This is a genomic window from Ectorhizobium quercum (assembly GCF_026552795.1).
Taxonomy (GTDB): domain Bacteria; phylum Pseudomonadota; class Alphaproteobacteria; order Rhizobiales; family Rhizobiaceae; genus Ectorhizobium; species Ectorhizobium quercum.
The window spans coordinates 511,031-565,774 of record NZ_JANFPI010000004.1; the positions used below are offsets into that span (position 1 = coordinate 511,031).

Below are 54,744 nucleotides of genomic sequence, written 5' to 3' on the forward strand. Positions count from 1 at the left end.
CCTGCGGGACGTGAATATCAAGGTTGCCAGGGGTGAGCTGGTGTTCATCATCGGCCCTTCCGGGTCCGGCAAGAGCACCATGCTCCGCTGTTGCAACCGCCTGGAGGAGCCGTCCGCTGGCGATATCATCGTCGATGGCCGCAACATCATGAGCGGCACCCGCCGCGATCTCGACCTGATGCGCCTGAAAGTCGGGATGGTCTTCCAGGGCTTTCATCTTTACCCGCATATGAGCGTGCTCGGGAACGTCACCCTGGCGCAGCGCAAGGCGCTCGGGCGCAGCCGCGCCGAAGCCGACGAACGCGCGCTGGACATGCTGGAGCGCGTCGGGCTCGCGCACAAGGCCGATGCCATGCCTTCGGAACTGTCCGGCGGCCAGCAGCAGCGCGTGGCGATCGCCCGCTCGCTGGCGCTCGACCCGCTGGTGATGCTTTTCGACGAGCCGACCTCGGCGCTGGACCCGGAACTGGTCGGGTCGGTTCTCAAGGTGATGAAGGACCTGAAGGAAAAGGGCATGACGATGCTTGTGGTCAGCCATGAAATGGGGTTTGCGCGCGAAACCGCCGACCGGGTGATTTTCATGGATGGCGGCGTCATTGTCGAGGAAGGCCGGCCGGAGCAGATTTTCGGCGCGCCGAAGGCCGAGCGCACCCGCGCGTTCCTGTCCCGCGTGCTGGAGTGAGGCGATGGAACGCTTCCTGGAGACGTTCTTCAATCCGGCCGTCATGCAGCGCTATCTGCCCGACATCATCGCGGGGGCGGGCGTTGCGTTGTGGATCTCGCTGGCCGTCGTCGTGGCGGGTATCGCGCTGGGCCTCGCCCTCGCCAGCCTGCGCACCTGCGGGTTCCGGAGCGCGAATTTCTTCATCATCTGCTTTGCCGACATATTCCGGGCGCTGCCGCCGCTGGTGGTGATCCTCATTCTCTATTTCGGCCTCCCGTCGGCGGGCATCAGGCTTTCCGGGCCGATGGTGCTGTTCATCGTGCTGGGGCTGACGCTGGCGGCCTTTGCGGAGGAAGCGTTCTGGGCGGGTTTTTCGGCAGTCGACAAGGGGCAGTGGGAGGCCGGATTGTCCACCGGGTTGGGGTTCGGCCGTACATTGGCATGGGTGGCTTTGCCGCAGGCGGTGCGCCTTGCCCTGCCGCCTCTGGTCAACCGGGTGCTGGCCATCACGAAGATGACGGCGCTCGGCTCGGTGATAGGCGTTTCGGAAATCCTGTCCACGGCCACGATGGCACAGAGCTTTTCCGGCAGCGCCACACCGCTGACGCTCGCTGCCATCGCCTATCTTGTCATTTTTCTGCCATTGGTCTTTGTCGCCAGGGCGGTCGAGAGCCGCCACTTCGCGCGGCAGGGCAGGTGAGCCATGCAGGCCCTTGTCGATCAGTTTTTCAACCTGACCATCATGGCGAAGACCATGCCGCTCATGCTGGCAGGTCTGTGGATGACGGCGAAACTGTGCGCCGCGGTCATCGTTCCGGGGCTCGTCGGCGGGCTTCTGCTGGCGCTCGGCAATCTCAGCCCGCGCCGCTGGCTGCGGATTCCCTGTATCGTGTTCACCGATATTTTCCGGGCCCTGCCGCCGCTGGTGCTGCTGATCTTCATCTATTCCGGCCTGCCTTTCGCGGGCGTCGCGATGTCGCCTTTCGCCGCAGTGGCGCTGGCTTTCCTGCTCAACAACTCTTCCTATTATGCCGAGGTCTACCGTTCCGGCATTCTCTCGGTGGCGAAGGGGCAGTGGGAGGCGGCGCGCTCCACGGGCCTGAACAGGACGCAGACGCTGACCCACGTGGTGCTGCCGCAGGCGGTGCGCAACGTGCTGCCCGATCTTCTGTCCAATACGATCGAGGTGGTGAAGCTCACCTCGCTCGCCTCCGTCGTCTCGCTTTCCGAACTGCTCTACAGCGCCGACATGGCGCGCTCCATTACCTACAACGCTTCGCCGCTGGTTCTGGCGGCGCTCATCTACCTTGCCCTGCTGTGGCCCGTGGTGCGGCTGGTCAGCCGCTTCCAGCGCCGGCTTGCGGCATGAGAATGAAAGACGAAAGGAAAAGACCATGACCAGAATGATCGTCGCCGGGGCGCAACTGGGCGCCATCCAGAAGGCGGACAACCGCGAGAGCGTCGTAGAACGCATGATCGAGCTGATGAACGAGGCCGCCGCGAAGGGCGCGACGATGATCGTCTATCCGGAGCTGGCGCTGACGACCTTTTTCCCGCGCTGGTACATGCCCGACCGGAACGAGGTGGACAGTTGGTTCGAGCATGAGATGCCGAACCGCGCCACGCAGCCGCTTTTCGAGCGCGCCCGCGATCTGGCGATGGCCATGACCTTCGGCTACGCCGAGCTGACACCCGACGGCCATCATTTCAACACCTCGATCCTGACGAACCGCAAGGGCGAGATCGTCGGCAAATACCGGAAGGTTCATCTGCCCGGCCATGACGAATACGATACCGGGCGCGCCTTCCAGCATCTGGAGAAGCGCTATTTCGAACCGGGCGATCTGGGCTTTCGCGTCTGGCGCAACGAAGGGGTGATCATGGGCATGGCGATCTGCAACGACCGCCGATGGCCGGAAACCTTCCGCTGCATGGGACTACAGGGCGTGGAACTCGTGACCATCGGCTACAACACGCCTTCGGTGAACAGCCAGATGAGCGCCGAGGGGCTGGAGAAGCGCCTGTTCCACTCCGATCTGTCGCTTCAGGCCGGGGCCTACCAGAATGCCACTTTCGTCGTCGGCGTGGCCAAGGCGGGCGTCGAGGACGGCCATCCGCTGATGGGCGGCTCGATCATCGTCGACCCGGACGGTTTCGTTCTGGCGCGCGCCGCAACCGAGGAGGACGAATTGATCGTCGCCGAGTGCGACTTCGAAAAATGCGCTTTCGGCAAATCGACGATCTTCGATTTCCAGCGTCACCGCCGCATCGAGCACTACGGTCGCATCACGTCGCAGACCGGTGCCATCGTGGAAGTCTGAAGCGAGGTCGTCATGTCGGATTTCGATACCGTCATCCATGACGGAACTGTTGTAACCGCCCATGAAACGGTCCGCGCCGATATCGGGATCCGGGGCGGCGTGATCGCGGCCATTGCCGGGCGGATTTCCGGCGGCGCGCGTCGCATCGATGCGGGCGGCCGTCTCGTGATGCCGGGCGGAATAGAAGGCCATTGCCATATCGCCCAGGAAAGTTCGACGGGCATCATGACCGCCGACGACTATTATTCCGGTTCGGTGTCGGCGGCGTTCGGGGGCAATTCCTGCTTCATTCCCTTCGCAGCCCAGCATCGGGGACAGACGATCGCCGATGTCGTCGCAACCTATGACGGGCGCGCGGCTGCGAATTCCGTGCTCGACTATTCGTACCATCTGATCATCTCCGATCCATCGCCCGCCGTGCTTGAGGAACTGCCCGGCGTGTTCGCGCGCGGTATCACCTCCTTCAAGGTGTTCATGACCTACGATCTGATGAACATCGGCGATGGCGGCATGCTCGACATTCTGACGGTGGCGAAGCGGCACGGCGCGCTGACGATGGTTCACGCCGAGAACAACGACATGGTGAAATGGATGAACCGGCGCTTTGTCGCCGCAGGCATGGAGGAACCGAAATATCATGCGTTGAGCCGCCCGGAACTGGCCGAGGAAGAGGCGATCAACCGCGCCGTGTCCCTGGCGAAGCTGGTCGATGCCGCGCTGTTCGTCGTGCATGTCTCGACCCGCGGCGGAGCGGAGATCGTGCGTCGCGAGAAGCTGGCCGGGACACGGCTTTTTGCCGAAACCTGCCCGCAATATCTGGCGTTCACCCGCGACGACCTGAACCGGCCCGGCATGGAGGGTGCAAAGTATATCTGCTCGCCGCCGCTTCGCGATCATGCAACGCAGGATGCGCTGTGGCAGCACATCCGTACCGGCACGTTCGAGAGCGTTTCGTCCGATCATGCTCCCTACCGCGCCGACGCCAGCGGGAAGTTTGTCAATGGCGACGATGCACCTTATCCGAAGATTGCCAACGGCATGCCGGGCATTGCCATGCGTCTGCCGTGGCTATTCTCCGAAGGGGTCGGCAAGGCGCGGATCACCCTGCCGGAGTTCGTGCGCCTTTCCAGCGCCAACGCCGCCCGCGTTTTCGGCCTGGAGCGCAAAGGAGCGATCCTGCCCGGCTACGACGCCGATATCGCCATATGGAATCCGGAGGAAAGGCGCCGCGTCACCCTTGCCGACCAGCATGACAACATGGACTATACGCCTTTCGAGGGCATGGATGTCACCGGTTGGCCGGAACTGGTGATGAACAACGGCCGCGTGGTCGTCGAAAAGGGTGTCCTGAAGGCAAGGCCGGGCGAGGGGCGCTTCATTGCCCGCAAGCCCGTCGATACCGGCGCCATGCCGGGGCATCGGGCCGTCGAATTCGACATCGCGGCGGCCTATGGCAGGGAGATCGCGCCATGACGCCCGGTCCGATACTCGTCATCAATCCCAACAGTTCGCAAGTGGTGACGGAGGGCTTGCGCAAGGCTCTGGCCGGGTTTTGCCACCCCGGCGGGCCGGAAATCGAATGCCTGACGATCACGCACGGTCCTCCGGGTGTCGTGACCCAGCGCGACGTGGACGAGGCCGGGCTGAACACTGCGGCGGTGATCGAGGCGCGACCGGATGCGGGTGCCTATGTGCTGGCCTGCTATTCGCAGCCGGGGCTCGACCTCGCCCGTTCGATCACCGGGCGCCCGGTCTACGGCATTCAGGATGCGGGTGTCCTGTCGGCGCTGGCCCTGGCCGATCTCTTCGGGGTCATCGCGGTGGCGCAAAGTTCCATTCCGAGGCATCTTCGCAACCTGCGCCGCCTTGGCGTCGACCATCGCCTGGCCGGTGAAGTGGCGCTCGAAGGCAATGTCAGCGTGGCCGACAGCGGGCATGGCGAAGACAGTTTCGCATTGCTCCTCGGGGCGGGAGAAAAGCTCAAGGCTATGGGCGCGGGCGCGATCGTGCTAGGCTGTGCCGGAATGTCGGGCCACCGCAAACGGCTTGAGGAGGTGCTCGGCGTGCAGGTCGTCGATCCGACGCAGGCGGCCGTTGCGATGGCGTTCGGCAAGCTGGTCTCAGAGGGATTATGAGCGAACAGGGTTCGTCCAGGCCGGACGTATCTCTCCGGCTGCTGGAGATTTTCGATGCCATCATGCGTTGCGAAACCACCGTGGAGGCGGCGGAGCAACTGGGCATTTCGCAGCCGGCCGTGTCCACCGGATTGCGGCAACTGGAGGCGCAGACGGGGGTGACGCTGTTCGAAAGGCTGCATCGCCGCCTGCAACCCACGGCGGAGGCCGTGGCGCTCTACGAAGATATCAAGCCGGTTTTCGGCCTGGTGCGGGGGTTTGCGACGCGGGCGCGCGACATCCGTCAGGGCATCTCGGGCCGGTTGCGCATCATGTCCACGCCGCCCCTCGGCCACACGGTCGCGCCGCTCGCCATGCGCCGGTTTCTGAAGGAACGCCCCGAGGTCTCCTTTGCCTACGACGTGAGGCGCCTGGAGCATGTCATTGAAGCCGTGCAGGGCGGTGCGGCGGATCTGGGCCTCGCCCTGGCGCTGGAGCGGCACCCGGCGGTCAATGTGGAAATTCTCGCCCGTACCCACATGGTGGCCTTGCTGCCTGCGGAAACCGAAGTCTCCGGCACGACGGTCGGTGCTCACTCCCTCTCCGGCAGCGATTTCATCGGGCTTGAAATGGAATCGCGGATGGGAACCCTGGTCCGCAACGCCTTCGACCGCGACAGCGCTCCCTATCATCCACGGGTCGAGGTTCGCTATTGTTCCACAGCGGCGGTTCTTGTCGCCGCCGGTATCGGCGCTGCTGTCGTCGACCCCTATACGGCGGCATTCCAGAACGGCTCGGCCGTGATCGAGCGGTCTTTTCTGCCGCCGATCGAGGTGACGGTTGCCATGCTGACCCGAAAAGGCGTGCCGCGCTCACGGCTTCTGCACGCCTTCATTTCGGAGATGAAGAAGGCTCTGGTCGATTTCGACGCGACCGGCCTGCAACGCAAAACCTGACCGCGGTCGGACAGCCCGATGGAATACCGGCCCTAAAGGCCAAGCCGCGCGAGATTGCGTTCGGTTCTGGCAACAAGCCGCTCAAGCTCATTCCAGTCGGTCCGGGAAAGCCGCGGTCCTGGCGCTCTGGTTGCGGCACTGGCAATCGCCCCTCGCTTCATGAGGATTGTCTTGCGCAGGGCAAGGCCGAAGCCCGGCTGTTGCTCGTGGCGCAGGATCGGCAGATAGGCATCGAAGAAGTCCTCGGCCTCATCCTTTCTGCCGGCGAGAAAGCGCTCGACCGTGCCCACCAGCGCCTCGGGATAGGCAAAGCCGGTCATGGCGCCATCGGCACCGCGCGCCATTTCCTGCGGCAGGTAGAGCGCCCCGTTGCCGCAGAGGATCGACATGCGCGGATAGCCATCCTTCTGCGAAGCGCGCACGGCGGAAATCTTCGCCAGGCCGGGGCAATCCTCGTGCTTCAGCATGACGATCTGCGGCCGGTCGCGGCTGAGTTCGATGATCGTCCGCGCGGAGACCGGCACGCCGGTGGCCTGTGGGAAATCCTGGAAGACGACCGGCACGTTCTCGCCAATTGCATCGCAGACCTGATGAAAGTAACCGACGACGCGATCTTCGCGGGCGGGGCCGCGCGTCGGCGCGACCATGACGCCCGCCGCCCCCATGTCCATAGCGGCGCGGGTGAGGCAGGCCAGATTGGCAATGCCGGCGTCGGACACGCCGACGACGACCGGAAGATCCCCGGCGCGTTTCATGAAGCGATCGAGAACGGCGTGGCGCTCTTCGGCCGAAAGCTTGTCGGCTTCGCCCATCATGCCGAGGATCGTCATGCCGTCGACGCCCTTTTCGACATAGAAGTCGACAAGGCGGTCGATGCTGTCGAAGTCGACGGAACCGTCGTCGGTAAATGGTGTCGCGGCGATGATGTAGACGCCGGAAGTCTGTCGGTCGATCAAGGTGGTCATGGTTTCCGCCTGCTGATTGTCGGGATGTCGATGGTGGTTATGCGCGTGCCGCGGGCAGGGCGAATGGCGCGACGGCGATCCCTTCGGCGGCCAATGCCTCGCGCAGCGCTCTGGCCATGTCCGCCGCGCCGGGCGTGTCGCCGTGGACGCACAGCGTCGCCGGCTCCACCGGCAGCTTCCTGCCGCCCGTTGTCGGGATGAACCCGTCCCTGACCATCGACAGGACCTGATCGACACTGCGGCGGGGATCGTGGATCACGGCGCCTGCAACCGACCGCGGGGTCAGCGTTCCCGCATCGGTGTAGGAGCGGTCGGCATAGATTTCGCAGGCCACGTTCAGCCCCGCCTTTTGCGCGGCCTTCATCGTCTCGGAATAGGGAAGGGTGATGAAGGTCAGGGAGGGATCGACGGCCTGGACGGCGCGTATGCACACCAGCGCCAGGTCCGGGTCTTCCGCCGCCATGTTCCCGAGCGCGCCGTGGGTCTTGACATGGGTGATCGGCCAGCCGAGCGCTTCCGCCATGCCGCGGATGGCCGCGATCTGGTAGATGAGCTGGGCTTCCAGATCCTCCGGCTTTTCGCCGGACACGCGCCGGCGGCCGAAACCGTAAAGATCCATGAAGGACGGATGCGCGCCGATGGCCACGCCGCGTTTCTTCGCCATCAGGATGGTGTCGCGCATCACCACCGGATCGCCGGCGTGGAAGCCGCAGGCGATGTTCGCCGTCGTCACCAGGTCGAGCATGGCCTCGTCGTCGCCGACGCTCCAGGCTCCGAAGCTTTCGCCCATGTCGCAATTCAGGTCTATGGTTGCCATCCGTTTGTCCTCCGCCTTCCGGTAAGGGGTTGATGAGCGGCCTGCCGTCAGCGCAGCGCCATGTCGCGGGGCAGGCGCGAAAGCACCTCGCAGCCGGTGTCGGTGACGATCACCGTTTCCGACACCCCGACCGTGAACTGGCCCCATGCGCGCAGCGTCACGGGGAGATGAAAGACCATGCCTTCCCTCAGCGGCGTGTCCGCGCCGGAGAACAGGCTGAGGATCGCGCCCTCGCCCCAGTCCGGCGCGAAGGCCACGCCCATCGAATAGCCCACGCGCTTGCGGAAGGCCTGCGTGTATCCGGCAGCGTCGATCACGCGCTGGGCGGCGTCATGCGCCGCTGAGCAGGGTGCTCCGGGACGGATGTCCGCAAGGGCGGCGTCGAGGGCGTCCAACGCGCAGCTCATCATGCCCCGCGCGTCGGCGGCGGGCGTGCCGATGAAGACGGACCGCATCAGCGCAGCGTGATAGCGGGCATGGCTGGCGGCCATTTCGAGGAAGATCGCATCGCCTTTCCGGAAGGTGCGCCGCCGCCAGGTCATGTGCGGCAGGCCGCTGCGCGGCCCCGAGGAAACCAGCGGCTCCATCGCGAAGGCTTCCGACCCCGCCTCGATGGCGGCGGCGATCATGGTGGCGGCGACCGTGTTCTCGCTTACGCCTTCGCGGCAGGCGGCGATGGCGGCGGCCAGTCCGGCGTCGGCATAGGCGGCGGCCTTGCGGATGCAGGCCAGTTCGGCGGCGGACTTGACCATTCTCAGGGGCGGCAGAAGCCCGGAGCCGTCCGGCAGGGGGCCGGCGCCCAGCCGCGCCTCGATTTCCGCTACCATCAGCGGCGACACGAACCAGCCAGCCTTTTCCATTGCCGGCCGGGCGATCGCAAGATCGGCAAGCAGGCGCACCAGCGCCTCCGCCGGATCGTCGCCGTCCCGCCAGATGCGAATGTCCGCAAGCCAGGTGGCGGCGAGGGCGCCCGCGAGTTCGAGCTGGCGCACGAGAAGCACGGGATCGCCTTCGGCTCTCACGACCAGCGCCTGAAACGCAAAGTAACCGGCTGTCTGCCGCCCCGTGAGCCAGTAGATGGTTTCCGGCGATGTGACGATCAGCGCCGCATGTCCGCTTGCGGCGATCGCCGCAGCGGCCGCGGCCTGCCGTCTCTTGAATTCTTCCGGCGAAAAGGCCGCTTCGCTACCGCGTTCGATCGTCTCGGTTCCTGTGAACATCGGATTCATGCTTTTTCAATGGGAAAGGCCTTGCGGGGGAGTCTTGCACCGCCGTCTGCCTGTCTGTCTGCGAAAGCGGCCGCCAGGGCACGGACGGCAAGCGCCAGATCCTTCTCGTCCATGCCTTCATCGGGATTGTGGCTGCCGTTCCAGTTGCGGATGAACAGCATGGTGCTGTCGAAGCCGGCCGCCGCGAAGGCCGCCGCATCGTGCCCGCCGCCCGAAAGCATCGTGCGCGGTTTCAGGTCGAGCGCTGCGCTCGCTTCACCGATGCGCCGGTTCAGGCCGGCCGAAAGCGAGGCGGGCCTGCTGCGCGATTGCGGCCCCATGTGGAAACGCACGCCGCGCCGTTCCTCGATCCCGGCGATTTCCCGTTGCAGGATCGCATCCATGCGTTCAAGCATGCCGTCCTCGCCGGAGCGGATGTCGATGCAGAACGCCAGACGTCCCGGCACCTTGGCGAAGGCGTGCTCGCTGCTGGCCGCATCGACGCGGCCGAACGTCACGGCGAGATCCCCGCCGTCGGCCAGAATCGCGTCCCAATGCCGGTCGAGCGCCGTCACCAGATCGGCGAAGGCGACGACCGCATCGGCCCGCGACGCCTTCGGCGCCCCGCCGGAATGCGCCCAGGTCCCCTCGATGCGGGCCTCGCGATAGCGCAGGCCGCCGCGAACGCCGCTAACCAGCGCGAACGGCTCTCCGGCATCGAAGAGAACCGGCCCCTGCTCGATATGGATTTCGATGAAGCTGGCCGTGGGGAGGCCCGGTCCTTCGAGAACCGCCCGGGGATCGCCACCCTCCAGGCGCATGTGGTGGGCCAGCGTCTCGCCCGTGTCCGAACGGCGCGCCTCCAACTCGGGCGCGCTCAGCCGGCCGAGCGCCGCGCGGGAGCCGATATAGGAAACCGGGAACCAGACGCTCTCCTCGGCGCGGGTGACAGTGACCACCAGATCGACGGGCGGCGTTTCGCCGCTCTCGACGAAATGCGCGGCGAGCGCCATCGCGCCCGCGACGCCCGCCTGCCCGTCATAGGCGCCGCCGTTGGCCACCGTGTCGAGATGCGAGCCGATATGGAGCGGCGGCGCGGCCCTGTCCCGGCCCGGCAGGCGGGCGAAGAGATTGGAAGCGGCGTCACGGCTCACCGTCATGCCGAGCCTTTCCGCCTCGCGGGCGACAACGGCGTGAGCCTGCGTTTCCAGCGGGCTGTAGGAGGGGCGCGTATAGCCGGGGCCGGGCAGGCTGATCCGGTTGACCTCCTCGATGATGCGGCCGATCGTATCTTCGACGGTCATGCGCTTTCTCCCTCATGCGGCGCGAAGTCCCCGACCGGCGCGTTGAGGGCGGTTGCCGGCGTCCGTCCCGAAAGCGCTGTCAGAACGTTGCGGGCGGCTCCGATGGCGGTTCTCTTCAGGGCTTCCTGCGTCGAGCCGCCGAGATGCGGCGTGAATATCACCCTGTCCGTCGCCGCCAGCGGTCCGCTGGGGGCGTCATGCGAGTAGACGTCGAGACCCGCGGCAGCGATCCGGCCCGTTTCGATGGCCCGTGCAAGGGCCGCCTCGTCGACGAGCCCGGCCCGCGCGGTGTTGACGAGGATGGCGCCCGGCTTGATGAGGGAAAGCGTGTGTTCGCCGATGAGGCCGCGTGTTTGCGGGCGCATCGGCGTGTGCAGCGATATCAGGTCGGCCTGCGCCAGCCCGTCCTCCAGCCGGTCCACCCGCTCGAATCCGTCGACCGAGGGTGCGCGCGGCGAATGCACGAGAACCCGCATGCCCAGCGCTGCCTCGAGCATCCGGGCAAGCCCCGCGCCGGTGGCGCCGAAGCCGACGATCAGCGCCGTCTTCCCGGAAAGCTCGCTGAAGACGTGGCGCTCGCGAAACCCTGTCTTGCCGTCCCGTTCGGCGCGGTCGGCCGAGGGAATGCTGCGTGCGGCGGCAAGCGCCAGCCCGAGCGCCAGTTCCGATACCGAGCGGGCGTTGAAGCCCGGCGAATTGCAGACCAGAACCCCTCTGGCGCTCGCCGCCTCCTTGTCGACCGCATCATGTCCCGCGCCGTGGACGACGACCACCTTCAGCGCGTCGGCGGCGGAGAAGAAGGCTTCGGGAAACCCCGCATCGCGTGTGATCGCCGCGGCGCAGCCCGGCAATAGCCTGCCGACGGTTTCGGCGCGCGCATCCGGGCAGATCACCGGCTCCACCCCACCTTCGCGCAGGAGCGAGAGGCCGTTTTCATGGACGGGTTGCAGAATGAGGCATTTCATGGGGCCCTCGTTTCCTTCCTGTGCCGCTTCCCGCCGCCGACCGGCTGCGACGGCGCAAGCGTTGCGACGATTTCTTCAAGCCTCCGGCGGGCCGCCAGAGCCAGTTCCTCGGCGTGGTCGGCCGTCACGCGCCGCCAAAGGAACGTTTGTCCTGTCGGCATCTGGGCGAGACGCGGGAAATCGGCCGAAATGACGGTTGCGATTTTCGGATAGCCTCCCGTCGTCTGGCTGTCAGCCATCAGGACGATGGCGCGGCCCGACAGGGGAACCTGGATGGAGCCCGCCCGCGTGCCGTCCGAGACGATGTCGTGCCCGTGAGCTGCCGTCAATTGCGGGCCTTCGAGGATCATCGCCATGCGGTCGCGCATCGGACCCGGCGCGAAGGGGCGGGAGAAGAACACGTGCAGCATGTCCGGCGTAAAATAATCGTCCTGCGGGCCGGGGACGACGCGCACGGGTGCGTCCGGGCGCGGCAGCACCGAGGTCATTTTCAGGGGGGAGCCATCGGGCTCCGGTCCGAGGGGCAGGCGGTCGCCATCGGCAAGGACACGCCCCTCCAGCCCCCCCATGCCGAAGCGAAGGTGCGTGGACCGGCTTCCCAGGACGACCGGAACCTCGATGCCGCCCGAGACCGCGATATAGCCCCAGGTCGCGCCCTTCAGCGGGTCGATCGTGACCTGTTCTCCCCGCCTGACCCGGTGGCTTTCCCACGGCCGCGCGGTTTTCCCGCCGATCGTCAGCGCGCATTCCCCGCCCGTCACGGCGACGAGGCAATCGCGGTCCACCGAGAAGCTTCCGCCCACCATCGCGTATTCGATGACCGCCGCGCCCTGCGCGTTGCCGACCAGGGCGTTGGCGATGGCGTAGGCCTGCTGGTCCACGGCGCCGGAGGACGATACGCCATGACGCAGCATGCCGTGTCGTCCGGCATCCTGGATCGTTGCGAGCATTCCCGCGCGGTGGATGGTGATTTCGCCGGTCACGTCGAAAGCTCTTCCATGCCCGTGGTCCTTCCGGCGGCGATGGCTTCGCGCAGTTCCCGCTCCTGCGCCGCGTCGATGGGGCGGAAGCGGATCGTGTCCCCGGCTTTCAGCAGAAACGGCTCCGCACGCAGCGGATCGTACAGGCGCACGGGCGTCTGGCCGAGGAAGCGCCAGCCGCTCGGCCCCGGCAGGGAATTGATATTGCCCTGCCTGCCGCCGATGCCGATGGCGCCGGCCTCGACCCGTTGGCGCGGCACGGAAAGGCGGGGTGTGTGAAGCCTTTCCGGAAGCCCGCCGAGATAGGCGAAACCGGGTGCGAAGCCGATCATGTAGACCCGGTAGAGCGCCGCGCAATGCAGGGCGATCAGGTCCTCGCCCGTCATGCCCTTCATCTCCGCCAGTGCCTCCAGATCCTGCCCGACCGGCCCGCCGTAGCGGACCGGAACGCTGAAGACGCGCGGGCGCGGCTGCCGCACCGTGCCGAGCGCCTTCAATCTGTCGAGGAGCTGGCCGGCGAGCGCACGGCCGCGCACGACGGCGGGATCGTAAATCACCATCAGCGAACGGTAGGTGGGCACGACTTCCCGAACGCCCTCGATGGGCGACGTTTCAATGTCCTGCGCGAAGGCGATGACGCGGGCGTTGGTCTGCGTATCGATCTCCCGCGACAGTTCGACCGTCAGTGCTCCGTCGCCGCATGGCAGTATGCGTGCCGTCATCGCTCCCATCCGTTCAGGGGTTGGCCATCATGTCCGGCACCACCGAGACGATCTCCGGAAAGGCGGCGATCAGCAGGACGAAGGCGCACATGATCAGGAAGAACGGCATCGTCGCGCGCGTGATGCGCGCCATGCTGTCGCCCGTCAGCCGCTGGATCACGGTCAGGTTGAAGCCGACGGGCGGCGAGACCTGCGCCATTTCCACCACGATGACGATGAAGATGCCGAACCAGACCTTGCTGTAGCCGGCGGCCATGACGAGCGGCAGGGTGATCGGCAGCGTCATGACGATGCATCCCAGCCCTTCCATCACCGTGCCGAGGATGATGTAGAAGATCAGCAGGACGGCGATCAGCATGAAGGGCGAAAGCCCCCAGCCCTCGATCGTGCCGGCGATGTAGCGCGGCATGCCGAGATAGCCGATGACGGTCGAAAGGAACATCGCGCCAACCATGATCAGGCCGATCATGGCGCAGGCATCGGCAGCCTGCCGCGCGGCCTGGATCAGGTTCGACGGGGTCAGCGTCTTCTGGATGATGCCGATGACGATCGCGCCGCCGACGCCGACCGCGGCGGCTTCCGTCGGCGAGGCGATGCCGCCGTACATCGACCCGACCACGCCGAGGATGAGCAGAAGAAGCGGTCCGAGATCCTTGAGCGCTATCAGCTTCTCGATGAAGGTGGTGGGCGGCAGCGTGTCGCCGACGAGCGACGGGTTCATGAGGGCGCGGATGCCGATATAGCCCATATAGGAGGCGGCCATCAGCAGGCCCGGCAGGATTCCGGCCATGAACAGCTTGAGGATGGATTCCTCCGCCATCACCCCGTAGATGATCATGATTGTCGAGGGCGGGATGAGAAAGCCCAGGGTTCCCGCGCCGGCGAGGCTGCCGGTAACGAGGTCGCGGTCGTAGCCGCGGGAGATGAGTTCCTTGGCGGTGATGCGCCCGACCGTCGCCGTGGTGGCCGCCGACGAGCCGCAGACCGAGGCGAACAGCGTGCAGCCGAGCACGGTGATGTGGGCGAGACGGCCGGGCACATGCCGCAGCCAGGGCGCCAGACCGGAAAACAGCGCTTCGGAAATCCGCGTGCGGAAGAGGATTTCCGCCATGAAGATGAAAAGCGGCAGCGCCAGCATTTCGGGCGAGACCAGCGTGTTCCAGGTTTGCTGGGCCAGCAGCTTGAAGAGTGGAAGCGTGGGCCGGTAGAGCGCTGCGAGCGCCGCGCCGGTGCCGATGAGGCCAAGGCCGATCCAGACGCCCGTGCCGAGGATCAGCGTCATGAGGCCGAGCAGGCTGAGTGAGATTTTTCCCATGTGTCTATTCCAGCCCCGGACCCGTTGAGAGCATTTCGCCGCGGAGAAGCCGCAGGAACTGCGCGAACATCTGTAGATTGAGAATGATCGCGCCCGCCGACAGGACCGCCTGCGGCCAGACCAGCGGGATGCGGACGACGGAAGACGAGGTCGAGCCGCGCTGCCAGGAGAGGATGGCCATGTCCGTGAGCGCTATCGTGAGCGCTATGCAGGTCACAAGCCCGAGCAGGCAGGCGGCCATGTCGAGCCAGCGCGCGCCCTGCGGCGACAGCATGTCGCCGACGGCGGTCACGCGGACATGCGAGCCGGACTTGAGCGCGCTGGCGCCGGCGAGCAGAAAGCTCGCGGCCATGAGATAGGCTGCGACGTCCCAGGAAAAGCTGAGCGAATATCCGACGAGGTTTCTCAGGAAGATTTCGCAGGCGATGATGAGAAAAATGAGGAAGAGCGACAGGGCGGCCAGAATGTTGCCGAAACCCGTCAGTCTGTCGATGACGGTGATGATCCCTGAAAATGCCGGGTCGGTTGGACTGTTCATGATTGTTCTCCGAAGCGCGCGGAAACAGGCCTCGAACCGCCGATCGTACCCGATCGGCGGCCTTGAGTTCCTGTATTCGGGAAGGTCAGTCGAGTGCCTTCAGATAGGCTTCGATGTATGGTGCGGCATCCGGCACGCGTTTCAGGAAATCGTCCCACAAAGGCTTGGCGCGCTCGACCAGCGCTTCCTTGAGTTCGGGCGAAGGCGCGGTGACAGTAACGCCCTTCTCCTTCAGGAGGGCGAGCTTGCTTTCGTCCTCCGCGCGGCTGACGAGCCAGAATTCGCCTTCCAGCCGGGCGGACGCCTGCTCGATGGCTGCCTGGTGCTCCGGGGAAAGCGCGTTCCAGGCATCGAGGTTGACCGTGACGATGTTGGAGGACGCCTGCCAGTTGAAGGTGTTCATGTGCTTCATGAACTCCCAGAACGCGCCGTCCACGCCCGAAGAGGACGACGTCGTCACACCGTTGATGGTGCCCGCCGCCAGCGACGGAACGACCTCGCCCCACGGCATCTGGATCGGAAGAGCGCCGAGTGCCGCGAAGAAATCGTGGCCGTTTGCATCGACGACGCGGATTTTCAGCCCGGCGATGTCCTCGATCTTCTCGATCTGGTTCGGCGAATAGACCGCCTGGCCGGGCCACGGCACCATGTAGAGCAGCTTCTGGTTCATCGAGGCGGCGACCTCCTCGATCTTCGGGCGGAAGAATTTGTGCAGGAGGGCGAGATCCGGCATGGTCGGGGCCAGGTAGGGAAGCGTCTCGACGCCCAGCACGGGAGCCTCGCCGACCTGCTGGCTCATCAGGATGTCGGCGATCGGCACGATGCCGTCGCGCACGGCGCCCATGCCTTCCGGCCCCTTGATGCCGAGCGAGCCGCCGGAATGGACGGTGATCACCACCTCGCCATCCGTCACTTCCTTCACCGTTTCGGCGAATTTCATGGCGTTCTTGGTGTGGAAATTGCCTTCCGGCCAAACGACCGACATATCCCAGGCCGTTTCGGCGGCTGCGGACGTGGCAAAGCCGGCAAGCATGACAGCCAGCCCGGCGAACAGTGCTTTTCTCATGATCGGGAACCCCTCTTTTGGTCTGCCGGATCGCATATGCGCACATGCCGGCGACGGCTTTTTATTTCGGTACACAATTCGTGTTCCGAGCGGGGAGAACCATATGACCGTATTTTATGCGATGCAAGAATGTGACTAAGATTTGACCAAGAAATATATCCTTGCAGGCTCTCCCTGGCCGCCATCCTCGATAGTCGGTGCCATATTGCTTTTGTTTTACAGCTTCTTATGGAGGGTGCGCCTGAAAATTCCCCGTCTCCGGAACTGTTCAAACGGGAATACGGGCTGTATACCGGAAAAAAGAGCTTATCATTCTATAACTCATAAGTTTGAGGTGTGAGCGCGAGGCGGACCGTCGGGTTCCGGTCCGGTTGGACAGGTGGTTGCGACGGGACTTTCCTGTCGATGCGTTGAACGGTATGACACGTGCGAACGATAGGGATCATTTATGAATCAACCCCTTGCCAAGCAGGCCTACAGCAAGATCATAGAGATGATCCTCGGTGGCGTGCTTGCACCAGGCGATGCTCTGCAAGAGGCGAAACTGGGCGAAACGCTCGATATGTCCCGCACTCCGGTTCGCGAGGCGATCAAGCGTATCGAGGCGGAAGGGCTCGCCGCCCAGGAAGGCCGCTTTCTGCGCGTTCGCCAGCTGACAAGGGCGGAGGTCGAAGAGATCTTCTTCCTACGGCGTATTCTGGAGACATATTGCGCCCACCGCGCGGCCGGGGCGATGGCAACTGCCAAGCTGGACAGGCTGGAAGGCCGGATCAGAAAGCTTCAGGAGAAGGGGCCGGGAGATGGCGACGAGCAGCGTGACACGGATGACGAGTTCCACCAGTCGATCGCTGCAACGACCGGCAATGTCACCCTGGTTCGCCTGATCGACGACCTTCGTCGACGCACATGCATGTTCGATTACATCCAGGTCCCCCAACGCTTCCTGAAAGGGAGCCAGGAGCACCTGGAGATGATTGCCGCATTCCGTTCCGGCGACGGTGAAACGGCGGCACGCCTGATGGGCGAACATATCGACCATGCGCGCGATGCCATTCTTGCCAAGCTGGATGCCTCGCTTGAGGACGAACGATGACCGACAGGGAAACCCTCTCGCAGCAGGCCTACAAAACCATCAGGCAGCACATTCTGGACGGTACATTCTCTGCGGGCGACCTGTTGAGCGAACGTGTGCTGGCCGAGGAGTCCGGCATATCCCGGACGCCGTTACGGTCGGCGATCTCCCGGCTGGAAAACGAAGGTATGCTCGCCCGTCTGGCGAATGGCACTTTGATGGTTCACCGGATTACGGTCGAGCAACTGCTGGAAATTGTCCAGATCCGCCGGTTGCTTGAAGCCGCGGCCGCAGGCAAGGCCGCTGCTTTCCCCCTGACGCCGGCCCTTCGCAGGTCGCGCGACGTCATGCGCGCATATGCCGGAGGGCGCCACGCCGTCTTCGATCAGTTCTGGCTCGACGACGAGGATTTCCACCTTGCCGTTGCGGAGGCCTCAGGCCTGCACCTTCTTCCTTCGTTGTTGAAAGACATGCGCAGCATGGCGCGCCTTTGCACGATAACACGTACCCATGACCGTTTCGAGGAGCAGGCTCTGGAGCATCTTGCTGTCATCGATGCAATCGAGGCGGGCGACGTGGCCGGCGCCGCCGCCGCGATGGAACGGCACTTCGACAGCGCGCGCACCCGCTTTCTGGCCTGGTTGGCCCATCCCTAGGGCATTTCCAGCAAAAGTGCGTAGCGGTTTTGCGTCCGGAAATGCGCAAAAACAAAGGTTTGGAGCATTTCATCGTTTCCGTGAAAAAATGAAATGCTCTAGGGTCAGGACCTGCTCGATTGGCGCCTTCTGTCTGGTCTCATGGGATCGTTTGCGATCAGGCGGCGCATGAAATCGAACCCTCAGCGCGTTGCGGATTGCGCGCGGGGCTTTCGCGTTCGGGGAAGCCGTCAGGCGCGCCTCAGCTGCGTCGGCATGTAGATCTGGGCGTAGCCCTCCTTGATCGCGGAAGTGATCTGGTCCAGCCGGCGGCTGATATGGCGGTCGAGGTATTCGATGCAGGCGTCCACGTCGCGGCGCTTGAGATTTTCCAGAACGGCGCGGTGGTCGGCCTGCGTCTTGGCGCGGTTGGCCCTGTCCATGTCGATCCAGCGCACGAAGCGGATGCGGTCGTTGATGTTCTTCAGAACGCGCATCATCTCGGCATTGCCGGACATCGCCATCAGACCCTCGTGGAAATGCTCGTCGAGTTCCACCAGTTCGACGGAATCGCGGTCGCCCGGGTCGGGGCCGGTGGCGTCGAGAAAGTCCAGAAGGGCATCGATGTCGGCATCGCGGGCCCGCTCCACCGACAGGCGGACGGCGGAGATTTCGAGCGCCTTGCGCAATTCATAGAGATCGAAGATCTCGTGCGGGTCGAGTTCGCGGCAGAAGAAGCCCTTTCCCGGCGAAAAACGCAGGAAACCCTCGATGTTCAGCCGGTTCAGCGCCTCGCGCAGCGGCGTGCGCGAAACGCCGAGACGCTTGGCCAGATCGCCCTCGTTCAGCCGCTGGCCGGGCTTGAGTTCGAAACGCACGGCCATTGATTTCAATTCACTGTAGACGCGATCCACGTTGCTTTCGGAATCGATGACGGGCCGTTCCATGTGCTCTCCTGAATGCAGATTTAAATACAAATACATTTTGCAGCAGGGAACGGCAACCGCCGTTGCGGATTTTACATAGGAATCCAATGGCCTTGTCCGCCGATGCGCGGCCGCCGGCCATCGTTGCCCGGAGGGGCGCGGGCATCTTTTTCGAGCTTGCTGGAGAGAAGAGCAGCCTGCGTCGCGCGCGGGCCGGCTGGAAAGCGCCTCGGTCGCGCCCGGCTCAGGCCGGGCGGGCGGCCGATATCAGGTTGCGAAGGAGTGCGGCCCGGGTCAGGGCGCCGACGGAGCCGTGGGGCGGCGTCACCAGACCGGCGACTTCTGTCACCTCTTCCGCGACGTCCGAAACCATGCGCCCGTCCGCCGTATAGCTGATGCCGACGCCGACGACGGCCGCACCCGGTTTCACCATGCCGGCGGTCACGTAGCCCGCGACGCCGATGGCCGCCACCACCACGTCCGCCCGGCGCAGCTCGCCGGCAATGTCGGGGGAGCGGCTGTGCAGCAGGGTCACGGTCGCGTCCGTATCCTTCAGGGACAGAAGCATGGCGAGCGGGCGCCCGACCAGCGGACCACGCCCGAGGATGGCGACGCGCCGCCCGGCAAGCGGCACGTCGTAATCGCTGAGCAGGCCGAGGATCGCGGCGGGCGTGCAGGGCAGGAGGCCCGGCCTGCCGGCAAGCAGACGCCCGAGATTGGCGGGGTGCAGGCCGTCTATGTCCTTGTGCGGCGCGACCGCGGCGAGCGCCTCGTCCTCGTCGAGAGGGGCGGGCAGCGGCAGTTGCACCATCAGGCCGTGAACGGAGGGATCGCGGTTCAGCCGGTCGACCTGTTCCAGAAGCTCCGCTCGCGTCGCATCCGCCGGCAGGCGGATGTCGAGCGCCTCGATGCCGGTTTCGAGGCAATCGGCATGCTTGCGTCCGATATAGGCCGCGCTCGCCGGATCGTCCCCGACCAGCACGGTCGCCATCTTCGGCGCGATGCCACGCGCCTTCAGCGCCGCGGCATCGGCGGCGATGCCCGCCCGCCAGCGGGCCGCAAGCCGCTCGCCGTCCAGAGAGATCGCGCTCATCGCGGCAGGCCGATCGAGGGGTCGATGAAGCGGTTGGTGACGACCGCGTCCGGCGTGACGTCCGGATCGGCCCGCTCGTCGAAACGCGGCTTGACGATCGCCAGCATCTCCGCGACGCGCTCCATGTCGAAATCGCCGATGGTGGTGTTGGGGCCGTTGCCGATGATGCCGCTTTCCACCATGATCCGGGCGGCGTGCTCCATGAGGTCGGGCGCGGTCTTCCACCAGCTCGCGCCGTTTTTGCCGGCGTTGAAATCGGTGATCACCCCGTTCGCCTCGGCGGGGTTTGCCGCATAGTCGACGGTCGCCTGCTGGAGCAGCGGCACGAGCTTTTCGAGGCACGGGGCGAGTTCGTCGAGACGGGCGGTGGCGACCGACAGCATGCCGGTATAGTTGCGGTAGCCGAGATCGTTGATCGTCAGGTAATCGACCGGCTTGCCCCAGTTGTTGTCGTGCGCGAACTTGTAGACCTCGCTGGTCAGGAAGCCCTGGTTGAGCCAGGTGCCGTTGTTGGTGACGAAGTTCTCGCCGTCGCCGCGATAGCCTTCGACGAACGCGTCGGCCGGCACGCCCTCCTCGACCAGATAGAGGCCGAAGGTGCGCTTGATGCTGGAAACGTAGATCTTGCCCGTGCCGGCGGCGGCGAAGGCCTTGAGATCGTCGATCGTCTTGAAGCCCTGCGGATAGGTGGCCCTGTCCCAGAACAGCACGGTCGGGGCGATGTCGAGCGGCGTGAAGACGCCGACGACCGGGAAGCGCCTGGAGAAGATGAAGGCGTTGTCGAGTTCCTGATAGCCGAGATGCGGGGTGACGCCGGCCCGGGAATTGCCCATGTAGAGCGCCGAATAGGCGGTCTCGCCGTCGCCGAGACCGAGGCCGCCGCCGCCTTCGAGGATGGTCAGCTCGATGCCGGTCGAGCCCAGCGGCCCCGTATACTGCCCGGGCGACATCTCACCGCCGCCGCCGATGAGCTGGTAGAGCGGCCCCTGCTCGGCCTGCGCCAGCCAGTCCTTCTGGATGATGAACGGGCTCGGGCAGACATCCGTCAGGGGTGTCGTGTAGCGGCTCTTGGCAAAGGCGCCGGGGTCGGCGGCGTGGGCCGGCATGCAGGCGCAGGCGATGATGGCGAGCGCGGTCGTCGCCTTTCGAGCGCTTTTGCGCATTTCCGGACGCAAAACCGCTTCACACTTTTGCTGGAAATGCTCCAGGACAGTTTTCATGGTCGTTCCCCTTTTTTTCGTGACGGCGGTCTTTCAGCGCTGCCGCTCGCTGGATTCGTGCCAGTGGGAAAACAGCCGATTTCCCAGCCAGTTGAAGATCAGGTAGACCGCGATGGAAAGCGCCGAGGCGACGATGAGCGCGGCATACATCTGTTCGTAATTGAAGTCGATCTTGGCGTTCATCAGCAATTGCCCGAGCCCGCCCGGCCCCGACAGGAAGAATAGTTCGGAGACGATGGCCGCGATGACCGCGAGGCTGCCGGAAATCCTCAAGCCCGCGAAAAGGGTCGGCGCGGCGGAGGGCAGCCCGGCCTTGCGCAGCATCACGCCCCAGCTTGCGTTCTGGAGCCGGAAGAGGTCGAGAATGTTGCGGTCGACGCTTTTCAGGCCGAGCAGCAACGTCGTCGGAATGGCGAAGAAGGTGAAGAGCGCGACGATCAGCACCTTGGGCAGGAAGCCGAAGCCGAGCGCGCTCTGGATCAGCGGGATGATCGCCATGACCGGGATCGATTGCAGCGCCACCAGATAGGGAAAGACCGCCTTTTCCAGCACGAGGAAGCGGAACATGACGATGCCGATCAGGATGCCGGCAGGAATGGAGACGGCAAGCCCGGAAAGGGCGATGCCGATGGTGAACAGCGCCCGTTCCGCAAGCTCCTGGCGGAAGGCGGCGATGCCGAACGCCTGCGTCCATAACCCCTCGGCGCTCGGCATGAGGAACTGGCGGTGCGGCGGCAGGCTGTCGCGCAAAAGCGCATAGACGGCGACGATCAGCAGGCCGAGCAGCACCGGCGGCATGAGGCTGGCGGCGAGCCGCTTCCACACGGGCGGAGCCACCGGCAGGGGCACCGCGTCGAAACGCTCGACATTGGCTTTGGGAAGGGATTTTCCGCAGCGGTTCATCGTCATCCCTCGATTGCGTGGCGCAGGGCGCGCGAGACCGCGCCGCTCAGTCTGGAAAATTCGGCCTCGTAGCGCAGTTCCGGTTGCCGCGGATAGGCAAACGGAATGTCGAACACGTCGAGAATGCGCCCCGGCCGTCGCGACATCACCACCACCTTGCTCGACATGTAGACGGCCTCGGCGATCGAATGGGTGACGAAGATGCCGGTGAAGCCCTCACGGACGTAGAGCGCGATCAGCTCGTCGTTCAGCCGCTCGCGGGTGATTTCGTCCAGCGCGCCGAACGGTTCGTCGAACATGAAGACGGTCGGGTTGAGGGCGAGCGAACGCGCCAGCGAGGCGCGCATGCGCATGCCGCCGGACAGGCGGCGCGGATAATGGTCCTCGAAGCCGGAAAGGCCGACGAGCGCGATCTTCTCGGCGGCGATCCTTGCGCGCTCGCTGGCGGAAAAGCCGCGCAGCTCCATCAGAAGCTCGACGTTTTCCCGCACCTTGCGCCAGGGAAGCAGCGTCGCGTCCTGGAAGGTGTAGCCGAGCTGCTGCCGGTCGACCCAGACCTTGCCGGCGGTGTGGGGGGAAAGGCCGCTGGCGATCTTGAGCAGCGTGGACTTGCCGCAGCCGGAAGGCCCGACGATGGAGACGAATTCGCCGGGGCGAATGGCGAGATCGACATCGCCGAGGGCCTCGGTGCCGTCCGGGAAGGTCATCGACACGCGGTCGAAGACGATCGCGTGGCCGCCGGGCAGACAGGCGGGCCGGGAGAGCGCTGCGGCCTGCGGCTCGGGAGAGGGTGACGTCATCGCTTTCTTCCTTCGCCGGTTCAGAACCTGAGCATCGCCGCACGCACCTTCTCGACATAGGCCTCGGCCTCGGCGGGCGTCACGTTGTTCATATCGTAGAGCGCGTGATACTGCACCTTGACCCGCGGATTGCAGACGACGCGCAGGAAGCGCGTGGCGTTGCGCCGCGGTGCGTCGCCCAGAACCCACGCCCGCCAGCGCTTGGAGCCGTAGGTGGTCACGGTGGCGAGCTTGCGGATATTGGTCAAGCCCGGCGAAAGCTGGCCGTCGCGCAGCTTGAAGGACACGTCCGGCAGGAAGACCCGGTCGAAATAGCCCTTGAGGATGGCGGGCCAGCCGAAATTCCACACCGGGTGACAGAGCACCAGCGCGTCGCAGCTTTCCAGCCGCTCCACATAGCCGGCGACACGGCGGCGGTTGATGGAAATGTCGTGGTATTCGTGCCTATCCTCGGCCGACAGCACCGGATCGAACCCGTCCGCGTAGAGATCGAGGTCGTCGACCTCGTGGCCGGCCGCCTTCAGGCTTTCGACCACGACCTCGTGAAGGCGGGCGGCGAGACTGTCCCTGAGCGGGTGGGCGAAGATGACATGGACTTTCATCGGGGCACTTTCATGGAACGGATTCCGGATCAGCGGTTGAAGAGAAAGACGCGGCCCGGCTCCGGCACCCAGTCGGGATGGGTCCAGGCGATCATCTTGCCCGGATTGAGCAGGCCCTTGGGATCGGTCTGCCGCTTGAAGTCGAGCTGGGCCGGGTCGGTGCGCTTCATGCCGCCCTCCTCGAGCGTGACGCGGTGCGGATTGAAGACGGTGACGCCGAAGCGCGTTTCGAGCAGCCCGATCAGCTCCTCCAGCCGTCCGGCCGAGGTGTAGCGCACCAAGGGGAGCGCCACCGCCGCGACCTTGCCGTCGACAAAGCGGGTGAATTCGAAATGCAGCAGCAGCTCGTCGCCGAAGGCTTCCCCGAGACGGGCGATGGCGCCGTAGAGATCGTCCTGCGGCAGCATCATCTGGAGATAGGTCATGGACGGGTCGATCTTCAGCGCCCGCAGCGTCGTGTGGTTCCAGCAGATTTCGTAGACCGGCGGCAGGCGATGGCCTTCGCCGTCGCGGTCGGAACGGAAGCGGACGGCGGCGCCCGGCGTGCCGGCCACGGTCTCCTCCAGCGCGGCGAGGCTGTCGCGCAGCACGATGGCGGCGACGAGTGCCTCGCCCTTGCCGAGGAAAGGGGCGTGCCGGTTGAAATAGCGGTCGGGAATGGCGCTTTCGAAGGTGGACAGCATGCGCTTGCCGATGGCGTCGTTCTCGCCGATTGCGAAGGTCAGCCGGGTGGCGGCGGAGAAATCCGCCGCGCCGACCAGCACCTCCACCCAGTCTCCGGCGGGATCGACCGGAATTTCGATTTCGGTGATCACGCCGTTGACGCCGTAGGCATGCGCGGCCTTGGAAATGTCCTCGCCGGTCAGCTCGACGATGCGCGGCTCGGCTTCCATCGTCACCAGCCGCACGCGGCGGATGTTGGCCGGGTTGCGCAGGCCGCCCCAGCGGATGGCGCCGACGCCGCTGGAGCCGCCGGCGATGAAGCCGCCGAGCGTCGCCGTCGCGGTGGTGGAGGGGAAGAGGCGCAGTTCCAGCCCCCGTTCGCGGGCGGCCTTTTCGAGATGGCTCATCACGGCGCCCGCCTCGGCGACGAGATGGTCGTCTCCGATGCTCAGGATGCGGTCCATGTGCTTCATGTGCAGCACGGCGCCGCCGTGAAGCGGCATGGCCTGCCCGTAATTGCCGGTGCCGGCGCCGCGCACTGTGACGGGAACGTCATGGGCGTGGCAGATCGACAGGATCTCGATCACCTCCGCCTCGCTTCGGGGCGCGACGACGAAATCGCCGCAGACATCCTTGAGCTGTTCCTTCAGGATCGGGCTGTACCAGTAGAAATCGCGGCTTTTCTGCTGCACGGTCCGGGCATTGTCGTCCAGATCGAACCGGGCGAGCGCTGCCCGGCAGGCTTCGAGGTCGCTCGTCATGCGCTTTTCCATTTCAGGTTCGTGGCAGGGGTTTCGGCCCGGCTGTCGTCGTGAAGCGGCAGCTGCGTCCGTCCCCGGCGCAGGATGGTGCGGCCAGTCGCGGACCCGCCGAGGAGGTCGGCCCAGTCGTATGCCTCGAAGATCACCGCATCGGCGGCATGGCCGGCGGCCAGCGTGCCGGCGTCGTCCAGCCGCATGGCGCGCGCGGCGTCGCGATGGGCGGCCGGCGCCCAGCGGGCCGGCTCGGCTTCCAGTTGCGCGAGGAAATGCGCCTGCCGCACGACGGCCAGCATGTCGAAATCGCCGTAGGGATAGAAGGCGTCGCGCACATTGTCGGAGGCGAAGGCGATGCCGACGCCCGCCGCCGCCAGCTCATGCACCGGCGCCATGCCGCGCCGCAGCGGCGTGCGGCCGGGCGCACGATCCTGAAGGAAACCGTTGGTCAGCGGCAGCGACACCACATGGATGCCGGCCTCGGCCATGCGGCCGATCAGGCGGTCGCGTTCGCCCTCCGGCTTCTGCGCCAGCGCGCAGCAATGGCCGGCGACGACCCGGCCGCCGAACCGGTGCCGCAGGACGGCATCTGTCAGCAGCGCCAGCCCGTCGGCGGCCGCATCCAGCGTCTCGTCGACATGCAGGTCGAGATCGAGGCCGTGGCGGGCTGCCGCCAGAACGAGCCTGTCCAGCCGCTCGGGCGTCGCCGCGCCGGGGCCGATGAAGGCGCCGAGAATGCCGCCGCGCCGGGCAATGTCGGCGCAGCGGTCGTCGAAATCCTCCTGCTCGACACGGAACAGCGCCATGAGGGCGACCGCCTGGAGCGCGATCCGGTCCTTCCATGCCGCCTCGATCTCGGTGAAGGCGGTCCATGCCGCACTGCGGGCCGGCGTGTCGAACGTGTCGAGATGCGTGCGCATGGCCACGGTGCCGTTGGCGTCCGCCCGGCGGAGGGCGGCGTCCATGCGCGCGATCAGGTCGTCTACCGTCCGGTTCGGGGCGTCGGCGAGGGAAAGCTCGACGGCGCGGCTAAGACCGTTGTCGGAAAAGCCGGTCCGGTGGGCGGTGAACGCCTTGTCGAGATGGACGTGCATGTCGACGAAGCCCGGCAGCATCAGCCGCCCTCCAGCGTCGAGCCCGGGGCAGGGGCCGAGCGATGCGGCGGGCACGAAACGGCCGTCGCGGATGCCGATATCGGCGGTGGCGAGACCGCTGGCTGCATCGTGGTCGCGAAGGGGAAAACCTTCGGTGAGCGAGACCGGAACCCGCAGGTTGCGCAGGATGACCGGGCCGTTCCCGGGAAGGTCGAGGCCGGTCATGCGCCGGCGTCCGGGGCGGTGTCGAACGGCGGCGTCAGGGCGGCGACCTCGTCGAGAAGCCGTCCGTAGCGGGCGGCGGCATGCTCGACGATGGCCCTGCCGGCTTCGGCGGTTGCGGCGGCGGCATTGCCCGCCACCCCGGCCGGATGCAGGTCTTCCGACACCCAGCCGAAGCCGACCGGGCCGACCATGCGCAACACCTCGTTGCCGGCGGCCACGGCGGCGGAGGCCGGCACGAAATCGCGCGCCTGCGCCATATCCACCAGATCGGGCCGCAGATGCAGCATGGCGGCCGTCTCGACCAGTCCGCCGTGAATGCCGTCGCGCTGTTCCTGCGGCGAGACGAGGCCGGGCGGGAAGCCCATCGCCATCCAGCCGGCGGTGACGGTGAGAAGTCGCGTTTCGATGCGCAGGCTGCGGGCCGCGATCTGGAGCACCGGCACGTTGCCGCCGTGGGCATTGAGAAGGACGAGCTTGCGGATGCCGGCCCGCGCGACGCTGCGCCCGATCTGCATGACGGTCGCCAGCAGCGTTTCCGCATCGAGTGTCACCGTGCCGGCGAAGGCAAGGTGCTCGTCCGACTTGGCGTAGGCGATGGCCGGCAGCAGGTAGACTTCGGCAGTCTCCGCCCGTGCCCCGGCCTCCCGCGCCATTGCTTCGGCGAGGATGCTGTCGGTGCCGAGCGGCAGGTGCGGCCCGTGCTGTTCCGTCGCGCCGACAGGCAGCAGGGCGACCGCGCGGTCCGGGTCTATGGCGCCAAAATCGGTTGTCTTCAGCGATGGCCAGAAATGGAGAGGCATGGCGGTTTGTTCGTTTATCGATCAAATGTTCGCTAAATCGTAACGCAAAGCATCGCGACGTCAAGCGGGAAAATGCTGCGCCGCGCCGCGGTGGCGGTGACGGAAGTCGAATAGTGAACATTTGCTCTATTATCGAGCGCGCAAATCGGCTATGCCGGCCCTTACGAACCGAGGATTGCCGCATGCTGGACGAGAACGACAGGGAAATCTCGCTGACCTTCGCGAAGGGGCTGGCCGTTCTGCTCGCCTTCGATGCCAGGGACCGCTCGATCACCATATCGGAGATCGCGGAAAAGGTGAAACTCAACCGCGCCGTCGCCCGGCGGCTGGTGCGCACGCTGGAGCAGCTCGGCTATGTGAGCTGCGACCGGGGCCGCTACGAACTGACCCCGCATGTGCTGCGCCTCAGCCAGGGCTTCATCGAGGGGCGCGGCATTCCGCAGATCATCCAGCCCATCCTGCGCAACGCCGCCCAGGAGGTGGGGGAGGCCGTCTCCTTCGCCATGCTGGACGAGACGGATGCCGTCTATGTGGCGCATGCCTTCATCCCCGCGCGCTTCACCCTCAACCGCGTGACGATCGGCACGCGCGTTCCCCTGCCGCCGACCGCGGCCGGCCGGGCCATCCTCGCCTTTCTCGATGCCGGACGGCGGGGCGACATCCTCGCCGGGGCCGAGTTCGCGGCCCATACCGACCGCACCGAGACCGACCGGGCCCGGTTCGAGGCCGCGTTGCAGGAGGTCAGAAGCCGGGGCTTCGCCCTGACCGACAGCGAATATGTCAGCGGCGTCGGGTCGCTGGCCGTGCCGGTCTTCGATCCGGCGCTGAACGCGGTGATCGGGGCCGTCTCGATCATCTTCGAGCATGGGCGCTACAGCGAGACGGAACTGGCGGACATCGCCGCCCGCCTCAAGGTCTGCGCCACCCATGTCGCTTCCACGTTCTAGAGTATTTCCGCTTTTCTCCGAATCGCGAAAATTCTCTCATTGTTTGTTTGTACGCATTTCCGGACGCAAAACCGGTTCCCGCTTTTGCTGGAAATGCTCTAGGAGACCCCCGGCATGCCCAGTTTCTTCACCGGCTTCGAACTCGCCGCGCGCCTGAATGCGGAGACCCGCCGGCGCGTCGCGGCGCTGGCCCGGCCGCCGCGCTGCGTGGCGCTTCTCGATGCCGCCAATGCCGGCATGGCCGCCTATGCCCGCCGGCAGCAGGCCTTTGCCGGGGAAGCCGGAATCGTGCTGGCGCCGGAACCCTATCCGGCCAACCCTGAAGCCGTCATGCGCCGTCTGGCGGAACTGGCCGGCGACGAAGAGGTCGATGCGGTGGTGACGCTCTATCCGCTGCCGGCCGGTGTCGGCGCGCTGGAGGCGGCGCTGGCGCTCGGCGCCGGCAAGGACGTCGACGGGCTGCACCCGGAAAATGCCGGCGCGCTGGCGCTCGGCGCTCCGGCCCGCCCCCCTGCGACGGCGAAGGCCTGCCGGCTGATCGCGGAGGAACTGGCCGGGCCGCTGAAAGGCAAAGAGATCGTGCTGGTCGGCGCCTCGCGTATCGTCGGGCGCCCGCTGGCCAGCCTGCTGCTCGACGCCGAGGCGACGGTGACGATCACCCATGCCGCGACGCGCGATCTCGCCGCCCATACCCGCGAAGCCGATATCGTCATCACCGCCGCCGGCGTTCCCGGCCTGATCGGCGCCGGTCATCTGCGCGATGGCGCGACCGTTCTCGACGTCTCGATCAACCGCGGCCCGCACGGTCTGGTGGGCGACGTGGACGTGGCGAGCCTCGAAGGACGGTCCGTCACCGTCACGCATGTGCCGGATGGCGTCGGCCCGGTCACGACCGCCTGCCTGCTGGCCAACATCGCCGAAGCCGCTGCCGGAAGGGCGCTGTGACGTGACCGGATTTTCGCGGCCGCGATATTGCGCAACCGCAAGAAATCGAGTTTGATTGCATCATACGAACAAATGTTCGATTATCGACAAAACAAGGGGAACACTATGCCGAACCGTCTTCGCTCGCTGGCCGTGAAGGCCGTTGCCGCCGCTGCGCTGCTTGCCGGGCTCGCCCTGCCTGCCGCCGCCACCGAGATCCGCCCGGGCGTGACCTATGCCGGAACGCCGTCCGGCGATCCGGCCCGCGCGGCGATGGAAAACCTGATCTTCGACCTCGCCTCGTCCTGGGCCTCCTGCAATGCCGACCTGATGCGCAACGCCGTCACGGAGGACGTCGAATTTTCCTATCCGACCAGCGCGATCAGCGGCCGCGACAAGATGCTGGCCGATCTGGAGGCCTTCTGCAAGAGCGCCAAGGACACCAGCATCTACCTGCCGGAAGATGCCTTCTTCATCGACACGGAAAGCGGCCGCATCGCCGCCGAGCTTCAGTTCCGCACCTTCCAGCGCGGCAACCGGCAGGTGGTCAACGACGTCTGGATCGCCCATGTCCGGGACGGCAAGCTGAGCGTCGTCAAGGAATATCTCGACGGCCGCGTGAAGGACCTTCAGGCGCTGGGCGTGCTCCAGCTGGAAGAAAGCCCGAAGACGCTGACGCCCTGGCCCGCCCGCACCGAGAAATGGGCGGCCTGCTTCCCGCTCGTCAAGGCCGCGCCGACCAATACCTGCCCGTAAAAAGCATTTCCAGCAAAAGTGCGAAGCGGTTTTGCGTCCGGAAATGCTCTAACGACCCCTGCGTCCGGCCCTTCAGCGCTTGATATCGAAGCTGACGGGAACGGTGACGAAACGGTTGACGCCCGGCGGCGGTCTGGGGAGGGGTGCTGCGCGCCGAACGAGGCTCAGCACTTCCTCGTCGAGTTCCGCGACGCCGGAGGATTGCGCCAGTTCCGGAAACGTCACCGCGCCATCGGGCTCGACCACGAAACGGACATGGACGACGCCTTCCTGCCGTCGGGAAAGCGCCCGTGACGGATAGCGCTTGCGCCGTTCCAGATGGGAGAGCAGCCGGGCCTGCCAGCGCTCCTCGGCCTGCGCGGTGCGCTGCGAGCCGCGCACGGTCTGGGCCGCCATCGCCAGTTCCGCCGCGCCGGGGGCTTTCAGCGTCTCGCCGGTCTCGGCATCCGGCGGCGGATCGTCCGCCAGCCCGCGCGCCTCCGCCGGCTCGCGCTTGTCGGGCTTGAGTTCCGCGGTCTTGCGCTCTTCCGGTTTCGGACGGCGCAGCGGAACGGGAATACTGTCGGGTGCCGGCATCATTTCCTCGGCAACGACGGCCTCTTCGGGCTGGATCTCTTCCGGCTCCTTCGCCTCGGATTCGTCCGGCGCGGCATCGGTTTTGGCCGGCGCGTCCGGCTCTCCCGCTTGCACCTCCTGACGGATCTCGTCCCGAATCGCCGGTTCGGGCACGAACTCGACCATGATCGCCATCGGCTGCGGTTCGGCCACGGGAGGTGCCGTCGTCGCCAGCACCGCGGCGGCCCAGCCGATACCGTGCAGGGCAAGGGATGCGGCGACGGCGGAAAGGCGCGGCAACGCTGTGCCGCCATGTCCAGCGCGACGATCGCCCATCTTTCCCGCCGCCGGTGCCATGATGTCCTTAAGGGAGCCGATCTCCCGACCGGCGCGGACATTATTTAACATGATGATTGGAGTCAACTTTTGACGGTTGACCCCGGGAATGGCCTATTCCGGGATGTGGAAGGCGCGGCGGAAATAGGAGCGGAAGGCGGTGACGGCCGGCGAAGGTTCCAGATTCTTTCGCCAGGCAAGGCCGACGTCCATCGACGGAACGGGATCGCTGAGCGTGACCGTTTCGACGCGCCGCCCTTCCAGCGACCACGGCCGATGGACCATGTCGGAAAGGATGGCGACGCCCTGGCCGTTCCCGACCATCGAGCGCACCGCCTCGACGGACGAGGTGCGCAGGATCGTCCGGGGCTGGTAAGGCGTCTGGCTCCAGTATTTCAGCGAGGTGTGCGAGGCTTCGTCGACCGTCAGCATGATATAGGGCTCCTCCGAAACCTCGCGCAGCCCGATGGCTCCGGACGACAGAAGCCGGTGGCGGGCGGGCAGCCACAGCCGCCGCTGCGAGCTGAGCAGCTTTTCCGCGTCGAGGCCGGGATTGAGCACGTTGGAGGTGAGCAGGACGGCGATATCGTAGCGGTTCGTCAGCAGTCCTTCCTCGATGGACTCGCGGTTGAGTTCGAAAAGCTGGATGTCCAGTCCCGGAAACTGCCGGTTGAGCCGCGTCATGTGGTAAGGCAGGAAGTAGCCGATCACGGTATAGGTCGCGGCGACCGTCAGGCGGCCCCTGACCTCCGCCGTCACCTGGCTCAATTGCTGCGCCTCGGCCACCTTGGCCATGATCTCGTAGGCGTGCAGCAGAAACTGCCGGCCCGTCACCGTCATTTCCATGCCGTGCGGCGTCCGCTCGAACAGCGGCGCGCCCACCGTCGCCTCCAGATCGCGGATCGCCGTCGTCACCGCCGATTGCGAGATCGACAGGTTGACGGCGGCCTGCGACACCTGACCAGCCTCCGCGGTGGCGATGAAATAACGGATCTGCTTCAGGCTGAGCGACATATCTCTTTTTCAGATATCGTGTTTCTGTTTTCTCGATCAAGGAGGGCCAACAGCGGCCGTTCTCCGGCCAAACGGCGGAAAAATGCACCTATATCGTTGAAATTCCCCGATCGTTCCCCGTTCACGCTTTCAAACGTGCGTTCTGTTTTTCAGATAATAAATATGAAAAAATAGAATTTTTCAAATTCGTTTTTTGTGACTAGCGTTTTTTTGACAAAAGGACGTGCAATTTGAATGGTTGCATAAAATATAGTCACAACATGGAAAAACCTGTGCATCTCGACGCCGTGGACATCAATTGCGACATGGGCGAGGCCTTTGGGTGCTGGCGGATCGGCGACACCGACGATGCCAGCCTGATGGGCCTCATCAGTTCCGCCAACATCGCCGCCGGCTTCCATGCCGGCGATCCCAACCTGATGGACCGCACGGTCCGCCTTGCCGTGGAGCACGGGGTCGGCGTCGGGGCGCATCCGGGCTATAACGACCTTCAGGGCTTCGGCCGGCGGCGCATCGATGCGACGCCGCTGGAACTCGTCAACGACATCGCCTATCAGGTCGGCGCCCTGCGCGAATTCGCCCGCCGCCACGGCGCGACGCTCCAGCACGTCAAGCCGCACGGCGCGCTCTACATGGAAATGGCGATTGATCCGGAATTCGCCCGCCAGTTCATTGCCTATATGCGGGTCGCGGCCCCCAGTGTCTTCGTGTTCTGCATGGCGGGTTCGGCCACCGAACGCGCGGCGAGGGAGGCGGGCCAGCCGATGATCCGCGAGTTCTACGCCGACCGGGACTATGCCGACAACGGCTCGATCGTCTTCACCCGCGATGTCGGGCGGCCCGACCCGGCCGTGATCGCCCGCAAGGTGGTCAGGGCCTGCACGCAAGGCACGGTCACGACGGTCAGCGGCCGGGAGGTCGCGGTGCCGTTCGAATCGATCTGCTTCCATTCCGACACGCTGGGGGCGTTCGATATCGTCCGCCACATGCGCGAGGCGCTGAAGGCGGAAGGCATCCGCATCGCGCCCGTTTCCGAAATCGTCAAGGCTTGAAAAGCGGAGAATGACATGAGCAAGCTGGAGATCAGATCACCCCTTCCCGGGACGTTCTACCGCAAACCGTCGCCGGAGGCCGCGCCCTTCAAGGCGGATGGCGATGCGGTCGCCGCCGCCGATCCGGTCGGTCTCATCGAGGTGATGAAGACCTTCCACGAGGTTCCGGCGGGTGTCGAGGGCGGCAATATCGTCTTCCTCGTCGAGGATGCCGAGCCGATCATGGCGGGGCAGGTGATCGCAGAGGTCGAGGCATGACCATCCGCTCGCTGCTCGTCGCCAACCGGGGGGAGATCGCCGTCCGCATCGTCCAGGCGGCCAGGGCGCTCGGCATCCGCACGGTGCAGGCCCATTCCGCCGCCGACCGCGACATGCTGGCGGTGAAGTTGGCCGATGCGGCCGTCGAGATCGGCCCGCCCTCGGCGATGAAGTCCTACCTCAACATCGACGCCGTATTGAAGGCGGCGCTGGAGGCCGGTGTCGACGCCGTTCATCCCGGCTACGGTTTCCTGTCCGAAAACGCCGCCTTTGCGGAAGCGGTCGAAAAGGCCGGGCTGGTCTTCATCGGCCCGAGTGCAGAGGCAATCCGCCTGCTCGGCGACAAGGTGGAGGCGCGCAAGGTGGCCCAGCGCGCCGGCGTGCCGACCGTTCCGGGCAGCGACGGCCGGGTCGAAAGCCTCGATGCGGCCCGCGCGCTGGTCGAGAGCATCGGCTTTCCGGTGATGATCAAGGCGGCGGCCGGCGGCGGCGGGCGCGGTATCCGCATCGCGGAGACGATGGAGGATTTCGAGCGCCATTTCCCGCAGGCATCGGCGGAAGCGCTGGCCGCCTTCGGCGACGGCGGCCTTTATCTGGAAAAGGTCATCGCGCGTGCCCGCCATGTCGAGGTGCAGATCCTCGGCGACGGTAAGGACGCCATCCATTGCTTCGAACGCGAATGCTCGCTCCAGCGCCGCCGCCAGAAGGTGTGGGAGGAAGCGCCGTCGCAAGCCCTGAGCGAGGCGGTGCGCAAGGCGCTCTGCGACAGCGCCGTGGCGCTGGCCCGCGAGGTCGGCTATCGCGGCGCCGGCACGGTCGAATATCTCTACGACGATATCGAGGGCCGGTTCTATTTCATCGAGGTCAACACCCGCATCCAGGTGGAGCATCCGGTAACGGAGATGATCACCGGCATCGATCTCGTGCAGGAGATGATCCGCATCGCCGGCGGTGCGAAGCTCTCCGTCCGGCAGGAGGACGTGAAGGTTCGCGGCCACGCCATCGAATGCCGCATCAACGCCGAGGACCCGGCGAAGGGCTTCATGCCGGCCCCCGGCACCGTGACCCGGCTCATCGTTCCCGAGGGCGAGGGCATCCGTTTCGATACGATGCTCTACGAGGGCTACACCGTTCCGCCCTTCTACGATTCCCTGCTCGGCAAGCTGATCGTCCATGCCGAAACGCGCGAGGCCTGCCTCGCCCGGCTGGGGCAAGCGCTCGACGGCCTCGTCATCGAGGGTCTCGCCACGACCATACCGCTGCATGCGGCGCTGGCGCGCGACGCCGCCGTCGCCGGCGGCGCGGTCCATACCCGGTTTCTGGAACAATGGCTGGAAACGGGGCTTTCCACGCCGCCCGCGACACTCAAGGAGATTGCCTGATGGTCATGCGCTATTCGTTCGGAGGCGATGAGCACCTGTTCGTCGAATGCAGCGAGGAGATGTCGCTGGAGGCTTTCTTCACCTCGCTTTCGGTGACGAACGGCATCCGTGAGGCGAAGATCAAGGGCGTGACCGAGATCTGCCCGGCCAATGCCTCCTTCCAGGTCAGGTTCGACCCCGACGTCATCCATCCCGACGATCTTCTGAAGGAAGTGAAGGCCGTCGCCGAGGTTGCCGCGGGCGGCGAGCCGGTGATCTCCACCCGCATCGTCGAAATCCCGGTGTTCTACGACGACCCGTGGACCCATGAGACGCTGATGCGCTTTCGCGAGCGCCATCAGGACCCGGGTAGCACCGATCTGGAATATGCGGCGCAGATCAACGGCTATTCTTCCGTCGCCAGCTTCATCAAGGCGCATTCCGGTTCGCCGTGGTTCGTCTCGATGGTCGGCTTCGTCTCGGGCCTGCCCTTCATGTACCAGATGGTCGAGCGCCAGCGGCAGATCGAGGTGCCGAAATACCTGCGCCCGCGCACGGATACGCCCCGGCTCACCGTCGGCCACGGCGGCTGCTTCGGCTGCATCTATTCGGTGCGCGGCGCGGGCGGCTACCAGATGTTCGGCATCACGCCGATGCCGATCTACGACCCGACGCAGAAGACCGGCCATCTCAAGGATTTCATGGTGTTCTTCCGTCCCGGCGACATCGTGAAGTTCAAGCCGGTCGATCGCGACGGCTACGCCCGGGCGGTCGAGGCGGTGGACAAGGGCGATTTTTCGCCGCCCATCCGCCCGGTGAAATTCGATCTTCGGGAATTCCAGAGTGATATCGACGGTTACAACGCCAGACTGGAGGGTGTGCTCGATGGCCATTAAGGTTCTTCATCCGGGACTTGCCACCACTGTGCAGGATCTCGGCCGTCCCGGCTATTTCCATCTCGGCATTCCCGAGGGCGGCGCGATGGACCGCGTGGCGCTGAAGGCCGCCAACCTGCTGGTCGGCAACGATATCGGCGCCGCCGGGCTGGAAGCGGTGTTCATGGGGCCGAAGCTCGAATTCACCGGGGATGCCATCGTTGCCGTGACCGGCGCGGAGATGCCCGTCAAGCTTGACGGCGTCGAGCAGCCGGGCTGGACGGCCTTCAAGGTCAAGGCCGGGCAGGTCCTGAGCTTCGATTTCCTGAAGGGCGGCGCGCGCATCTATATCGCCGTTTCCGGCGGCATCGACGTGCCCGTGGCACTCGGCAGCCGCTCGACCTATCCGATCGGCGCGCTGGGCGGGCTTAACGGCCGCGCCATCGCCGCCGGCGACGAACTGCCGGTCGGCGAGGCCGCCCCCGTGGCCGAGGGCCGGTCCGTGCCCGAAGCGCTGCGCCGCCAGCCGGGCAGACCGGCGGAACTGCGCGTCCTGCCCGGTCTCTACTGGCACCGGATCACCGAACAGGCCGGGCGCAACTTCTTCGAGGACGAGTGGAAGGTGGCGCCCGAGGCCGACCGCATGGGCTATCGCTTCCGCGGCGGCCGGCCCATCGAGTTCAATCCGCGCGAGCAGCCGTTCGGCGCGGGCTCCGATCCCTCGAACATCGTCGATAGCTGCTATCCCTACGGCTCCATCCAGGTGCCGGGCGGCTCGGAACCCATCGTGCTCCACCGCGACGCGGTATCGGGCGGCGGCTATTTCATGCTCGGCACGGTGATTTCCGCCGACATGGACCTGATCGGCCAATTGCAGCCGCACACGCCGGCGCGGTTCGTGCAGGTGGACATGGAAACAGCCCTTCAGGCCCGCAAGGACCGGGCGGCACTCGTCGAGCGGATCAGGGCGCTGTTCTGACGGCAAAAAGGGGAAAGGCGATGCGGGCAGGCATTCGGAACGGAAAAGCGGCAGAGACGGCGGAAGCCTTCGCTTTTGCGGTCGTTACCGCCCGCTCACTCCTCGATCACCCGGGTCAGGTAGTCCGCCGTGGCGCTCGGGCTCGGAATGATCGCCACGATCTTCATCTGCGCGATGGTGCGGTTGACCGAGGCTTCCAGATGGGTTTGCAGCATGGCGGCGGCGGCCGCGGTCGCGCCGCGCATCAGAAGTTCGACGATCAGCCGCAGTTCCGTGATGACGATCGGATCGCCCGGCAGGCCGAGCAGCCCCAGCAGCCTTTCGATGGCCGTGACGGGCAGCAGGTTATTGCGGATGAGTTCCTGAAGCTTCTCGTTCGGCGTCGCCAGAACGCAGGTGTCGATGAAACGGGACTGGATCTCGGCAAGGTCCTTGAGGAAATCCGTGTCATGCCGGCTTTCCAGAGCGCCCAGCCGGCCGAACAGGCTGACCAGCGCATCGCGGTCGATATGGGAGGCGGAGGCGATGAGCGCCTGCGGCTCGAGAATGCCGCGCAGGACGAAATGGTCCTTGACGGTCTGGGCGGTCAGCGGCCCGGCGATCCAGTGGGAGGAGGCGTTCTTGCGCACCAGCCCACGCTCGCGCAGCCGCGCCAGCACGTCGCGCACCACCGTGCGGCTGACGTTGAAATGCTCGGCCAACTCCGACTCGATGATGCGGTACTGGCCGAAGACGACGCAGCCGGCGACGTCGCGCTCGACCGTGTTGTAGATGCGCTCCCAGGAGGCGCGGTTCTGGAGCGCCTCGTCGGCATGCTGCGGAATGATGAGGCCGAGCGTCTTGATGTCGGTGCGGTTGGGTTCGAGCGCCTCCTCGCCGGAGCCGACCAGATAGCCGCGGCCCTTGAAGCGGTGGACCAGCCCTTCCGCCTCCAGCGTCTGCAAGGCGCGCTGCACCGGCGCGCGCGAGGTCTGGAGGATTTCGGCGATCGGGCCTTCGAGAAGCACCAGCCCGGGCGGCAGGATGCCCTCGGCGATGTTCGTGCGTAGCACATCCTCGGCGATCTCGTACCGGCGTTGTGCGTTTTGTCCCTTGCGGTTTTCGGTCATGAACCCGGAGAACCCTCATGATGGAGCGATAGACCAGTGCGATCTGTTTACGGCATTTCCCTCGCGATGCGCCAGATTGATATAAAATGATTTTTGAATACAAAATGTGATTTTTAATCGCATGTCGCGAGGATCGAATGCGCCGGAAATCGGAGCGGACAAAGCGGGACGCTTTTGCCGCACGGCCTGCCCTGCGCCGCCGAAAGGCGCCAGACATGCCCGTGTTCGCCTTGTTTTCCGGCGTTGTCGGGCGGCACCGGAGAGGCTGTCGGCATTGATATCCATGCGGATTCTCCTTTTCGTCATCTCCGCCATAGGGCTTTGGTTGAATCGGGCGCAAATTCATAAAAAGCGTATTGCATACAAAAATCATTAGTGCCATACTTCATGCAACGATCGCGCCGGACAAGAAGCGCGGCGAGGTGGATAATCTGAACGCCACGGAACAGTCCTGATCCCGATGCGCCGCACCCCGGCGCAAGCGCTTCCGCGCGTCCCGAAAGATGCCTTTCGCATCCCGGGAGCGTATCGGCGAACGGACAGCCGTGCGCCCTGAAAACCGGCGGAGAAACAGTGTCGACAGTGCTGCAACTTTCGAATGTGGTGAAATCCTACGGTGATGCCGTGGCGCTCGCCGGGATCGATCTTTCGCTGCCCGACGACAGCTACGTGTCGCTGCTCGGCCCCTCCGGCGCGGGCAAGACGACGCTGCTGCGGGTCATCGCCGGCTTCGAGGCCCCGGAAAGCGGCACGATCCGCTTTGGCGGGCGAGAGATCGGCGGCGTTTCCCCGCACGAGCGCGGCATCGGCTTCGTGTTCCAGAACTTCGCGCTGTTTCCGCACCTGACGGTCGAGAAGAACATCGCCTTCGGCCTCGTCAACCGCGACAGGAACCCGGTGACGGACACGGAGGCGGTTCGCCGCAAGGTGCGCGACATGATCGCGCTTGTCGGCCTGACGGGCCTCGAAGGCCGGGCGGTGACGCAGATTTCCGGCGGCCAGAAACAGCGCGTGGCGCTGGCCCGCACGCTCGTCACCGAACCGCGGATGGTGCTGCTGGACGAGCCGCTCGGCGCGCTCGACGCCAATCTGCGCACCCGCATGCGCAGCGAGCTGCGCGCCATCCGCGAACGCTGCGGCGTCACCTTCCTGCATGTGACCGGCAGCGAGACGGAGGCGCTTTCGATGGGCGACACCGTGCTGGTGCTGGACCGCGGCCGGATCGCCCAGCAGGCCGATGCCGACACGATCTACAACCGCCCGGTCTCGCCCGCCGTCGCCCGGTTCTTCAACTGTTACAACATCTTCTTCGGGCAGGTGGATGCTGAACGCTTCGTGACGCCGGCCGGCACCTTTCCCATCGGCCCCACCGTGCAGAAATCGGACCGGCAGGCCTACGCCATCCGCTACGACCGCATCGCCATCCGCCCGGCCGGCACCCAAGCCGGCGACGGCGAGATCGGCATCGAGGGCACCTTCCTCGCCAGCGAATATACCGGCTCGGCGATCACCTCCTTCTTCACGCTCGACGACGGCAAGGTCTTCGAGGTGGAAACGCATCTGAGCCAGGCCGCGCCGCAAAGCTACGAGCCGCACGGCCGCTACGGCCTCATCTGGAAGAAGGACGACGCCATTGTCTATGCGTGACGCCGCCCATTCCCTGCCTGTCCTTACGGAGAGCCGGATCCATGACCGCCATCACTGAAACCTCGAACGAAAGCGTGCCGGTCACGCTCAAGGCCCGCAAGGGGCTGTGGCTTCTCGCGCCCGGCGTCATCTGGATGGTGCTGTTCCTCGTGCTGCCCATGCTGATGATGCTCTACGTGTCCTTCTGGACGCAGACGACCTTCACCATCGAGCCGACGCTGACGCTGAGAAGCTGGATCACCTTCTTCACCAGCGACACCTATCTCGGCGCGCTGTGGACCACCGTCCGCATCTGGCTGACGGTGCTGGCCGCCACCCTCTTGGTCGGCTATCCGGCGGCGCTGTTCGTCGGCCTGTTCATCAGGAACAAGACGCTCTCCACCGTGCTGCTGGTGCTGTGCGTCATCCCGTTCTGGACCTCCTTCCTGATCCGCGTTCTCGCCTGGCGGCCGATGCTCGGCAAGGAAGGCGCGATCAACATGATCCTGATGAAGATCGGCGCCATCACCCAGCCGATCGAGGTGCTCTTGTTTTCCGAACTGTCGGTGGTCATCGGCATGACGCAGATCTACTGCGTCTTCATGGTCGGCCCCATCGCCTTCATGCTCGGGCGCATCGATCCCTCGATCATCGAGGCTGCGGAGGATCTCGGCGCCGGCTTCTGGCGCATCTTCCGCACCATCATCCTGCCGCTTTCCATGCCGGGCGTGGTGGTCGGCGCGATCTTCGTCTCTGTCATGGTGCTGGGCGAGTTCGCCACCTCCGCTGCGCTCTCCGGCCGCAAGGTGAACCTGCTCGGCAACATCATCGTCACCCAGGTCGGCTCGCTGAAATGGGCCTTCGCGGCGGTCGCGGGCGTCGTTCTCACCGTGCTGATGGGCGCGGTCGTGGCCGGCCTGCTCCGGGTCGTCGACCTCAAGAAGGAGCTGTGAGCATGAATTACAGCGGCATCAAATTCGGCCTTGCGGTCTATACGACCCTGTTCATCGTCTTCCTCTATGCGCCGCTCGCCGTGCTCGCCATCCTGTCCTTCCAGGCGGGACCGGAAGGCGGGCCGCAGTTTCCGATCATCGAATGGTCGACCTACTGGTACAGGCACTTGTTCGGCCTGACGCCGCCCTCGCGCATCGCGCCGCTGCCGATCGATCAGGCGCTGGTCCGCTCGATGACGCTGGCGCTGATGACCACGGTCGTCTCCACCGTGCTCGGCGTCATGTCGGCGCAGGCCTTCCGCCGCAGGTTCCGCGGCTCGGGCGCGGTCTTCTACCTGATCGTTCTCGGCATGATGGTGCCGGGCGTGCTGGTCGGCCTCGGCATGGCGCTGGTCGCCAACACCTTCGGCATCGACCGTCACTGGTGGAGCACGGCCTTCGTGCTGCATGTCGTCTACACCTTCCCCTTCGCCTTCCTCGTCATGCTGGCGATCTTCAACCGCTTCGATCCGAGCGTCGAGGAAGCCGCCTGGTCGCTCGGCGTCAGCCCGGCGCGCACCTTCCGCAAGGTCACGTTCCCGCTGATCTTCCCCGGCGTGCTGTCGGCCATGCTGTTCGCCTTCACGCTGTCCTACGACGAGTTCTCGCGCACGCTGTTCGCCTCGGGCCGCGACCTGACGCTGCCGCTGGCGATCTACGGCACCTTCTCCGTGGAAGTGCATCCGAACGTCTTCGCCTTCGGGGTGCTGACCACGCTGTTTTCCTTCGCGCTGCTGTCGGTCTACGCGATCCTGATGGGTTTCGCTGTGCGCCGCGCCAAGCGCATCGCCGTGCAGGAGGACGCATGATGGAACCCGTCTCCGCAATCGTCACCGGGGCCGGTTCGGGTATCGGCCGGGCCATCGCCGAACGGCTCGCCGCCGACGGCTATGCCGTGCTCGTCAACGATCTTTCGCCCGGGCGCGCCGAAACGGTCGCGGCGGAAATCCGCGGGAAAGGCGGCATCGCGACGGGCCTTGCCGGCGACGTCTCCTCCGAGGCCGATGCCGCGGTGATCCACGCGACGGCGGTCGCGGCACACGGCACGGTCGGGCTGCTGGTCAACAATGCCGGCATCGCCCACCAGGCGCCGTTCGAAACGCTGACGGTGGCCGATTTCGACCGCATGTTCGCCGTGCATGTGCGCGGCAACTTCCTGATGACCCGGGCCGTGCTGCCGGCCATGCTTTCCGCCGGCCGGGGCGTCGTCGTCAACATCGCCTCGCAGCTCGGCCAGATCGGCGGCGTCGAACTCGTCCACTATTCCGGTGCCAAGGCGGCGATCATCGGCATGACCAAGGCGCTGGCCCGCGAGGTGTCGAGCCGTGGCGTGCGCGTCAATGCCGTCGCGCCGGGACCGATCAATACGCCGCTGGTGATGGAGCTTTCCGAAGACTGGCGCAACGCCAAGCGGGCCGAACTGCCGCTCGGCCGGTTCGGCGAGCCGGAGGAAGTGGCGGCAGCGGTCGCCTTCCTCGCCTCCGACGCGGCAAGCCTCTTCGTCGGCCAGACCCTCGGGCCCAATTCGGGCGACGTCATGCTTTGAGGAGCGAACCCATGTCCAGCAGTGAAAAACGCATCGTTCTCGTCACCGGCGCCGGCATCGGCATCGGCCGGGGCACGGCCAAGGCCTTCGGGGCGCTCGGCGATCATGTGATCGTCACCGACATTCTCGACGGGGAAGGCGAGGCGGTCGCCGGCGAGATCCGCGCCGCCGGCGGCTCGGCCGAGTTCGTCCATTACGACGTGCGGGCGAAGGAGGCCGCCGACGCCATCGTCGCGGATGTCGAAAAGCGCCACGGCAGGATCGACGTGATCGTCGCCAATGCCGGCATCGCCCACCGCACGCCGCTGGCCGAACTGACCGACGCGAAATGGGACCTGACGCTCGATATCGACCTCAAGGGCATCTTCCGGCTGGTGCGGGCGGCGGCCCCGGCCATGCGCGCCCGCAAATCGGGCAGCATCGTCGCGCTCTCCTCGATCATGGGCGTCGCCTATGGCTGGGACGAGCATGTCCATTATTCCACCGCAAAGGCCGGCGTCGTCGGGCTGGTCCGGGCGCTGGCCGTCGAGATGGCCCGCGACGGGGTGCGCGTCAACGGCGTCGCGCCGGGCTACATCCGCACCGCCCAGCTTCTGTCCGAGGAGAACTCTCTCGGCCCGGCGGGGGCGGAAAAGGCCGCCGAATTCATTCCGATGGGGCGTCTCGGCGAGGCCGCGGACATCGCCGACGTCATCACCTTTCTGGCGTCGCACGGCGCGAGATACATGACCGGCCAGGTGCTGGTCGTGGATGGAGGCCTCCTGGTGGGGCGCTACTGAATGCCCCGTTTCCGGCGGCGCGAGCCTGCCGGAACGGGAACCAACGATAAGCGGGGCTTCGGCATGGCCGTGACCTCGGGGAACAACGAAAAATTGGAGAGAAGAGACATGTCCATCATGGAAATGAATCGCCGTTCGCTTCTGAAGCGCTCCGCAGGCGCCATCGCGCTGGCGATGGGCGGCGGCACGCCCTTCCTGTCGTCGCGCGCCGCCTTTGCCGCGGCGGGCGACCTCGCCAGCCAGCAGCTTCGCACCATCGGCCTTTCGGTCACGGTTCAGGAGCGCATCCTGGAGGAGTTCAAGAAGGTCTCCGGCGTCGGCACCACCTCCGGCACGGCCGCGACCTATCCCGACGCCCAGACCCGGATCCTGTCCGGCTCGAAGGACTACGACTGCTGGGAAATCATCGCCGAGCGCCTGCCCGCCATCGTCATGACCAACAATGTCGAGACGATTCCCGCCGCCTCGCTGAAGAACTGGGCGAATATCCGCGACACCTTCACCGCACCCAGCGACAAGTGGGACCTCAAGTCGCAGATCGTCGGCCAGATCTGGGCGGACGAGGGCCAGACCGCGCTGAACATGGTTCCGGCGGTCTACAATTACGATTCCATCGGCTACAATCCGGATGTGGTTTCGGAGGAGGAGGCCAATACCTGGGCCGCGATCTTCGACCCCAAGTGGAAGGGCAAGTCCGGCCTCAATACCGACCCGCTGATCGCCTTCGGGCAGGCCATCATGGCGATGAACTCGCTCGGCCTTTCCGACGTGGCGAACCCCGGCAACCCGACGGCGGCGGAAATCGACGAGGCGGCCAGCTTCCTCATCTCGAAGAAGAAGGACGGCCAGTTCCGCGCGCTCTGGGGCGATTTCGGCGAGCTGGTGAACTTCATGGCCTCCGGCGAGATGGTCGTCTGCGATGCCTGGCAGCCCGCCGTCATGGCTGTCAAGGCGCAGGGCAAGCCCGCCAAATACGCCGTGCCGAAGGAAGGCTATCGCGGCTGGGCCATCGGCCCGGCGATGATCGCCGGCTCGACCAACAAGGAAGCGGTCATCGCCTATGCCGACTACTGGCTGTCCGGCGAGCCGGGCATCACCGTGTCCGAGCAGGGCTACTACTCGCCCTCGACCAACATCAAGGACGTCATGGACCCGGATAAATACGCCTTCTGGTACGAGGGCAAGCCGTGGGTCGGCGCGCCGGAGCGCGGCATCAGCGAAGGCGACCTGCGCGACGGCGGCTCGCTGGAGGAACGCGCCGGCAACGTCGCCTACTGGCACCAGTGGCCGGACGAATACGACCATCTGGTCCAGAAGTGGGACGAGTTCCTCAACGCGTAATCGTCCGGAGCCCCGCCTTCGCCGCCGGCCGGCGGAGGCGGGTGCCGGCGTCTTTTCCAATCCTTACGGAGCATGCGATGATTTACGACCTCGAACTGATGAAGGTCGGCAAGGTGTACGACAACGGCACCACCGCCGTCGCCGGTTTCGACCTGGCCGTGACCAAAGGCGAGTTCATCGCGTTTCTCGGTCCGTCTGGCTGCGGCAAGACCACGACGCTGCGCATGATCGCCGGTTTCGAGAGCATTTCCTCGGGCGACATGATGATCAAGGGCATCCGCATGAACGATGTGCCCGCGCAGAAGCGCCCGACCTCGACGATCTTCCAGAACTACGCGCTCTTTCCGCACATGACGGTGCGCCGCAACGTCGGCTACGGGCTGGCGGTCAAGGGCATGCCGAAGGCCGAAATCGACGCGAAGGTCGACCGCATCCTCGCCACGCTCGGGCTGGAGGACATCGCCGAACGCAAGCCGGAGCGCCTGTCGGGCGGCCAGCGCCAGCGCATCGCGCTCGCCCGCGGCCTCGTGGTCGAGCCGGATATCCTCTTGCTCGACGAGCCGCTCGGCGCGCTCGACGCCAACCTGCGCAAGGCGATCCAGAACGAACTGAAGCTGCTCCAGAAGAACCTCGGCGTCACCTTCGTCTTCGTCACCCACGCGCAATCGGAAGCGCTGGCGCTCTCCGACCGGATCGTGGTGATGAACCAGGGCCGCGTCGAGCAGATCAGCCCGCCGCACCAGCTTTACACGCGGCCGAACACGCCGTTCGTCGCCCAGTTCGTCGGCCGCAACACCATCTTCGCCGGCACCGTCAAGGGCAGCGAAGGCGGCATGACGGTTGCCGAAACCGCATCCGGCACGCTGGCCGGCAAGCCGTCCGCCGCCTTCGACGGCGGCGCGCACGTCAACCTCGTCGTGCCGGCGGAAGCCATCGAGGTGGTTCCCGCGCAGGAGGCCCGGCGCGAGCGGATCGCCGCCGATTTCGGCGGCAACGTCATCGACGCGACGATCTCGCGCTTCGACGTGGTCGGCCACATCTCGCATCTCGCCGTCACCCTGCCCGACAGCCGCAGCATCGCGCTGGAGGGGCATGTCGAAAAATACCGTCCCGACGCCTTCGCCGTCGGCTCTCAGGTCGTCCTGTCCTGGAGCCCCGAACAGGCGACGGTGATCCCGGCGCACTGACCCGTATTCAAGAAGAAGACACGCAAGGAGGTTCTTCAAAATGGCAAAGGAAATCTTTTGCAGCTTCGGCATCGATGTCGATGCCGTGGCCGGCTGGCTCGGCTCCTATGGCGGCGAGGATTCGCCGGACGACATTTCGCGCGGCATCTTTGCCGGAGAGGTCGGCTCGCTGCGGCTGCTGAAGCTGTTCGAGCGCTTCGGCATCAAGACCACCTGGTTCATTCCGGGGCACTCCATCGAGACGTTCCCCGAACAGATGCAGGCCGTGGCCGATGCCGGCCACGAAATCGGCATTCACGGCTACAGCCATGAAAACCCGATCGCCATGACCCGCGAGCAGGAAACCGAGGTGCTCGACAAGTGCATCGAACTGGTGACGAAGCTCGCCGGCAAGCGCCCGACCGGCTATGTCGCGCCGTGGTGGGAGTTTTCCAACGTCACCAACGAGCTTCTGCTGGAGCGCGGCATCAAGTACGACCATTCGCTGATGCACCGCGACTTCACGCCCTATTACGTGCGCGTCGGCGACAGCTGGACCAAGATCGACTATTCGAAGAAGCCGTCCGACTGGATGGTGCCGCTGAAGCGCGGCCAGGAAACCGACCTCATCGAAATCCCGGCCTCGTGGTATCTCGACGACCTGCCGCCGATGATGTTCATCAAGAAGTCGCCGAACAGCCACGGCTTCGTCAATCCGCACGACATCGAGCAGATGTGGCGCGACCAGTTCGACTGGGTCTATCGCGAAATGGATTATGCGGTGTTCCCGATCACCATTCACCCCGACGTCGCCGGGCGTCCGCAGGTGCTGATGATGCTGGAACGTCTTTATGCCCATATGAGCAAGCATCCGGGCGTGAAATTCGTTACCATGAACGAGATCGCCGACGACTTCGCCCAGCGCTTCCCGCGCCAGAAGTAGAGGCGAGGCCCCCTCATCCGCCTGCCGGCACCTTCTCCCCGATGGGGAGAAGGGCGAAGACGGAACGGTTTCACTCCCTCCCTTCTCCCCGCCGGGGAGAAGGTGGCCCGAAGGGCCGGATGAGGGGGCGGCGTCTCGGCGTTCGGGAGGGGAGAAAAGAAAGGGAGAAGCACCATGTGTTCGCTTTGCGGCGTCCTTGGCGGCGCCGACCATTGGGCCGATGCCGCCGCGCGGCCCGGCGTCTATACGCGCAATGTCGAGCGGATCGACCGCCGCCGCGAACGGATCGCCCGTGTCGCCGCCGCCAACCGCATCCTCGCGGCCTATGCCCTGACGCTTTCGGACTGGCAGGGCGCGTCCTATGTTCTGGCCAGCCGCACCGGCAAGAGCGAGGTGGTCGAGGATCTCGGCCATCTGTGGCCGGCGGCGGAACGCATGATCGGGCGCGACTGCGATCCGCTCGATCCCGATCTCATCGCCCGGCTGGAGGGCGAATGCGGTGCCTGAGATCCCTGAGTTCACCCCCGTCAACCTGCTGACCGGCTTTCTCGGCTCCGGCAAGACGACGCTTCTGCGCCGGATGCTGAACGATCCGGCGCTTTCCGACACCGCCGTGCTGATCAACGAATTCGGCGAGGCCGGCCTCGACCACCATCTGGTCGAGCGCATCGACGACAACATGGTGCTGCTGCAATCGGGCTGCATCTGCTGCACCGTCCGGGGCGAACTGGTCGATGCGCTGCGCGACCTGCATTCGCGCCGCGAACGCGGCCTCATTCCCCCGTTTTCGCGGGTGATGATCGAAAGCACGGGGCTTGCCGATCCCTTCCCGACGCTCTCCACCATCAAGGCCGATCCGGTGCTGCGCCACCATTTCCGGCCCGGCAGCGTGATCGCCACCGTCGATGCGGTGAACGGCGCCCGCCAGCTCGACGTCTATGTCGAATCCAACCGCCAGGCCGCCATCGCCGACTGGCTGGTGCTGACCAAGTCCGACCTCGCCAGAGCCGATGCGGACGACGGTCTTCGCGAGCGGCTGCGGCGGCTCAACCCCGATGCGTCGATCATCGACGTCCACGATCCCGCCTTGTCGGTGGCCGAACTGGTCGCGGGCTCCGACGCCACGCGCGGCGCCGGCCTCCAGTCGGCCAGCGGCTTTTACTGCGAGGACAGCCGCGAGCTGGTGACGGCCGCCGGGGAGGCGCACAGCGCCGCCTTCCGCTCCTTCGTCCTCTCCGTCGACCGGGCCATCGACTGGACGGCCTTCGGCATCTGGCTGACTATGCTCATCAACCGGCACGGCGAACGGGTGCTGCGGGTGAAGGGCATTCTCAACATCGAAGGCGAGGACCGGCCCGTGGCCATCCACGGCGTCCAGCATCTGGTGCATACGCCGGTCCACATGGGCGGCTGGTCCTCGCAGGATCGCCGCTCGCGCATCGTCTTTATCGTTGACGGCCTCGATGCGACGCTGTTGAAACGGTCTTTCGAAGCGTTTGCGGTCGCCCCGCCCGATCCCGTCCGCGCCGCCTCGCCGCTCTACAATCGGAACCGGTAACGCCCGCGCATGAGCAAGCCCAGATCTGTGATGTCCCATTTCGCCGCGCCGGCGCTGGCCACCGCCGGACGGCCGAAGCTGAAGGTGCTGGGCACGGCCATTTCGCTGCTGGAAGAGCTGCGCCTCGGCGCGGAAAAGGACCTCGGCATCGAAATCGCCTTCGACAACAACGATTTCCTGACGACCCAGCATAAGGCGGCGCAGGAGCCGGGCAGCTACGACATCTACGACCAGTGCTTCCACAATCTCGATATCGTCTGGTACTGGCGCGCCATCCAGCCGATCGACATCAACCGCATCGCGCTGTGGGACGAGATCACCGACCTGACCAAGACGGGGCGCATCGGGCCGAATGCGCGGCTCGGCCGGGGCGACGCGCCGGTCAGGAAGCTGTTCGTGCAGCCCAACCTGGAACTGGGGGAAGCGCCGACCTCGAAGATCTCGATGCTGCCGACCCACCACAATTTCGACAGCTTCGCCTACCGGACCGATCTGGTGAGGGGACCGTCCGAGGTGGAAAGCTGGGCGAGCCTGCTCGACGAGCGCTGGGCCGGGCGCGTGGCGCTGGTGGACGAGCCGGCCATCGGCATTTTCGATGCGGCGCTCGCCGCCCAGTCCGCCGGGCTGATGCGCTTCGAGAACATCGGCAACATGAGCGTCACCGAGATCGACCGGCTCATCGACATTCTCGCCGAAAAGAAGCGCAACGGCTTCTTCCGCGCCTTCTGGCGCACCGCCGAGGAAGCGGCGCAACTGATGCTGGAGCACAAGACCGACATCCAGAGCATGTGGTCGACGGGCACGACGATCCTCCAGGGGCAGGGCGCCCCGGTCGAACAGGCGGTGCCCGCAGAGGGCTACCGCGCCTGGCATGGCGGCCTGTGCCTGTCGCGACAGCTTGCCGGCCGGGCGCTCGACGCGGCCTACGACTATCTCAACTGGTGGCTTTCCGGCTGGCCGGGCGCGGTGGTTGCCCGCCAGGGCTATTACATCTCGACGCCGGAACGCTCCCGCCGCTACATGAGCGAGGCCGAATGGAACTACTGGTATGCGGGCTTGCCGGCGGCGGCGGACCTGCCCGGCCCGGACGGAGGCATCCGCATCCGCGCCGGCTCGGTCCGCAGCGGCGGCTCCTACTGGCAGCGCGCCAATTCCATCGCGGTGTGGAACACCACGATGGACGAGCACAATTATCTCGTCCGCCGCTGGATGCAGCTTGTCGGGCGATAGAAGGAGAAACCATATGGGCAATACGGGCAATCTCGGCAAATCCGTCGCGCAGCTTTCGGTGCTTCTTCAGGCGGGTGCGCTCGACCCCCGCGAGCTGGCCGAGGAAACGCTCGCCGCCATCGCCGCCCATCCCGACCGGGCGATCTTCACGCTCCTGACGCCGGAGCGGGCGCGGCGGGAGGCCGAGGCTTCGGCCCGGCGCATCGCCGAGGGCCGCTCGCTCGGCGTTCTCGACGGCGTGCCCGTCGCGTGGAAGGACCTGTTCGACCTCGAAGGCGTCGTCACCACCGCAGGCTCGAAGGTGCTGGCGAGGAACGCGCCGGCTGAGGCGGATGCCGCCGTCGTGCAGGCGCTGGAAGCGGCTGGCATGGTCGCGGTCGGCCGCACCAACATGAGCGAGTTCGCCTTTTCGGGGATCGGCATCAACCCGCATTACGGCACGCCGCAGAACCCCGCCGCCACCGATGGTCCCCGCATTCCCGGTGGTTCCTCCTCCGGCGCGGGCGTGGCCGTCGCCGCCGGGCTCGTGCCGGTCGCCATCGGTACGGATACCGGCGGCTCGATCCGCATTCCCGCCGCCTTCAACGGCGTCGTCGGCTACAAGGCGACGCGCGGGCGCTATCCGATGGACGGCGTTTTCCCGCTGGCGAAAAGCCTCGATTCGCTCGGGCCCCTCTGCCGCACGGTTCAGGACGCGGTGTGGGTGGACGCCGCCATGCGCGGGCAAACGGCTTCCGAGGTAAAGCGCGCAACGGTGGACGGGCAATCGCTGGTCGTGCCGGAGACGGTGGTCTTCGACGGTATCGAGGCGGGCGTCGCCGCCGCCTTCGAGGCGGCGCTGGAAAGGCTCGCTGCCGCCGGCGCCCGCATCCGCCGGCAGGCCTTCCCGGTCTTCGCGGAACTGTTCGAGCTGATCGCGGAACGCGGCGCGCTCGTCACGGCGGAAGCCTATGCGCTGCATCGCGAGCGGCTGGCCGGGGCGGAGGCGGCGGACATGGACCCCCGCGTCGTCTCCCGCACGCGGGGCGGCGAGAAGATCACTGCGCCGGACTATATCCATATCCTCGAAACGCGCGAGCGGATGATCGCGGATATGGCCCGCGCGCTCGCCCCCGGCGAGCTTCTCGTCTCGCCGACGCTGCCGCATGTCGCGCCGGCGATCGGGCCGCTTCTCACCGACGACGAGCGTTTCTTCACCGCCAACGCCAGAACGTTGCGCAACACGCAGATCGGCAATTTCCTCGACGGGTGTGGCGTTTCGATCCCCTGCGGCACGGGCGACGCCGGCATGCCGGCGGGCTGCCTGCTCTCCGGCCTGCCCCATGCCGACGAGCGTCTGCTGGCCGTGGCGCTCGCCGCCGAGGAAACCGTGCGCGGCTGAAAGGGAGCGAGGGTCGCCTCACGACGCGGGTTGCGAGGGGCCGCCGGGCGACATCCTGCGCCGGCCCCTGAACGGGAGCGCGTGCAGGAGTAAGATGACGAGGACCACGGGCACGGAGATCGGATAGGCATCGATGAACAGCGCGGCCCGCTCGCCCATCGTCCACGTGCTGCCGAACAGCCGGGCGTCGGGCATGCCGGCATAGAGTGCCGCGACCGCCGCAAGCGGGAAGGCGAGGACCCGGATGCCGCCGATCCGGCCGAGCAGCACGGCCACCAGCAGCCCCGCGGCCATGCCGAGCGCGATTTCCACGACGAAGGAGCCGTATTCGTTCGCGCTTGTGGCGGGCACGTCCTCATGGACGGCGAAGCGGTAGGCGCCGGTGCGCACATGCCCGAACAGAATGCCGTTGAACGCCGCCGTCCCGGCAAGAAGCAGCGCCGCCTCGAACGCGGTGCGCGCCAGCCTGCGGCGAAAGGAAACGGGCTTTTCCCGGGGGTGCGCTGTCTGGGTGGTGTCGAGGCTCATGGGTCCGTGGCTGGTTGTCGGGGCGGGAGTGCGACAGCCAGGATAGCGATTTTCCACCGGGCGGCAAAGACGGCCCGGCGCCCCGGAACGGTGTCATCTGCCTGTAACATGCAAGGCCCAGAACCGCCGGGTCCCTTTCAACCGGATCCCGGAGGATTTCATGAAAACCCGTTCGCTCATCGCCGCACTCGCCGCCGTGCTGGCGTCGTCCGTCGCCCCGGCCGCCCATGCCGAACCCGTCTTCAACCGCATCGCATCCTTCGCCGTCGCCGACAACCTGCCGGCCGATGTCGATCCGAAGACGCCGACCTCGTCCGAGATCATCGCCGCCTCCGAAGACGGCAACCTTCTCGTCTATTCCGACAGTCCGCTGAAGGCGATCGGCTTCATCGACATCACCGATGCACGGGCGCCGAAGGCCGCCGGCATCGTTTCCCTCGAAGGCGAGCCGACGTCGGTGGCGGTTACGGGCGGCAAGGCGCTGGTCGCGGTCAACACGCGGGAGAGCTTCACCGATCCCTCGGGCGTTCTGGTGACGGTCGATATGGCCTCCAAGACCGCCGAGGCAAGCTGCGACATCGGCGGCCAGCCGGACTCCATCGCGCTCAACAAGGACAGGACGATCGCCGCGATCGCCATCGAGAACGAGCGCGACGAGGACCTGAACGACGGCGAAATCCCGCAGATGCCGGCCGGCGATCTGGTCATCCTGTCGCTTGAGGACGGTGTCGTCGATTGCGGCTCGCTGAAGCGCGTCGCGCTGACGGGCCTTGCCGAGATCGCCGGCGACGACCCGGAGCCGGAATTCGTGTCGTTCAACGACCGGGACGAGATCGCCGTCACGCTTCAGGAGAACAACCATATCGTGATCGTCGACGGCAGGACCGGCGAGGTGAAGAGCCACTTTTCGGCCGGCGCCGTCGATCTGGAGAACGTCGACGTCAAGCGGGACGGGGCGCTGGACTTCACCGGTGAGCAGAAGGGCCGCCTTCGCGAGCCCGATGCCGTCAAGTGGCTCGACGACGACCGTCTCGTCGTCGCCAACGAGGGCGACTACAAGGGCGGCGCGCGCGGCTTCACCATCTTCGACAGGACCGGCAAGGTCCTGTTCGAAAGCGGCGCGTCCTTCGAACATGCCATCGTCAGGATCGGCCACTATCCGGACAAGCGCAACAGCAAGGGCATCGAGCCGGAAGGGCTGGAAGCGGCCCGGTTCGGCGAGGACGACCTGTTCTTCGTGCTGGCCGAGCGCGCCTCGGTCGTCGGCGTCTACAAGGACACGGGCGGCGAGCCGGAACTGCTGCAACTCCTGCCCTCCGGCATCGGCCCGGAGGGCGCAGTCGCCATCCCGGCCCGCAATCTGTTCGTGACCGCCAACGAGACCGATCTCGTTGAGGACGGCGGCGCCCGCTCGCATGTCATGATCTTCGAGCGCGCGGAAGGCGAGGCGGCCTATCCGCAGATCGCCTCCGTCGAGAAGGACGGCGGGCTCATCGGCTTCGGCGCCCTTTCGGCGCTGGCGGCCGACAGGGACGAGCCCGGCAAGCTGTTTGCCGCAAGCGATTCGGTCTATTCCTCGCAGCCGACGATCTTCACCATCGACGCCACGCAGAAGCCTGCCCTCATCACCGACGCGCTGCGCATCACGCGCGACGGGGCGCCGGCGCAGAAGCTCGACATCGAAGGCATCGCCGTCGACGGCGAGGGCGGTTACTGGCTGGCGTCCGAAGGCGACGCCGCCAAGCTCTACAGCCATGCGCTCTTCCATGTGAATGCCAAGGGCGAGATCAGGAAGGAGATCGCTATCCCGGCGGAACTGCGTGCCGGCGAGACGCGCTTCGGCTTCGAGGGGATCACCACTATCGGCGAAGGCGACGACAAGACACTGTGGATGGCCGTGCAGCGCGAATGGGGCGACGACGAGAAGGGCTTCGTCAAGCTCGTCTCCTATAAGCCTGCGACCGGCGAGTGGGGCGCCGTGCGCTACCCGCTCGACAAGACCGGGGAAGGCTGGGTGGGGCTGTCCGAGATCACGATCGACGGCGATTATGCCTATGTCATCGAGCGGGACAACCTCATCGGTAAGGCCGCGAAGCTCAAGAAGCTCTACCGCGTCCCGGTCGCCGAGCTGAAGCCGGCCGCCCTCGGCGGCGAACTGCCGGTGGTGAGCAAGGAAGAGGTTCGCGACCTTATCCCTGACCTGAAGGCGCTCGGCGGCTATGTCGTCGACAAGGTCGAAGGCTTCACGATCGACGCCGCCGGCAATGGGTATGTCGTGACCGACAATGACGGCGTCGACGATTCCTCGGGCGAGACGCTGTTCTTCGGTATCGGCCCGGTGAACGCGCTGTAAGGCGAGGAAGCCCGTTCCGGGCCGCCGAGGAGCGCGCTGATAAAGTGCTGTCGCTCCCCCTCTTTCGTCATGCTCGGGCCTGACCCGGGCATCCATCGCCACCCGCTGGACCGTCGGCTCACGGCCGGGGGTGACGGAGGAAAGGGGAAAACGCCAGGCCCGCCGGATTTCCGGCGGGTTTTCGTATTGTTTGCTTCCGGTTCGTTTTGCCTTAAAAGAAAGGAAACCGAAAACGAAGGGAGGGCTGAATGCTGCTGACGCCTCGCCAGGAGGAGATCGTGGCGCTTGCGCGGGTCAATGGCCGGGTGCTCGTCGATGAGCTGGCGGCCCGCTTTTCCGTGACGCCGCAGACGATCCGCAAGGACCTGAACGATCTGTGCGACGCCCGGGCGCTGACCCGCGTACATGGCGGCGCGATCTTTCCGGGCGGCAACGAAAACGTCCAATATGAAGCAAGACGCGCCATCGCCGCAGCGCAAAAGCAGGCGATCGGACGCGCCGCCGCCGGGCTGATCCCGGATAATTGCTCGCTGTTCATCAATATCGGCACGACGACCGAGGCGGTCGGCGAGGCGCTTGCCGATCACCGGGAATTGATGGTGATCACCAACAACATCAATGTCGCCAACAGGTTACGCCTGTTTTCCGGCATCGAGGTGGTGATCGCCGGCGGCGTCGTGCGCCAGTCGGACGGCGGCATCGTCGGGGAGGCGGCGGTGGATTTCATTCGTCAGTTCAAGGTCGATTTCGCGGTGATCGGCGTTTCCGCCATCGACGGGGACGGCGCGCTTCTGGATTTCGATTTCCGGGAAGTGAAGGTGGCGCAGGCCATCATCTCCAATGCCCGCCACGTCATTCTGGTGTCGGATTCCTCCAAGTTCGAACGGACGGCACCGGTGCGGATCGGCCATATTTCCCAGGTCCATACCGTCATCACCGACCGCTGTCCGCTGGAGGAGATCCGTACGATCTGCGCCGAAAGCGACGTCCGGCTGATCGAGACGGATGCCTGATCCGCTTTCAGGTTGTTTCGTAAAATCTTCATTTGACATTCGTTTAATGTTCGATTTAGATCGATAGCACTTTCAGATGCTCGATGGGCGAGCGTCCACGAAAGAGCGGAGAGGCGATATGTCGGGCGAGACGGTTCACGATCTTTTCGTGATCGGTGGCGGTATCAACGGGTGCGGCATCGCGCGCGATGCGGCGGGGCGCGGCTATGGCGTAGCGCTCGCTGAAATGAACGATTTCGCTTCCGGCACCTCGTCGGCGGCCACGAAGCTCATCCACGGCGGGTTGCGCTATCTCGAACATTACGAGTTCCGGCTGGTGCGCGAAGCGCTGATGGAGCGCGAGGTGCTGTGGGCGATGGCCCCGCACGTCATCCGGCCGATGCGTTTCGTCCTGCCGTTCCAGAAAGGCGGCGTGCGCCCGGCCTGGCTGGTCCGGCTCGGTCTTTTTCTTTACGACCATCTCGGGGGCCGCAAGCTGCTGCCGGCGACCCGCACCTTCGATCTCGGCGGCGATCCGGCCGGGCGGCCACTGAAGCCGCTGTTTCGCAAGGCGTTCGAATATTCCGACGGCTGGGTGGACGATGCCCGCCTCGTCGTCCTCAATGCCCGCGACGCGGCCGGGCGCGGCGCGCTGATCCTCAGCCGCACGCGGGTGGTCGCGGCCCGCCGGCAGGACGGGCTCTGGCGGATCGAAACCCGCAACGCGGCGGGCGAGCGCACCGTCCACCGGGCGCGGATGCTCGTCAATGCGGCCGGCCCCTGGGTCGATGGCGTCCTCTCGGGCGTGCTGGGCCGCGGCGACGCCCATCATGTGCGGCTGGTGCAGGGCAGCCATATCGTCGTGCGGCGGAAGTTTGCCGATCCGCGCGCCTATTTCTTCCAGAATCCGGACGGGCGCATCATGTTCGCGATCCCCTACGAGCAGGATTTCACCCTGATCGGCACGACGGATCGCGATTATGAAGGCGACCCCGGCGCGGTGGCGATCACCGACGGCGAAATCGATTATCTCTGCGCTGCGGCCAGCGACTATTTCGCCGAACCCGTGCGCCGCGAGGATATCGTCTGGACCTATTCCGGCGTGCGGCCGCTTTTCGACGACGGCGCCTCGAAGGCGCAGGAGGCGACGCGCGACTATGTGCTGAAGGTGGAGGCCGGCGACGGCGAGCCGCCGCTTCTCAACGTTTTCGGCGGCAAGCTGACGACCTACCGCCGCCTTGCCGAGCATGCGCTGGAAAAGATCGGCGCCGCGCTCGGCGCGAAGGGAAGGCCCTGGACGGCCGGCTCGCACCTGCCGGGCGGCGATTTCGCTCCGCAGGCCTTCGACGCCGAGGTCACGGCGCTCAGGCTCCGCTATCCGTTCCTCGGGCAGCGCCACGCCGAACGGCTGGTGCGCTGC

Annotated in this window: 56 protein-coding genes (2 of these 56 only partly in view); 32 read left to right on the forward strand and 24 right to left on the reverse strand. The window is 65.8% G+C overall.

The features are described 5' to 3' along the window. The 7 genes in view from NOF55_RS14695 to NOF55_RS14725 are tightly spaced (at most 25 nt apart) and all read left to right on the forward strand, a layout consistent with a single transcriptional unit that may run on beyond the window. On the forward strand, window positions 1–682 hold the 3' portion of the coding sequence (locus NOF55_RS14695; protein WP_306412136.1) for an amino acid ABC transporter ATP-binding protein. The gene continues 62 nt to the left of window position 1, outside the view; only the last 682 of its 744 coding nucleotides appear in the window; its start codon lies off the left edge, out of view; its stop codon occupies window positions 680–682. A gap of 4 nt (window positions 683–686) precedes the next feature. Next, the gene (locus tag NOF55_RS14700) at window positions 687–1,364 is read left to right on the forward strand and encodes an amino acid ABC transporter permease (protein WP_306412137.1); all 678 of its coding nucleotides are present in this window, start codon (window positions 687–689) and stop codon (window positions 1,362–1,364) included. 3 nt (window positions 1,365–1,367) lie between these two features. Further along, a complete protein-coding gene (locus NOF55_RS14705; RefSeq protein ID WP_306412138.1) occupies window positions 1,368–2,033 on the forward strand; it encodes an amino acid ABC transporter permease in 666 nt (221 codons plus the stop codon). Between the two features lie 25 nt (window positions 2,034–2,058). Then, window positions 2,059–2,985: an N-carbamoyl-D-amino-acid hydrolase gene (locus NOF55_RS14710; RefSeq protein WP_306412139.1), complete on the forward strand. Its 927-nt coding sequence runs from the start codon at window positions 2,059–2,061 to the stop codon at window positions 2,983–2,985. Window positions 2,986–2,997: 12 nt separating this feature from the next. After that, entirely contained in the window at window positions 2,998–4,458 is a 1,461-nt protein-coding gene (gene hydA / locus NOF55_RS14715; RefSeq protein WP_306412140.1) for a dihydropyrimidinase, read from the forward strand. Further along, on the forward strand, window positions 4,455–5,120 hold the full coding sequence (locus NOF55_RS14720; RefSeq protein ID WP_306412141.1) for an aspartate/glutamate racemase family protein: 666 nt from the start codon (window positions 4,455–4,457) through the stop codon (window positions 5,118–5,120). Before hydA ends, NOF55_RS14720 begins: the two co-directional genes overlap by 4 nt. After that, window positions 5,117–6,055, forward strand: a complete 939-nt coding sequence (locus NOF55_RS14725; protein WP_306412142.1) for a LysR family transcriptional regulator — start codon at window positions 5,117–5,119, stop codon at window positions 6,053–6,055. Before NOF55_RS14720 ends, NOF55_RS14725 begins: the two co-directional genes overlap by 4 nt. A 32-nt stretch (window positions 6,056–6,087) precedes the next feature. Here the strand turns inward: NOF55_RS14725 and NOF55_RS14730 are convergent, their stop codons facing one another. The 10 genes from NOF55_RS14730 to NOF55_RS14775 all read right to left on the reverse strand — a co-directional run bounded on the left by NOF55_RS14730 (window position 6,088) and on the right by NOF55_RS14775 (window position 15,935). Then, a complete protein-coding gene (locus tag NOF55_RS14730) occupies window positions 6,088–7,020 on the reverse strand; it encodes a dihydrodipicolinate synthase family protein (protein WP_306412143.1) in 933 nt (310 codons plus the stop codon). Window positions 7,021–7,057: 37 nt separating this feature from the next. After that, entirely contained in the window at window positions 7,058–7,837 is a 780-nt protein-coding gene (locus NOF55_RS14735; protein ID WP_306412144.1) for a LamB/YcsF family protein, read from the reverse strand. A 47-nt stretch (window positions 7,838–7,884) separates the two neighbouring features. Further along, a complete protein-coding gene (locus tag NOF55_RS14740; RefSeq protein ID WP_306412145.1) occupies window positions 7,885–9,057 on the reverse strand; it encodes a M24 family metallopeptidase in 1,173 nt (390 codons plus the stop codon). A gap of 5 nt (window positions 9,058–9,062) precedes the next feature. After that, window positions 9,063–10,349, reverse strand: coding sequence for a hydantoinase/carbamoylase family amidase (locus NOF55_RS14745; protein WP_306412146.1), 1,287 nt, complete (start codon window positions 10,347–10,349; stop codon window positions 9,063–9,065). Continuing rightward, window positions 10,346–11,314 (reverse strand): NAD(P)-dependent oxidoreductase, encoded by a 969-nt coding sequence (locus NOF55_RS14750; protein ID WP_306412147.1) that lies wholly within the window; start codon window positions 11,312–11,314, stop codon window positions 10,346–10,348. The genes NOF55_RS14745 and NOF55_RS14750 overlap by 4 nt, the downstream gene beginning before the upstream one ends. Further along, a complete protein-coding gene (locus tag NOF55_RS14755; RefSeq protein WP_306412148.1) occupies window positions 11,311–12,297 on the reverse strand; it encodes a 5-oxoprolinase subunit C family protein in 987 nt (328 codons plus the stop codon). The genes NOF55_RS14750 and NOF55_RS14755 overlap by 4 nt, the downstream gene beginning before the upstream one ends. Next, a complete protein-coding gene (gene pxpB / locus NOF55_RS14760; protein WP_306412149.1) occupies window positions 12,294–13,016 on the reverse strand; it encodes a 5-oxoprolinase subunit PxpB in 723 nt (240 codons plus the stop codon). The genes NOF55_RS14755 and pxpB overlap by 4 nt, the downstream gene beginning before the upstream one ends. Before the next feature lie 13 nt (window positions 13,017–13,029). Then, window positions 13,030–14,331, reverse strand: a complete 1,302-nt coding sequence (locus NOF55_RS14765; RefSeq protein ID WP_306412150.1) for a TRAP transporter large permease — start codon at window positions 14,329–14,331, stop codon at window positions 13,030–13,032. A 4-nt stretch (window positions 14,332–14,335) separates the two neighbouring features. Continuing rightward, window positions 14,336–14,869, reverse strand: a complete 534-nt coding sequence (locus tag NOF55_RS14770) for a TRAP transporter small permease subunit (RefSeq protein WP_306412151.1) — start codon at window positions 14,867–14,869, stop codon at window positions 14,336–14,338. An 85-nt stretch (window positions 14,870–14,954) separates the two neighbouring features. Beyond that, the gene (locus NOF55_RS14775) at window positions 14,955–15,935 is read right to left on the reverse strand and encodes a TRAP transporter substrate-binding protein (RefSeq protein WP_306412152.1); all 981 of its coding nucleotides are present in this window, start codon (window positions 15,933–15,935) and stop codon (window positions 14,955–14,957) included. Window positions 15,936–16,383: 448 nt separating this feature from the next. On the opposite strand from NOF55_RS14775, the gene NOF55_RS14780 reads away from it, so the two are divergent. Both NOF55_RS14780 and NOF55_RS14785 read left to right on the forward strand, forming a co-directional pair. Beyond that, a complete protein-coding gene (locus NOF55_RS14780; RefSeq protein WP_306412153.1) occupies window positions 16,384–17,028 on the forward strand; it encodes a GntR family transcriptional regulator in 645 nt (214 codons plus the stop codon). After that, a complete protein-coding gene (locus tag NOF55_RS14785) occupies window positions 17,025–17,663 on the forward strand; it encodes a GntR family transcriptional regulator (RefSeq protein ID WP_306412154.1) in 639 nt (212 codons plus the stop codon). The genes NOF55_RS14780 and NOF55_RS14785 overlap by 4 nt, the downstream gene beginning before the upstream one ends. Before the next feature lie 230 nt (window positions 17,664–17,893). On the opposite strand, the gene NOF55_RS14790 is transcribed toward NOF55_RS14785, so the two are convergent. From NOF55_RS14790 to NOF55_RS14830, 9 genes are all read right to left on the reverse strand, one after another. Continuing rightward, window positions 17,894–18,589 (reverse strand): GntR family transcriptional regulator, encoded by a 696-nt coding sequence (locus tag NOF55_RS14790; protein ID WP_306412155.1) that lies wholly within the window; start codon window positions 18,587–18,589, stop codon window positions 17,894–17,896. Window positions 18,590–18,812: 223 nt separating this feature from the next. Then, window positions 18,813–19,661, reverse strand: coding sequence for a bifunctional 5,10-methylenetetrahydrofolate dehydrogenase/5,10-methenyltetrahydrofolate cyclohydrolase (locus tag NOF55_RS14795; RefSeq protein ID WP_306412156.1), 849 nt, complete (start codon window positions 19,659–19,661; stop codon window positions 18,813–18,815). After that, window positions 19,658–20,881 carry a hypothetical protein gene (locus NOF55_RS14800; RefSeq protein ID WP_306412157.1) on the reverse strand — a complete coding sequence of 408 codons (1,224 nt, stop codon included), beginning with the start codon at window positions 20,879–20,881 and terminating at the stop codon, window positions 19,658–19,660. Before NOF55_RS14800 ends, NOF55_RS14795 begins: the two co-directional genes overlap by 4 nt. Window positions 20,882–20,914: 33 nt before the next feature. Continuing rightward, window positions 20,915–21,790: an ABC transporter permease gene (locus NOF55_RS14805; protein WP_306412158.1), complete on the reverse strand. Its 876-nt coding sequence runs from the start codon at window positions 21,788–21,790 to the stop codon at window positions 20,915–20,917. Beyond that, complete coding sequence (locus NOF55_RS14810; RefSeq protein WP_306412159.1) at window positions 21,787–22,584, reverse strand: ABC transporter ATP-binding protein; 798 nt, start codon at window positions 22,582–22,584, stop codon at window positions 21,787–21,789. The genes NOF55_RS14805 and NOF55_RS14810 overlap by 4 nt, the downstream gene beginning before the upstream one ends. 20 nt (window positions 22,585–22,604) lie before the next feature. Continuing rightward, a complete protein-coding gene (locus NOF55_RS14815; protein WP_306412160.1) occupies window positions 22,605–23,186 on the reverse strand; it encodes an NAD(P)H-dependent oxidoreductase in 582 nt (193 codons plus the stop codon). A 29-nt stretch (window positions 23,187–23,215) separates the two neighbouring features. Beyond that, window positions 23,216–24,610 carry an FAD-binding oxidoreductase gene (locus NOF55_RS14820; protein ID WP_306412161.1) on the reverse strand — a complete coding sequence of 465 codons (1,395 nt, stop codon included), beginning with the start codon at window positions 24,608–24,610 and terminating at the stop codon, window positions 23,216–23,218. Further along, window positions 24,607–25,923: an amidohydrolase family protein gene (locus NOF55_RS14825; protein ID WP_306412162.1), complete on the reverse strand. Its 1,317-nt coding sequence runs from the start codon at window positions 25,921–25,923 to the stop codon at window positions 24,607–24,609. The genes NOF55_RS14820 and NOF55_RS14825 overlap by 4 nt, the downstream gene beginning before the upstream one ends. Beyond that, complete coding sequence (locus NOF55_RS14830) at window positions 25,920–26,723, reverse strand: creatininase family protein (RefSeq protein ID WP_306412163.1); 804 nt, start codon at window positions 26,721–26,723, stop codon at window positions 25,920–25,922. The genes NOF55_RS14825 and NOF55_RS14830 overlap by 4 nt, the downstream gene beginning before the upstream one ends. Window positions 26,724–26,905: 182 nt before the next feature. Here NOF55_RS14830 and NOF55_RS14835 point away from each other — a divergent pair, with 182 nt between their 5' ends. The 3 genes from NOF55_RS14835 to NOF55_RS14845 all read left to right on the forward strand — a co-directional run bounded on the left by NOF55_RS14835 (window position 26,906) and on the right by NOF55_RS14845 (window position 29,350). Next, complete coding sequence (locus NOF55_RS14835) at window positions 26,906–27,670, forward strand: IclR family transcriptional regulator (protein WP_306412164.1); 765 nt, start codon at window positions 26,906–26,908, stop codon at window positions 27,668–27,670. Between the two features lie 114 nt (window positions 27,671–27,784). Further along, on the forward strand, window positions 27,785–28,615 hold the full coding sequence (locus NOF55_RS14840; protein WP_306412165.1) for a bifunctional 5,10-methylenetetrahydrofolate dehydrogenase/5,10-methenyltetrahydrofolate cyclohydrolase: 831 nt from the start codon (window positions 27,785–27,787) through the stop codon (window positions 28,613–28,615). Between the two features lie 105 nt (window positions 28,616–28,720). After that, complete coding sequence (locus tag NOF55_RS14845) at window positions 28,721–29,350, forward strand: nuclear transport factor 2 family protein (protein ID WP_306412166.1); 630 nt, start codon at window positions 28,721–28,723, stop codon at window positions 29,348–29,350. 72 nt (window positions 29,351–29,422) lie between these two features. On the opposite strand, the gene NOF55_RS14850 is transcribed toward NOF55_RS14845, so the two are convergent. Together NOF55_RS14850 and NOF55_RS14855 are read right to left on the reverse strand one after the other, a co-directional pair. Then, window positions 29,423–30,241, reverse strand: coding sequence for an energy transducer TonB (locus NOF55_RS14850; protein ID WP_306412167.1), 819 nt, complete (start codon window positions 30,239–30,241; stop codon window positions 29,423–29,425). A 114-nt stretch (window positions 30,242–30,355) separates the two neighbouring features. Beyond that, the gene (locus NOF55_RS14855) at window positions 30,356–31,255 is read right to left on the reverse strand and encodes a LysR family transcriptional regulator (RefSeq protein WP_306412168.1); all 900 of its coding nucleotides are present in this window, start codon (window positions 31,253–31,255) and stop codon (window positions 30,356–30,358) included. A gap of 272 nt (window positions 31,256–31,527) precedes the next feature. Between NOF55_RS14855 and NOF55_RS14860 the strand changes: the two genes are divergently transcribed. Genes NOF55_RS14860 through NOF55_RS14880 form a run of 5 tightly spaced genes read left to right on the forward strand, consistent with a single transcriptional unit; the run spans window position 31,528 to window position 35,780 of the window. Then, window positions 31,528–32,307 (forward strand): 5-oxoprolinase subunit PxpA, encoded by a 780-nt coding sequence (locus NOF55_RS14860; RefSeq protein WP_370868986.1) that lies wholly within the window; start codon window positions 31,528–31,530, stop codon window positions 32,305–32,307. Between the two features lie 15 nt (window positions 32,308–32,322). Further along, window positions 32,323–32,565 carry an acetyl-CoA carboxylase gene (locus NOF55_RS14865; protein WP_306412170.1) on the forward strand — a complete coding sequence of 81 codons (243 nt, stop codon included), beginning with the start codon at window positions 32,323–32,325 and terminating at the stop codon, window positions 32,563–32,565. Further along, window positions 32,562–33,947, forward strand: a complete 1,386-nt coding sequence (locus NOF55_RS14870) for an acetyl-CoA carboxylase biotin carboxylase subunit (RefSeq protein WP_306412171.1) — start codon at window positions 32,562–32,564, stop codon at window positions 33,945–33,947. Before NOF55_RS14865 ends, NOF55_RS14870 begins: the two co-directional genes overlap by 4 nt. Then, window positions 33,947–34,822 carry a 5-oxoprolinase subunit B family protein gene (locus NOF55_RS14875; protein ID WP_306412172.1) on the forward strand — a complete coding sequence of 292 codons (876 nt, stop codon included), beginning with the start codon at window positions 33,947–33,949 and terminating at the stop codon, window positions 34,820–34,822. Before NOF55_RS14870 ends, NOF55_RS14875 begins: the two co-directional genes overlap by 1 nt. Then, window positions 34,812–35,780: a 5-oxoprolinase subunit C family protein gene (locus NOF55_RS14880; protein WP_306412173.1), complete on the forward strand. Its 969-nt coding sequence runs from the start codon at window positions 34,812–34,814 to the stop codon at window positions 35,778–35,780. Before NOF55_RS14875 ends, NOF55_RS14880 begins: the two co-directional genes overlap by 11 nt. A 95-nt stretch (window positions 35,781–35,875) precedes the next feature. Here the strand turns inward: NOF55_RS14880 and NOF55_RS14885 are convergent, their stop codons facing one another. Together NOF55_RS14885 and NOF55_RS14890 are read right to left on the reverse strand one after the other, a co-directional pair. After that, window positions 35,876–36,889, reverse strand: a complete 1,014-nt coding sequence (locus tag NOF55_RS14885) for a GntR family transcriptional regulator (protein WP_306412174.1) — start codon at window positions 36,887–36,889, stop codon at window positions 35,876–35,878. 15 nt (window positions 36,890–36,904) lie between these two features. Beyond that, window positions 36,905–37,174 carry a hypothetical protein gene (locus tag NOF55_RS14890; RefSeq protein ID WP_306412175.1) on the reverse strand — a complete coding sequence of 90 codons (270 nt, stop codon included), beginning with the start codon at window positions 37,172–37,174 and terminating at the stop codon, window positions 36,905–36,907. A 288-nt stretch (window positions 37,175–37,462) separates the two neighbouring features. Here NOF55_RS14890 and NOF55_RS14895 point away from each other — a divergent pair, with 288 nt between their 5' ends. From NOF55_RS14895 to NOF55_RS14950, 12 genes are all read left to right on the forward strand, one after another. Further along, window positions 37,463–38,536, forward strand: a complete 1,074-nt coding sequence (locus NOF55_RS14895) for an ABC transporter ATP-binding protein (RefSeq protein ID WP_306412176.1) — start codon at window positions 37,463–37,465, stop codon at window positions 38,534–38,536. Between the two features lie 41 nt (window positions 38,537–38,577). Beyond that, window positions 38,578–39,468, forward strand: a complete 891-nt coding sequence (locus NOF55_RS14900) for an ABC transporter permease (RefSeq protein ID WP_306412177.1) — start codon at window positions 38,578–38,580, stop codon at window positions 39,466–39,468. Window positions 39,469–39,470: 2 nt separating this feature from the next. After that, window positions 39,471–40,316 carry an ABC transporter permease gene (locus NOF55_RS14905; protein ID WP_306412178.1) on the forward strand — a complete coding sequence of 282 codons (846 nt, stop codon included), beginning with the start codon at window positions 39,471–39,473 and terminating at the stop codon, window positions 40,314–40,316. Beyond that, window positions 40,313–41,053: an SDR family NAD(P)-dependent oxidoreductase gene (locus NOF55_RS14910; protein ID WP_306412179.1), complete on the forward strand. Its 741-nt coding sequence runs from the start codon at window positions 40,313–40,315 to the stop codon at window positions 41,051–41,053. The genes NOF55_RS14905 and NOF55_RS14910 overlap by 4 nt, the downstream gene beginning before the upstream one ends. An 11-nt stretch (window positions 41,054–41,064) precedes the next feature. Further along, entirely contained in the window at window positions 41,065–41,832 is a 768-nt protein-coding gene (locus NOF55_RS14915) for an SDR family NAD(P)-dependent oxidoreductase (RefSeq protein WP_306412180.1), read from the forward strand. A 108-nt stretch (window positions 41,833–41,940) separates the two neighbouring features. Then, window positions 41,941–43,173, forward strand: a complete 1,233-nt coding sequence (locus NOF55_RS14920; RefSeq protein WP_306412181.1) for an ABC transporter substrate-binding protein — start codon at window positions 41,941–41,943, stop codon at window positions 43,171–43,173. 77 nt (window positions 43,174–43,250) lie between these two features. Next, a complete protein-coding gene (locus NOF55_RS14925; RefSeq protein ID WP_306412182.1) occupies window positions 43,251–44,360 on the forward strand; it encodes an ABC transporter ATP-binding protein in 1,110 nt (369 codons plus the stop codon). 40 nt (window positions 44,361–44,400) lie between these two features. Then, a complete protein-coding gene (locus NOF55_RS14930) occupies window positions 44,401–45,282 on the forward strand; it encodes a polysaccharide deacetylase family protein (RefSeq protein ID WP_306412183.1) in 882 nt (293 codons plus the stop codon). Between the two features lie 174 nt (window positions 45,283–45,456). Beyond that, a complete protein-coding gene (locus tag NOF55_RS14935; protein WP_306412184.1) occupies window positions 45,457–45,789 on the forward strand; it encodes a hypothetical protein in 333 nt (110 codons plus the stop codon). After that, window positions 45,782–46,840 carry a CobW family GTP-binding protein gene (locus NOF55_RS14940; RefSeq protein WP_306412185.1) on the forward strand — a complete coding sequence of 353 codons (1,059 nt, stop codon included), beginning with the start codon at window positions 45,782–45,784 and terminating at the stop codon, window positions 46,838–46,840. Before NOF55_RS14935 ends, NOF55_RS14940 begins: the two co-directional genes overlap by 8 nt. Before the next feature lie 9 nt (window positions 46,841–46,849). After that, window positions 46,850–48,070, forward strand: coding sequence for an ABC transporter substrate-binding protein (locus NOF55_RS14945; RefSeq protein WP_306412186.1), 1,221 nt, complete (start codon window positions 46,850–46,852; stop codon window positions 48,068–48,070). Between the two features lie 13 nt (window positions 48,071–48,083). Continuing rightward, window positions 48,084–49,451 (forward strand): amidase, encoded by a 1,368-nt coding sequence (locus NOF55_RS14950; protein ID WP_306412187.1) that lies wholly within the window; start codon window positions 48,084–48,086, stop codon window positions 49,449–49,451. Between the two features lie 18 nt (window positions 49,452–49,469). On the opposite strand, the gene NOF55_RS14955 is transcribed toward NOF55_RS14950, so the two are convergent. Then, the gene (locus NOF55_RS14955) at window positions 49,470–49,979 is read right to left on the reverse strand and encodes a hypothetical protein (protein WP_306412188.1); all 510 of its coding nucleotides are present in this window, start codon (window positions 49,977–49,979) and stop codon (window positions 49,470–49,472) included. A 160-nt stretch (window positions 49,980–50,139) separates the two neighbouring features. Between NOF55_RS14955 and NOF55_RS14960 the strand changes: the two genes are divergently transcribed. The 3 genes from NOF55_RS14960 to NOF55_RS14970 all read left to right on the forward strand — a co-directional run. Beyond that, entirely contained in the window at window positions 50,140–52,332 is a 2,193-nt protein-coding gene (locus tag NOF55_RS14960; protein WP_306412189.1) for an esterase-like activity of phytase family protein, read from the forward strand. Between the two features lie 248 nt (window positions 52,333–52,580). Beyond that, complete coding sequence (locus NOF55_RS14965; protein WP_306412190.1) at window positions 52,581–53,345, forward strand: DeoR/GlpR family DNA-binding transcription regulator; 765 nt, start codon at window positions 52,581–52,583, stop codon at window positions 53,343–53,345. Window positions 53,346–53,463: 118 nt separating this feature from the next. After that, window positions 53,464–54,744, forward strand: the 5' portion of a protein-coding gene (locus NOF55_RS14970; RefSeq protein WP_306412191.1) for a glycerol-3-phosphate dehydrogenase. It continues 240 nt past the right edge of the window; only the first 1,281 of its 1,521 coding nucleotides appear in the window; the start codon lies at window positions 53,464–53,466; its stop codon lies beyond the right edge, outside the window.

What these genes read in the sequence shown, in the direction of transcription:
- NOF55_RS14765 (WP_306412150.1), bottom strand. Translation starts at nt 14,331, where the DNA reads ATGGGAAAAATCTCACTCAGCCTGCTCGGCCTCATGACGCTGATCCTC.
- NOF55_RS14925 (WP_306412182.1), top strand. Translation starts at nt 43,251, where the DNA reads ATGATTTACGACCTCGAACTGATGAAGGTCGGCAAGGTGTACGACAAC.
- NOF55_RS14945 (WP_306412186.1), top strand. Translation starts at nt 46,850, where the DNA reads ATGAGCAAGCCCAGATCTGTGATGTCCCATTTCGCCGCGCCGGCGCTG.
- NOF55_RS14890 (WP_306412175.1), bottom strand. Translation starts at nt 37,174, where the DNA reads ATGGATATCAATGCCGACAGCCTCTCCGGTGCCGCCCGACAACGCCGG.
- NOF55_RS14780 (WP_306412153.1), top strand. Translation starts at nt 16,384, where the DNA reads ATGAATCAACCCCTTGCCAAGCAGGCCTACAGCAAGATCATAGAGATG.
- NOF55_RS14800 (WP_306412157.1), bottom strand. Translation starts at nt 20,881, where the DNA reads ATGAAAACTGTCCTGGAGCATTTCCAGCAAAAGTGTGAAGCGGTTTTG.
- NOF55_RS14700 (WP_306412137.1), top strand. Translation starts at nt 687, where the DNA reads ATGGAACGCTTCCTGGAGACGTTCTTCAATCCGGCCGTCATGCAGCGC.
- NOF55_RS14930 (WP_306412183.1), top strand. Translation starts at nt 44,401, where the DNA reads ATGGCAAAGGAAATCTTTTGCAGCTTCGGCATCGATGTCGATGCCGTG.
- NOF55_RS14705 (WP_306412138.1), top strand. Translation starts at nt 1,368, where the DNA reads ATGCAGGCCCTTGTCGATCAGTTTTTCAACCTGACCATCATGGCGAAG.
- NOF55_RS14950 (WP_306412187.1), top strand. Translation starts at nt 48,084, where the DNA reads ATGGGCAATACGGGCAATCTCGGCAAATCCGTCGCGCAGCTTTCGGTG.
- NOF55_RS14850 (WP_306412167.1), bottom strand. Translation starts at nt 30,241, where the DNA reads ATGGGCGATCGTCGCGCTGGACATGGCGGCACAGCGTTGCCGCGCCTT.
- NOF55_RS14745 (WP_306412146.1), bottom strand. Translation starts at nt 10,349, where the DNA reads ATGACCGTCGAAGATACGATCGGCCGCATCATCGAGGAGGTCAACCGG.
- NOF55_RS14785 (WP_306412154.1), top strand. Translation starts at nt 17,025, where the DNA reads ATGACCGACAGGGAAACCCTCTCGCAGCAGGCCTACAAAACCATCAGG.
- NOF55_RS14730 (WP_306412143.1), bottom strand. Translation starts at nt 7,020, where the DNA reads ATGACCACCTTGATCGACCGACAGACTTCCGGCGTCTACATCATCGCC.
- NOF55_RS14870 (WP_306412171.1), top strand. Translation starts at nt 32,562, where the DNA reads ATGACCATCCGCTCGCTGCTCGTCGCCAACCGGGGGGAGATCGCCGTC.
- NOF55_RS14790 (WP_306412155.1), bottom strand. Translation starts at nt 18,589, where the DNA reads ATGGAACGGCCCGTCATCGATTCCGAAAGCAACGTGGATCGCGTCTAC.
- NOF55_RS14725 (WP_306412142.1), top strand. Translation starts at nt 5,117, where the DNA reads ATGAGCGAACAGGGTTCGTCCAGGCCGGACGTATCTCTCCGGCTGCTG.
- hydA (WP_306412140.1), top strand. Translation starts at nt 2,998, where the DNA reads ATGTCGGATTTCGATACCGTCATCCATGACGGAACTGTTGTAACCGCC.
- NOF55_RS14775 (WP_306412152.1), bottom strand. Translation starts at nt 15,935, where the DNA reads ATGAGAAAAGCACTGTTCGCCGGGCTGGCTGTCATGCTTGCCGGCTTT.
- NOF55_RS14825 (WP_306412162.1), bottom strand. Translation starts at nt 25,923, where the DNA reads ATGACCGGCCTCGACCTTCCCGGGAACGGCCCGGTCATCCTGCGCAAC.
- NOF55_RS14865 (WP_306412170.1), top strand. Translation starts at nt 32,323, where the DNA reads ATGAGCAAGCTGGAGATCAGATCACCCCTTCCCGGGACGTTCTACCGC.
- pxpB (WP_306412149.1), bottom strand. Translation starts at nt 13,016, where the DNA reads ATGACGGCACGCATACTGCCATGCGGCGACGGAGCACTGACGGTCGAA.
- NOF55_RS14955 (WP_306412188.1), bottom strand. Translation starts at nt 49,979, where the DNA reads ATGAGCCTCGACACCACCCAGACAGCGCACCCCCGGGAAAAGCCCGTT.
- NOF55_RS14875 (WP_306412172.1), top strand. Translation starts at nt 33,947, where the DNA reads ATGGTCATGCGCTATTCGTTCGGAGGCGATGAGCACCTGTTCGTCGAA.
- NOF55_RS14835 (WP_306412164.1), top strand. Translation starts at nt 26,906, where the DNA reads ATGCTGGACGAGAACGACAGGGAAATCTCGCTGACCTTCGCGAAGGGG.
- NOF55_RS14920 (WP_306412181.1), top strand. Translation starts at nt 41,941, where the DNA reads ATGTCCATCATGGAAATGAATCGCCGTTCGCTTCTGAAGCGCTCCGCA.
- NOF55_RS14855 (WP_306412168.1), bottom strand. Translation starts at nt 31,255, where the DNA reads ATGTCGCTCAGCCTGAAGCAGATCCGTTATTTCATCGCCACCGCGGAG.
- NOF55_RS14735 (WP_306412144.1), bottom strand. Translation starts at nt 7,837, where the DNA reads ATGGCAACCATAGACCTGAATTGCGACATGGGCGAAAGCTTCGGAGCC.
- NOF55_RS14885 (WP_306412174.1), bottom strand. Translation starts at nt 36,889, where the DNA reads ATGACCGAAAACCGCAAGGGACAAAACGCACAACGCCGGTACGAGATC.
- NOF55_RS14795 (WP_306412156.1), bottom strand. Translation starts at nt 19,661, where the DNA reads ATGAGCGCGATCTCTCTGGACGGCGAGCGGCTTGCGGCCCGCTGGCGG.
- NOF55_RS14905 (WP_306412178.1), top strand. Translation starts at nt 39,471, where the DNA reads ATGAATTACAGCGGCATCAAATTCGGCCTTGCGGTCTATACGACCCTG.
- NOF55_RS14840 (WP_306412165.1), top strand. Translation starts at nt 27,785, where the DNA reads ATGCCCAGTTTCTTCACCGGCTTCGAACTCGCCGCGCGCCTGAATGCG.
- NOF55_RS14710 (WP_306412139.1), top strand. Translation starts at nt 2,059, where the DNA reads ATGACCAGAATGATCGTCGCCGGGGCGCAACTGGGCGCCATCCAGAAG.
- NOF55_RS14720 (WP_306412141.1), top strand. Translation starts at nt 4,455, where the DNA reads ATGACGCCCGGTCCGATACTCGTCATCAATCCCAACAGTTCGCAAGTG.
- NOF55_RS14815 (WP_306412160.1), bottom strand. Translation starts at nt 23,186, where the DNA reads ATGAAAGTCCATGTCATCTTCGCCCACCCGCTCAGGGACAGTCTCGCC.
- NOF55_RS14830 (WP_306412163.1), bottom strand. Translation starts at nt 26,723, where the DNA reads ATGCCTCTCCATTTCTGGCCATCGCTGAAGACAACCGATTTTGGCGCC.
- NOF55_RS14965 (WP_306412190.1), top strand. Translation starts at nt 52,581, where the DNA reads ATGCTGCTGACGCCTCGCCAGGAGGAGATCGTGGCGCTTGCGCGGGTC.
- NOF55_RS14845 (WP_306412166.1), top strand. Translation starts at nt 28,721, where the DNA reads ATGCCGAACCGTCTTCGCTCGCTGGCCGTGAAGGCCGTTGCCGCCGCT.
- NOF55_RS14960 (WP_306412189.1), top strand. Translation starts at nt 50,140, where the DNA reads ATGAAAACCCGTTCGCTCATCGCCGCACTCGCCGCCGTGCTGGCGTCG.
- NOF55_RS14805 (WP_306412158.1), bottom strand. Translation starts at nt 21,790, where the DNA reads ATGACGATGAACCGCTGCGGAAAATCCCTTCCCAAAGCCAATGTCGAG.
- NOF55_RS14915 (WP_306412180.1), top strand. Translation starts at nt 41,065, where the DNA reads ATGTCCAGCAGTGAAAAACGCATCGTTCTCGTCACCGGCGCCGGCATC.
- NOF55_RS14820 (WP_306412161.1), bottom strand. Translation starts at nt 24,610, where the DNA reads ATGACGAGCGACCTCGAAGCCTGCCGGGCAGCGCTCGCCCGGTTCGAT.
- NOF55_RS14810 (WP_306412159.1), bottom strand. Translation starts at nt 22,584, where the DNA reads ATGACGTCACCCTCTCCCGAGCCGCAGGCCGCAGCGCTCTCCCGGCCC.
- NOF55_RS14750 (WP_306412147.1), bottom strand. Translation starts at nt 11,314, where the DNA reads ATGAAATGCCTCATTCTGCAACCCGTCCATGAAAACGGCCTCTCGCTC.
- NOF55_RS14910 (WP_306412179.1), top strand. Translation starts at nt 40,313, where the DNA reads ATGATGGAACCCGTCTCCGCAATCGTCACCGGGGCCGGTTCGGGTATC.
- NOF55_RS14770 (WP_306412151.1), bottom strand. Translation starts at nt 14,869, where the DNA reads ATGAACAGTCCAACCGACCCGGCATTTTCAGGGATCATCACCGTCATC.
- NOF55_RS14935 (WP_306412184.1), top strand. Translation starts at nt 45,457, where the DNA reads ATGTGTTCGCTTTGCGGCGTCCTTGGCGGCGCCGACCATTGGGCCGAT.
- NOF55_RS14880 (WP_306412173.1), top strand. Translation starts at nt 34,812, where the DNA reads ATGGCCATTAAGGTTCTTCATCCGGGACTTGCCACCACTGTGCAGGAT.
- NOF55_RS14900 (WP_306412177.1), top strand. Translation starts at nt 38,578, where the DNA reads ATGACCGCCATCACTGAAACCTCGAACGAAAGCGTGCCGGTCACGCTC.
- NOF55_RS14740 (WP_306412145.1), bottom strand. Translation starts at nt 9,057, where the DNA reads ATGTTCACAGGAACCGAGACGATCGAACGCGGTAGCGAAGCGGCCTTT.